Origin of the sequence: Rhizobium sp. NLR16a (assembly GCF_017948245.1) — a bacterium.
In the GTDB taxonomy this organism is placed as follows: domain Bacteria; phylum Pseudomonadota; class Alphaproteobacteria; order Rhizobiales; family Rhizobiaceae; genus Rhizobium.
Map to the genome: position 1 here is coordinate 339,772 of NZ_CP072866.1, position 57,175 is coordinate 396,946.

A 57,175-nucleotide genomic window follows, 5' to 3' on the forward strand; every position below is an offset into this window, starting at 1 on the left:
GAATTTTCGGATGATTCCAGAAGGCGTGGCCCGGTGGCAGCGGCTCCGGATCGGTAACGTCGACGACGGCGCCGGAGAGATGCCCGGTGTCGAGCGCGCCGACGAGCGCCTGATGATCGAGCTGGGCGCCGCGGCCGGCATGAACGAGTGCGGCCCCGGCGGGAAGCCTGGCGAAGAGCTCGGCATTCAGGAAGCCGCGCGTCTCCTCGGTCAGCGGCAGCATGCAGACCAGAATATCGGTGGTGGCAAGCAGGGTCTCCAGCCACTTGCCGCCGCTGAGGCACCGAACGCCCTCGATCGCGCGCGGGGTGCGGCTCCAGCCGGACAGCGGGAAGCCGAAGGGGCGCAAACTCTCAAGCACTGCGCTTCCCAGCATGCCAAGCCCCAGCACCCCGACGCGGCGTTTCGCGGCCTGAACGGGTGGGATCGGCTGCCAGATCCCGCGCCGCTGCTGGTCGAGATAGGCCGGCAGATCGCGATGGAGTGCGAGGACGGCCAGCGTCACATATTCCTGCATCATCCTGACGATGCCGTCCTCGACCATGCGCACCACCTTGACCTGCGCCGGCACGGCGTCGATGCGGAACTGATCGATGCCGGCGCCGATCGAAAACAGGATTTCGAGATTGCGGTAGCGCGCGAGATCATCCGGCACGGTCCAGGTGATGAGGTAGCGCACCGCCTCCGGTTCGACCGACGCCGGATCCGTGGCGAAGTCTATGTCGGGAAGGTCGCGCGCGAAGGCCTCAGCGAATACGGCGCCCCGCTTCGCATCGGAATTGAAGAGAAAGGTCATTGCATCGGCTCCTTGATCTGACGGTCAGGCGATGCAATGTCGGGCGAGTGCCTCGATCATCGCCTGGCAGGCCAGGAGTTCGCCCTTGAGGATGAATTCGTCCGGCCGGTGAGCACGGGCGATATCGCCCGGCCCGCAGATGATCGCATCCATCCCGGCGCGCTGAAAAAGGCCGGCCTCGGTGCCGTAGCTGACGGCGGCGAGCGGCTCGCTACCGGTAAGTTCGCCAAGCAAGCGCGCAAGTGGCGCATCGGCGGCAAGCGACAGCGCCGGATAGGCGCTGAGTTCGCGCCATTCCACTTGGAAGCCGCGTTGCGGTAGCGCCTCGGCCACGGCCCGCAGCGGCGCAAGCAGCGTGGCCGGGTCGATTCCGGAAATAGCCCTGGCCTCGAACTCGGCCTCGCAGCTATCGGGAATGATGTTGACCGCCTGGCCGCCCTTCAATGTGCCGACCTGGAGCGAGGAATAGGGCGGTTCGAACACATGCTCGAACGGACCATGCGTCAGCCGTTCGGCTTCGGCGCTAGCGCAAGCCAAAACCTCGGTCATGGCGTGGATGGCATTCAGTCCCTGTTCCGGGCGCGAGGAATGGCCGGAGCGGCCCATGACAGTCAGCCGAGCGGCTGCCTTGCCCTTGTGGGCCCGGATCGCCCGCATGCCGCTCGGCTCGCCGATGATCGCGCCGAGCGGACGTGCGCAGAGCTTAGGCAGCCGCGCGATCATGTGCGGGACACCGCGGCAGCCTGCCTCCTCATCGTAGGAAAAAGCGAGGTGGATGGGCCGGCGGAGCCCTGCCGCCGCGAGCGCGGGGGCGGCGGCAAGCATGACGGCGAGAAAGCCCTTCATGTCGGTGGTTCCGCGACCGTAAAGGCGGTCCTTTTCGGCGCGCAGGCGGAACGGATCGCTGCTCCACCCGCCCTCGGCGGCGGGAACGACATCCATATGGCCGGAGAGGATGTAGCCGGGGCTCTCCCTTGGGCCGATCGTCACGAAGAGGTTCGACCGGTCCCCCTCAGGGCCGGGAAGCTCGGTGGCGGCAATGCCGTGACTTTGCAGGTACTGCCGGATCCAGGTGACGATTTCGCCGTTGGGTGTGCCGACGATGGAGGAAAAGCCGACAAGCCTTTCGAGGATTTCAATTGCCTGCATGAGCCTCCTCACTGCACGGATGGATCGAATTGCCGCCGGGCTTTGGCCATCACGGCGCCGTCGGCGCTCGGGATCTGGTCAATGACTGTAGAGGCCTGCCCCGGCTTTATTTGCCGAAAGTGCCTCGGATTTGGACGATTGTTGTGTTCGCGCGGGCTTCGCCAGTGAATTGTATCGCACGAACCGTCCTAATCTGGATAACGAAGTTTCAGGAGGGCGCTTTCCCTATGGATTGGCCGGACATGCGCGAGGAGGGCGGGAGTGAGTGCACTGACATCCGAATCCAGATTGGTCGACAGTTTCGAGACGCGCATTGCCGGGATCGACAGTGTCGACCTCGACAAGCTGCATGCGCTGTCGATGTCCGTTGCCTGGCCGCATCGCCGTGAAGACTGGCAGTTCCTGCGGGAATTCGGCCAGGGCATCGCGGCCATAGATGAAATCGGCCGCATCCTCGGCTCTGCGATGTGGTTTCCCTATGATGAACGGTTCGCCACGATCGGTATGGTCATCACTTCGCCGCGCCTGCAGGCCAATGGCGCCGGGCAATGGCTGATGCGCCACGCGCTCGACCAGGTTGCCGGGCGTAATCTTGGGCTGAACGCGACGCGGGCGGCGCGACGCCTTTATTTGTCGTTGGATTTTGTCCGTGAAGCGCCCGTCTTTCAATGCCAGGGTGAAGCGATAGCGCCACCGGATGTGGAGTTGCCGCCCGGTGCCGCGATACGGCCTGTGGAAGCTGAAGATCTGGAGGCGATCGCAGAACTGGATCGCGTGGCCTTCGGCACGGACCGCACGCCGCTTCTGGCTCGGCTCATGGGACATTCCAAGGGCATCGTGTTGGTTCGCGCCGGCCGGATCGAGGCCTTCTCGCTTTGCCGAAGGTTCGGGCGCGGCCATGTCGTCGGCCCGGTGGTGGCCGCCAGTGACGCAGACGCGATTGCTGTCGTCCATCCGCATGCGCTCGAGCATGCGGGGTTATTCCTGCGCCTCGATACACGCGAGAAAGTCGGGATATTTGCCGATTTTCTCTCCCGCTGCGGCCTTGCTGTCTTTGACTTCGTGACAACCATGTCGCTGGGCGCCCCTTGGCTTCCAATTCCGGGCGGTCATGTCGGGCATCGGCCGAAAACCTATGCGCTGGTCAGCCAGGCGCTCGGCTGACGGGGAATTAAGCGCCGGGATAAATGGGCGTGGCGTCCGCAGCCTTGATACGTTCGACTTCGGGTCGGAAGGAACGATATTGCCACAGTCCTTCCGCCGTTTCCCGCCGGTATACGGTCTCGAGCCAGAACACCGTGTCATCGATTGGCGGGGACAGGATGCCAGGCATACCACTCCGACCAGATCCTCTCTCGCTGCTCGATATTCATCGCCCTCTCCCATTCTTGAAGCGATCCGCTTCGAAAAATATTCAGAAGGAGAGAATTATATTGCGAAACTATTCTGTCACGAAGATCGTTGTTGGCGCCGCGCGAAGCTGCTCGGCCATCGTCTCACTGCGGCTGGCGCGCATGACGGCCTCAGCCAATCGAGCGTAGCCCGAGATAGGCGGCCAGGCTAACGGCAGCAAGGGCGATGGTCAGCCTGGGGCGGGCGTCGTCGAACATTGCCGCCAGCATAAGGCAGAGCATCAGCACGACAGATTTTGCCCAGAGATTTTGGTCGGAGACGGTGAAGGCGACTGCCGCCAGAAAGACCGCGCTTGCGACGACCGTCACGGGAGCGGATTTCTCAGCGAGATCGCCGCCGGAAAAATACGGCAGAAGAAAACGCCGCATGCTGAGGCCTGAAGCGACGCTCAGAAGAAGGCAGGTCAGGACTAGGTGCAGCATATGGTCGGCGCCGGTCGTTCTACAGATCAGCATTGAGACGCAATCTCCATGCCAGCCGTAAAACGCCCGGTAGCCGAGCCGATGCAGCGATTGGCGTGGCTATTTCGGCGGCGTCTCGATCTTTTTTTCGGCAATCACTTGGCTGTCTGGCCTGCGGATGGCGCGGACATTTTTAATGAGAAGGTCGAGCCGGGAGCCTTCACGCGCTGCCCCGATTCCGTTGTTTCGCCTGGGCCTAAACCCGCTTGAGCTCGGGTGATGATTTTTATATAGAGAACAATGACTCGCTTTAATTCCGGAAAAGAGATCTTTCATTGGACCTTTCGTCAATCGAGATATTCCTCGCCGTTGCCAGCGATCGCAGCGTTACCAAGGCCGCCAAGGCGGTCGGGCGGGTGCCGTCGAATGTGACGACGCGCATCCAGCAACTGGAGGAGGACCTTGGTGCATGCCTGTTCAGCCGTGACGGCAAGAAGATGACGCTGACACGGGAGGGCGAAACCTTTCTCGCCTATGCCAACCGGCTGATGGCGCTGGCGCTTGAAGCGCGTCAAGCCGTGCGGCCTCTTGCTCCATCGGGAACATTGCGGGTCGGCACGATGGAAAGTACGGCGGCAAGCAGGCTGCCGGCGGCGTTGACGCAATTCAATCAGATGTGGCCCGACGTGTCGCTGCATCTGACGATGGGCGCGTCTCGCGATCTCGCCCGCGATGTTCTGGCCGATGTGCTGGATTGCGCGCTGATTGCCCGGCCACCGAAGGCGATGCGGGAGGAGGATTTGGAGTTCGATGCCGAACTCAAGGCGCTGGAGATGGAGACGGTCTTCGTCGAAGATCTGTTGATCGTGCTGCCGTCCGGGCATCCCGCCATCAAATCCGCGGCCGACATGCGTATCGGGTCGCTCGCGGCTTTGGAACCCGGCTGCACCTATCGCCGGATTGCCGAAGACTGGGCGCGCAAATCGAGCGACCTGCCGACGAGCCAGCACGGTTCCTATCATGCGATCCTGGCGAGCGTTGCGACCGGGAATACGGCGGGTGTGATGCCAAGGTCCGTTCTCGATCTCATGCACTGGCCGACCGCCGTTCAGACCCATCAGCTCGGGCCGGTCGAGACCCTGCTGGTCTACCGCAAGGATCATTGCCCCAGTGCCTTCAGCGCCTTCCATGAGGTGCTTGGTGCAACCAAAGGCAGAGATGTCAGGCTGGCAACAAACTAGCGCCTGGGTCTCTTCCTTCGCCCTCCAGATAATTCTCATTCATCATTGGTCTTCGCATGCAGTTACCCGTTTCACCGAAGGTGGGGCCGAGCCGTTTTCGCCGCTTTCGCTTGTTTTCGCCCATTCTGGCCGGCGCAACGCTAAGAGAACGATTAATTGCCTGTTTCGGCGCCTTGCTGGGCATCGGTCTCACCGGCGTCATCAGCGGTTATCTGTTCGGTCAGGGGCCGCATCTTCCGCTGATCGTCGCACCGATGGGGGCGTCGGCGGTGCTGCTTTTCGCCGTGCCGGCAAGCCCGTTGGCGCAGCCTTGGTCGATCATCGGCGGCAATACGATTTCCGCCACGATGGGCATCATTGCCGCGTATTTCATTCGTGATCCGATCATTGCGACGGGCGTCGGCGTTTCGCTGGCCATCGGGGCGATGTCGTTCACGCGATGCCTGCATCCGCCGGGAGGGGCTGCGGCACTGACCGCCGTGCTCGGCGGCCCCGTCGTTGCCGGCTGGGGATTCGTCTTTCCCTTCGTGCCGGTCGCTTTGAACTCCTGCATACTCGTCGGGCTCGGGCTGCTGTTCCACAAGCTTTCCAGGCGGAACTATCCGCACGTCGTTCCTAAGCCGGCGGAAAACACCCACCAGACGATCGATCCGCCATCTGCTGTGCGGGTGGGCTTTCGCGAGGAGGATGTCGACGCCGCCCTTGAAGCGCTCGACGAAACCTTCGATATCGACCGGGCCGACCTCGGGCGACTGCTGCAGCAGGTCGAGCTGCAGGCAGCCATCCGATCAAACGACAAGATCAGCTGCGCCGATATCATGTCGCGTGACGTGATCGCCATCGGTGAGGCGTCTGGGCCGGACGCCGCGCGGCATCTTCTTTTGAAGCATAATATCCGTACCTTGCCGGTGAAGGATCCGGAAGGCCGTCTGATCGGCACTGTCGGCTTGCGTGAATTGTTTGCGGACGGCGATACGATTGCCCATGCGATCTCCAAACCGGCGACGGCGAGAGCTTCAGATGCGGCTCTGTCGCTCCTGCCAGTTCTGACGGACGGGCGCACCCATGCCGTCATCATTGTCGACGACGACCACCGGATCCTCGGCCTGATATCGCAGACCGACCTTTTGAGCGCCGTGGCGCGGCTGCTGCCGAATGACGGCGACACGATCGCGGCCGTGGCGTGAGCTTGTCGAGCGGCTCGGATTGCCGCCGGAGATCTCGCTGTCACAGGCTGCATGCTGCGTCGTCATTTCCGCGAAGTTGCCGTCTACAACTGCGGGACTTCGGACGTTTCCGAAATGATCCCGGCGATGACCTGAAACGGATGTGGAATGCGCTTCGCGTCAATTTCCTTCACCTGCGACCGGCAGGAATATCCTGTCGCCATAAGGATATCGGTATCGCCGGCCGCATCGACTTCCGGTTTCCAGCTCATCGCGTAGAGGCGTTCGGAGATCGGGCGGTTGCGGGCCTCGTGCCCGAAGGTGCCGGCCATGCCGCAACAGCCGGTTTGCGCAACCTGAAGGTCAATGCCAAGGCTTTCGAAGATCTTTTGCCATTGTGCGACGGAGGCCGGCGCATTGGTGCGTTCGGTGCAATGAGGCATCAAGCGGAAGCTGTTGCCCTTGACGACCGAAGGGGAAGCGGCGAGCCGGTCGAGATTGGCGGCGAGCCATTCCTGGGGAAGAAGGACTGCCGCCTTCAGCATTCCTTTATACTCGCTGCGGAAGGCGAGCGTCATCGACGGATCGAGGCCGACAAGCGTCATTCCGGCATCATCGAGCTGCTGAAGATAGCCTGCTGTCCGTTGGGCTGCATCGGCGAAGCGTCCGAGATAGCCATGCACATGCAGGGCTTTGCCATTGACATGGGAGGCCGCGAGAAGGGGTGAGAAGCCTGATTTCCTGGCGAGAACGATTGCGGCGAGTGCAACGTCAGGATCGAAATAGGCGGTAAAGCTGTCGGCGACGAAGACCACGCTCCGCTGCCTTTCACCCGGCGACAGCGCTTCGATCGTCTGAGCGGTCGCAAGCGGCACGCCGAGGCGGGCGGCTTCCTTTGCCAGTGAGATTTGCGGCAGACGCGGCAGCGAGGTCAGCCCCACCACACGCATCAACCTTCTGCCGACCCGCGTGCCGACGACCATGTTGTAGGCGGGGCGGATGCGCTGGACGAGCGGCAGGGTCGTCTCGATCGCCGCGACCAGCGGGTCCTTCAGCGGACGGAGATAACGTCCGTAGTAGAGTTCCAGGAATTTCGAGCGGAAGGCCGGCACGATGACCTTCACCGGGCATTGCCCGGCGCAGGCCTTGCAGGCGAGACAGGTCTCCATCGCCGCGCGCACCTCATGGGAAAAATCGTCCCGATTTGCCGGGCTCAGCGAGTTGAAGGCGCGTCGCGCGAGGCTCGCGAGCGGAGCGCTTCGCCGCAGGCGCGTTGCCTCATCGCGGGGATCGATGCCATTTTCGGCAAGCAGCCTCAACCATTCCCGCATCAGCGCGGCACGGCCCTTGGGCGAAAAGCGCCGGTCGCGCGTCGCCTTGTAGGAGGGGCACATCGGGCTCGTTTCGTCGAAATCGAAACAGGCGCCATTGCCGTTGCAATAGGCGGCATTGTCGAAGGCGGAGCGGATCTGGTTGCCGATGATACGGTCGGTATCTCCCCGCAGCGGGACATCGTCGATCTTTGTCAGCGCCTCTGACGAAGGCGTGGCAATCTTGCCCGGATTGAGCCGGTTATCCGGATCGAAAGCCCGCTTGATTTCCTGCAGGCAGGGATAAAGATCGCCGAAGAATTCAGGCACATATTCCGAACGCACCCCTTTGCCGTGCTCTCCCCAGAGCACGCCGCCATATTTGCGGGTGAGCGTCACCGCGGCGTCGCTGATCTCCCGAACCAGCCGGACATGAGCGTCGCGGGTGAGGTCAAGGGCTGGCCGCACGTGCAGCACGCCGGCATCGACATGGCCGAACATGCCGTAGGAAAGGCCAGCGCCATCGAGAAGGGCGCGGAATTCGCGAATATAGGCCGCCAGATTTTCCGGCGGCACGGCCGTATCCTCGACGAAGGCGACAGGCCTGACCGGCCCCTCCACATTTCCGAGCAGGCCAACGGCGCGCTTGCGCATCGACCAGATCGCCTCGACCTCAGCATGGCCTCGGGCAATCGTGTAACCGGCATGGCGGGTGCTTATGCCGGCGTCGAGAGCTGCGGTCACTTCCGAGAGCTTGCGTTCGAGCTCCTCCTCGTCGTCGGCGAGGACTTCGACGATATTGATGCCATCGGTCACCGCGTCCGGTTCATCCGGAAAAAAGCGGGCGATGCCGGTCCAGACGATGTCGCGTCTCGCAAGACCAAGTACTTTCTCATCGATGGTCTCCACCGAGGCGACCTTCAGCGCCGCGAGATCGCGGGCGTCTTCCAGGGCGGTATTGAAATCGCCATAGCGGATATTGATCAGCGCCGCATGAGCGGGGATCGGCAGAAGGTTGAGTTCGGCTTCGGCGATCAAAGCCAGCGTTCCCTCCGATCCGCAGAGAACGGCGTTGAGGTCGAAGCATCCGTCGTCGCGCCTGACATGGGCGAGGTCGTAGCCGGTCATGTAGCGATTGAGTTTCGGGAAAACCTCAGTGATCCGGTCCCGCTTTTCGCGTGTGATCCGCTCCACCGTTCTGTGGATCTCGCCGACGCGGTCCTTACCTGCGACGATCTCATCGAGCGCTTCCGCATCGAGCGGGCGCGACCAAAAATCGGAGCCGTCCACCAGCACGATGCGCAATCCGAGAATATGGTTGCTGGTCTTGCCGTAGAGGCAGGAACCCTGGCCACAGGCGTCGGTGGAGATCATGCCGCCGATCGTGGCGCGGTTGGAGGTGGAGAGTTCGGGCGCGAAAAAGAGACCGTAAGGTTTCAGCGCCTGGTTCAACTGATCCTTGACGACGCCCGCCTGCACGCGCGCGACCCTGCGGACGGGATCGATTTCGAGAATGGACCTCATGTGCCGCGAACAATCCACCACCACGCCAGATGTCAGGGATTGCCCGTTCGTGCCGGTGCCGCCGCCGCGCGGTGCAATACTTATTCCGCGGAACGTGGGTTCTGCCAGCACGGACGCTAGGTGCTGCAGGTCTTCTACGCCTCGCGGAAAAAGGATGCCCGTCGGCTCAAGCTGGTAAATGGAATTGTCGGTCGAAAATACGGTTCGGCTGGCCGGGCCGGTCTCGATGTCGCCCTCGAATCCCGCTTCGACGAGCCGCTGGAAAAACCCTGTGGCGGGGAGGGCGAGGGTAACCTTCGGCTGGAGGCGTGGAATCATTGCGAACCTTCAGAATGCACTCGAACTCTGTCACTAGCGCATCAGCCCCAGAATCGGAATCGATTTCCGAGGGCGATGTGAGGATCAAGTGCCACGGCTCCTTGCAGCGGCTGATAAAACGCGCAACGCCAGTCCCAGTCCCAGTCCCAGTCCCAGTCCCAGTCCCAGTCCCAGTCCCAGTCCCTGTCCCTGTCCGTGTGCGCGGCGGAGGCTGCATTATATCAGCCTTCGCCGTGACGGTTCCGTGCAGTCAGTGAGCAGCCGGTGGGCGTCCGTTTGTCTCGAAGAGACCGCGAGCCGCCTCGACCATCGCCTGCAGATGATTGGGATCGCGCACGCCCTGTCGGTAGAGCTCGATGATGATGCTCGCCATTCGTTCGGCTTCGTCGCTGTCTCTTGCCACTGCGTAATCGGCGCTGAGCTTGTCGAAGACGCGCTGGCAGGTTTCGAGATCGCGGGAGTCCAGCGGCACCTGCGATCGGTTTAGGATCGTTTGAACCATCTTCATTCCCTCGGAAAAGGCCCGCCAGGCGTGTCCAGGCGAGCCTGCGGCCTTGTCTTAAAAGTCCATACCGGCGCCGGGGGGCATCGCCGGAGGAGCATCCTTCTTCGGCTTTTCGGCGATCATCGCTTCCGTCGTCACCAGCAGGCCGGCGATGGAAGATGCGTCCTGTAGCGCGGTGCGGACGACCTTGGCCGGATCGATGACGCCCTGCGCGTAGAGATCGCCGAATTCGCCGGTCTGAGCGTTCCAGCCATAGGAAAATTCGCTCTTCTCGCGCAGCTTGCCGACAACGACCGAACCTTCGGCGCCGGCGTTTTCGGCGATCTGGCGAGCCGGGGCCTCGAGCGCACGGCGCACGATTTCGACGCCGACCCGCTGATCGTCATTGGCAGTCTTCAAATTGTCGAGTGCCTTGACAGCGCGCAGCAGCGCCACACCGCCACCGGGCAGGATGCCCTCCTCGACCGCCGCGCGTGTTGCATGCAGCGCGTCGTCGACGCGATCCTTCTTCTCCTTCACCTCGACTTCCGTCGAGCCGCCGACGCGGATGACGGCAACACCGCCGGCGAGCTTGGCAAGACGTTCCTGCAGCTTCTCGCGATCATAGTCGGAGGTGGTTTCTTCAATCTGGGCCTTGATCTGGGCGATGCGGCCTGAAATCTCCTCCTTCGAACCGACGCCGTCGATGATGGTCGTGTTTTCCTTCTCGACCGTGATCTTTTTTGCCCGGCCGAGCATATTGAGCGTCACATTCTCAAGCTTGATGCCGAGATCTTCGGAGATGACGGTGCCGCCGGTCAGGATGGCGATGTCTTCAAGCATGGCCTTGCGGCGGTCGCCGAAGCCAGGCGCCTTGACGGCAGCGATCTTCAGGCCGCCGCGCAGCTTGTTGACGACCAAGGTCGCAAGGGCTTCTCCTTCGACGTCTTCAGCGATGATGAGGAGCGGCTTGCCGGACTGAACCACGGCTTCGAGGATCGGCAGCATCGCCTGCAGGTTCGACAGCTTCTTCTCATGAATGAGAATATAGGGATCCTCGAATTCGACCCGCATCTTGTCGGCATTGGTGACGAAATAGGGGCTCAAATAGCCGCGGTCGAACTGCATGCCTTCGACGACCTCGAGTTCGGTTTCGGCGGTCTTGGCTTCTTCAACGGTGATGACGCCGTCATTGCCGACCTTTTGCACGGCCTCCGCCAGGAAGCGGCCGATTTCCGCATCGCCATTGGCGGAGATGGTGCCGACCTGGGCAATTTCGGCATTGTTGGATATCTTGCGGGCGTTGGCCTTCAGTTCTTCGACGATAGCGCTGACGGCGAGATCGATGCCGCGTTTCAGGTCCATCGGGTTCATGCCTGATGTCACGGCCTTGGCGCCCTCCTTGACGATCGCCTGGGCGAGCACCGTCGCAGTCGTGGTGCCGTCGCCGGCGATGTCGCTGGTCTTCGAAGCGACTTCGCGGACCATCTGGGCACCCATGTTTTCGAACTTGTCTTCGAGCTCGATTTCCTTGGCAACCGAAACGCCGTCCTTGGTGATGCGCGGCGCGCCGAACGACTTGTCGATCACGACGTTACGGCCTTTCGGACCCAGTGTCACCTTTACGGCGTTGGCCAGGATGTCGACACCGCGCAGCATTTTTTCGCGGGCTTCGACGCTGAATTTGACTTCTTTAGCAGCCATGTCCTCACTCCTTCATCGGCAGCTAGCGCATGTCGCCAAGTGTACAGCGGTTTTGCGAGAACGACATGCGAAGAAATTAAGATCCAAAGCGCGAGGGACGACCCTCAGAGATCGCAACGCGCTTTAGCGTTGACTTCCGACTTGATGGACTCAGGCGGCCTCTTTCCGCTCGCTCTGAGCTTCGATGATACCCATCACGTCGCTTTCCTTCATGATCAGCAGGTCTTCGCCATCGATCTTGATCTCCGTGCCGGACCACTTGCCGAACAGGATGCGATCGCCGACCTTGACGTCGAGTGCCTGGATTTGGCCGGCATCGTCGCGTGCGCCGGGACCGACGGCGATGACCTCGCCTTCCTGCGGCTTTTCCCTGGCGGTGTCGGGAATGATGATGCCGCCCTTGGTCTTTTCCTCGGAATCGACGCGGCGGACGAGAATGCGGTCATGAAGCGGTCGGAACGACATGTCTTCCTCCATAGACAAACAATGACGACGGTGTCGGTGCTGGCCGGACCGGATTGATGAGATCCGGACGGGTGCAAGTCGCGCGCATTGCGCGAATGATCTGGTTCGAGCGTTTTTCGATTTCAAGAGGAGCAGGAGAAAAATTAGCACTCTCTGCTGTCGACTGCTAGCAACTCTCCCGGGAACAGAAGCCCCCTTCCTGCGTTCGACATAATGAAGATAGTCGTCCCCTCGTCTCGAAGGCGAGTTCAAACTGCACAAGGCTTGAATCCGGACGTCGGCGTTCCTAGCTCTCTGGCGATCGAGGCTCGATGAGCTCGATCACCGTCCCACGTCTTAGGAGTGAGTGACATGGAAGAGAAGACCAATATAATCAAAGACCTCAGTATCGAGGAACGCGAGGAGATCTTCGTCGATATCGCTCGCACGCTGGAGGATACGGCGCGTGAGGCTCTTGTCGAAGGCAATACGCAATTTGCCGTGCTCTCCAACAACATGGCCGAAGCGATCCGCGTCAATGCCGACGAACTCGCCAGGGACGATCCCGAGAATGCCGAGCGCGTGTTGCTCCAGGCAACGGCGATGATCTCGCAGTTCGAGGCCGTGCACCCCTATCGCATGGTAAGCATGGCCGTTCACTGATTGCCGGCAGGACGGCTTGGCTTGGCCGCCCGCTCGAATCAATCGCCAGCATGCGGAACTCTCGCGGCTGGCGGAGGTTATTGGATCACAGCATCGAAAGGTGATCCATGACCACTTCCCCAACCAACATCTCACCCGAGAGTGGAACCGACGATGCGCGCTCCTTCGACACGCAGCAAGCTGAGGCCGATCGCCAGGCGGCATTGGAAGCCGCCCGCTGCAATGTGCGTTCGACGTTGGATCGCGAGAGCGGCACCGAGACCCCAAGCCTGAAACTGGCGAGGGAGTATCTCAGTCTCGGCGGGCGGCGCCGGTCCAAGATCGACGACAACATCACCACTGTTCGTCAATGGAATGAGGATCCCCCGGCGGCCGAACGCTTTTGGAAAGAGCGAGTGGAGACGCTTTCAAAGGATCAGCGCAAACAGGTGGAGGATTTTCTTCCGACCATCAACACGCCTTGAAGATGGCCGCCCGGCTCGTCGCCGCGCGCCAAATTGAGTAGCGAGGTCAGGTCGAAACTGGAGAAGATCATGGCCATAGATAAACACGAGCAGATACGCCGGCGCGCCTATGAAATCTGGGAAGCCGAAGGCCGCCCTGAAGGTTCGGACCTGCGTCACTGGATGCAAGCTTGCGACGAACTGGCTGGCGAAGACGAGCATGAGACGCTGCAAGACCTGCTTGATCAAGACGACAGAGATGATGCGGCCTTGCTGCAAGGAGCCGGGGAAAGCGGTGATCTCGATCCGCCGCGAGCCGACCTTGGTGTTGCCGGCTCCACGACGCCCGATATCGAGATAACAACCGGGGAGAACCCTTCCCGGCGAAAAATCAGAAGGACCGAAGGACCGTAACCGCCATGCAGCATCTCGACCATGCCATGCAAATCGCCTTAGAGGCGCATGAAGGGCAGGTGGACAAGACCGGGCGGCCATTCTTTGAGCATTGCCAGCGGGTCGCGCTTCTCGTGTCGGGAGACGAGGCGCGAACGGTTGCCTATCTTCACGACGTCGCCGAAAAAGGCAGTGGCTGGACGCTCGACAGGTTAAGGGAGGAAGGCTTCCCGCCGGCGATCATCTCTGCGGTGGATGCCTTGACGCGGCGGCCCGAGGAGCCTGACGACGAATTCGTCAGACGCGCCGCATCGAATTCGCTGGCCCTGCCAGTCAAACAGGCGGACCTTGAAGACAATCTCCGACAGGCCGAACAAGCCGGCAAGAAAACCGAAAAATACCAGCGCGGTCTGGATCTCCTGCACGACATCCGGAACGAACGCTAGGTCTGTTCGGGCGGTGCCGGCGAAAGTCCCGAAGAATGTCTGCCGTGCGTCCTCTTGCATCACCGGATATTTTCCGCCTCGCTCGCAACCATTCTTCAACCATAGAAAGCGGAGCACCCTGAGGCCGACCTGAGGTGAGGGTCGTGTTAACCGGTACGACCTATAGTCGCGCCCATGTGGATGAACGAGGGAACGGTCGTGTCCGGCGAACTGCACACAATCTTGGCAATGGATGGCACGTTGGCAGGCCTGCAGGGTGTCGGCGACGCCCTCGAGCGACATGGTATCGTGCTGCGCGTTCACCTCGACCGAGCTGAGTTTCACGAATGCGCCGCCAAACGACCGCTGCCGGCGCTCATTCTGCTGGACGCCCTGTCGCCGGAGGGAGGTGGGCTCGAAGACTGCCGGCGTTTCAAATCAAAGCCTATAACGTGTGATATTCCAGTCATCATTCTGGTCTCGCCGGAGGACGAGGAGAGCCGGATCGGAGGGCTTGCCGCCGGTGCGGTGGATTGCGTTTCCAACCTTGTCTCCGCCGCGGAGCTCGTCGCCCGCATTAAGCGACATATCGAGCTCGGCGCAGTCCGCGCGCGCCTGCAGCGGCGCAACGAGCAACTCGATACGGCACTTGCCAGCATGGGACAAGGCGTCTGCCTGTTCGACGAGGCCGGCCGGCTGCTGCTTTCAAACAACCGTTATGCCGAAGTCTACGGACTTGATCCCTCCGTCATCCATCCGGGACAGTCACTCAAGGACATCCTCAACCTGAGACAGGGGGTCGGCGCCGTTCCCGCCACCTCGACCTCGGAATATCTCGCCTGGGCCGAAGCGACCAATAGGGGCGATACGCCTCGGGATTGGATCAAGGAACTCAAGTCGGGCCAGATCATCCGCGGCTATCATCAGCGCACGTCGGACGGCGGATGGGTATCGACCCACGAGGATATCACGCAGGCCTGGCAGGCTGAAAAGGCCCTTGCGAAGGCGCATGTCCAGGCAGAACGCGCCGAGCAGGAGGCGCGGGCAGCGCATTCACGTCTTCTGGCGGCTTTCGAAGTCGTCCCGGAAGGTCTCGTCCTATTCGACGAGGAAGACCGCTTCGTCCTCTGGAACCAGAGATATGAGCAGCTTTACGCCGAAAGCGGCGATATGCTCGTAAAAGGCATGCGCTTCGAAGACCGCCTGCGTGCAGGCCTCGAGCGCGGCCAATATCCGGAAGCGGTCGGACGCGAAGAGGAATGGCTGGCGGAAAGGCTGGCCCATCATGCAAAGCCCACCAGCAAACACGAGCAACGCCTACCCGGAAACCGCTGGATACGGATCGAAGAACGCCAGATCTCCGAAGGCGGCAGCGTCGGCATACGTGTCGACATTACCGATCTCAAGATGCAGGAGGCGTCGTTCAGGCTGCTGTTCGAAGGCAACCCGATGCCGATGTGGGTTTACGATCATGAAACGTTGAGATTTCTCCACGTAAACCAAGCCGCCATCGATCACTACGGCTATCGTCTGGAGCAATTCCTGACGATGCGACTATCCGACATCGAGGCGCAGGAATCCAATCCGCCGCAGGCCGTCGTTTTCGATGTCGAGGATCCTGCGTCGTCCCGCTCTTGCCGCCATCTCAAGGGAGATGGCGCGGCCATCGAGGTCACCGTCTATTCCACCTGCTTGAACTACAAGGGCCAGGCGGCATCGCTGATGGCTGTCGTCGACGTCACCGAGGCCAAGCGCGCCGAAAAGGCATTGCTGCAGCACCGTGACACGCTTGAAGAGATGGTGCGCTCCCGCACGGTCGAACTGGCGCGGCAGACAGAAGAGCTCGAACGGATGCTCGAACAGGAAAAGCAGATCAACGAATTGCAGCGGCAGTTCGTCTCGATGGCGTCGCATGAATTCCGCACCCCGCTTGCGGTGATCGACGGCGCGGCGCAACGGCTCATTCGGCGCAAAGAGGCAGCGACGCCGGAGTTTCTTTGCGAAAAAGCCGATCAGATCCGCAGCTCGGTTTCGCGCATGCTCGAACTGATGGAAAGTATTCTTGCTGCCGGGCGGCTGGACCATGGCAGGATCACCATCGTGCACAAGCCGTGCTCGATCGCGGAAATCATCGAAATCTGCCGCGCCCGCCAGGAGAGCATCCGGCGCACCCACCGTTTTCTGCTTGACCTCGATCGGCTTCCTCCGACCATCTATGGGGATCATCCTGCGCTCGACCAGGTCTTCAGCAATCTCTTCTCGAACGCCGTGAAATACGCACCGGATTCGCCGAACGTCCACGTCACCGGATGGCAGGAAGGGGACAGCGTTTGCATCACTGTCCGCGACGAAGGCATCGGCATCGACGCCGATGACCTCCCGAAGATGTTCCAGCGTTATTTCCGTGCCAGAAGTTCCACGGGCATTGCCGGCACTGGCATCGGCCTTAATCTCGTCAAGCAGATCATCGAGCTTCACGGCGGATCGATAGAAGTGACAAGCAGCCGCGGGGACGGCACGACGTTTACGCTTCGGATTCCGATCGGCGCGGAGGTGCCAGATCAGTTGCGTGTCGCTGCCGGATAGGCAGACGGCATCTTCTCCGAGCGGCGGCGGCCTTCGCTGTTGGTCGCATTGTTTAGCGCTCGCCGCTGGGAGATGGAGGTTCAGAATGATCGATCGCCAACCCTTCGATCTCAAGACCTATGTGCGCGACATTGCGACGCGGCCATGCTTTATCTGCGGCTTGATCGAGAATGATCCGGCTTGTTTTCATCATCGTATTTTCGAAGACGATGAGACGATTATCTTCCTGAGCAAATATCAGACACTGCCCGGTTATTGCCTCGTCTGCCCGAGGGAACATCGCGAAGACCTGGCGAATGACATGTCGGGGGTGAATATCTTCGGCTGCAGGAGAAGGTGCATGTGTTGTCCCGCGCGCTGAAAAGGGTATTCGACGCCGAGCGGATTTATGTGCTTTCGCTCGGCAGCCAGCAAGCCAACAGCCACTTGCATTTTCATGTCGTTCTCTTGCCTTCAGGCGTGCCTCTTGAGGAGCAGCAATACCATGCGTTGATGGCGGAACATGGCGTTCTGCAGATGCCCGAAAATGAAATGGCGGAGCTGGCGCGGCGGATCGCTGAAGCATATCACGCAGAGGGGACTAATCGTTGTTAGACTTCACGTCGTTCGAGTGGCCCGAGGATGGTGATGCCTTCGTTGCGCGCCGCGTCCGCCATCTTTCGATCGGCTGTGGCCAGAGGCAGGCCATCCGCTTTCGCAAGGGCAACATAACTCGCGTCATATGCCGTGAGTGCATAGCGGTTTGCCAGATGAAGTATCAATCCGTCTCCTCCTGATCCGGCGTCCTCCAAGGACAGGCCCCGCAATTGCGTCATCAGCAGCACCGCTTCGCCGGATCGAAGCCGTCCACGTCGCTCCGCCATCAGAAACAGATTACGGGTTTCGAACCAGAACAAGGTCGGTACTAATCCAACCGTCGTGTTGAGATCGGACATAAGCCGGTCGGCAGCATCGTGCTGCTCATCAGGGAGAAACCACGCTGCGGCGATCGAGGCGTCAAGGACAAAGGTCATCAGTAACGTCGGCCTTCGTCACGCCACTCGCGGATTTCTTCCTGCGTCGTGAATTGACGGCTGGCACGTTGAGCTTTGATCTCGGCGATCAGTGCAGCGATATCGTTTTCGCGGCGAATGCGCGAAAGCCGAGCAACCGGCTTGTTGCCGCGGGAGATGATAACCTCTTCGCCGGCCTCGACCTTGGCGAGTAGTTCTGACAGATGGGTCTTTGCTTCAGCGACTTTGACTGTGACCGCCATGACGGCCTCCCCTGCTGTTGCGTTTATTGTCGAGCGGGCGCCACAGCGGCCTGCCGATATCTTGAGCGATGATAGGCTTCGAATTGCAACTTGGTCAACCGCAAACCAACCTGCCTCGACAGCCTCAGGCCCGGAGTGCGAGACGGCGGAGGCAGGCTTTGAAGCTACTGCGGCAGAGCGAATGCCGGCACCCGAACGCTCTTCTCGCGGAAGTGCCGCTCCACTTCATCAAGATCCGGGCAGGCCGGCGAATTCTCCAGCGCCAGCACCCAATTCTCCTGAACCGGCAGAGCCAGTGCCGCGGTGACCAGCACGGTAGTTCCTGGGTCGATTTCGCCGTGCAACTGCGGCAGCAGGGTCTTGGCGTGGATGAGGTTGGTGTTGGGTATAGGGCTCATCGCATGGCCGGCTCTCGGGCGAGTCGAGAGATCGACGATAGCGCTGATATCGGTCTGGCCGTACCAGACGGCACGGCCCTCTGCCTGTTCGGATCGGTCGGCGTTGAAATTGGCGCGCTCGGCCGGTGCGGATCGATGAGATCGTCTTCTACCTCCGGGCGGATTTCCCGCATGATTCCTGGTGGGAAAAGGCAAGCGTCACCTTCTCGAACGGCAGGAGCTTTTCATTCCCGCTGGTGAAATCGGGTGCTGCGCAGCGCTTTGCGATAGAGCCGTGCATCATCGAATGGATGGAACTGCACGGCCTTGTAAAGGCTGAGGACAGTTCGCCCTTCCCGGCGCTGACGCAGATCGAAATCTGGGGGACGGAGGTGGCTGCCGTCGTCGCTGTCGAAGACGAGGCCGGGCACCGCCTTCCTCTTACGCTATGAGCCGAGGGCCGGCTTGGGCCGCGCCGCGCTCGGCGGGCTGTCATGCAGTCTGTTCCAGGCGCGACGCAGCTGCCGGGCCGAGCCGAAGCCGGCGCGCATCGCCACGGCCTCCATATCCAGCCGTGAACCGGCGAGCATCTCGCGGGCGAGCGCCACGCGCATACGGTTGACGAAATCCGTGACGCTCATGCCGGTATATTCGTTGAACAGCCGCGAGAGGTTTCGCGGGCTGGCGCCGCTGAGGCGCGCGAGCGAGGCGACCGACCAGTCGCGGGAGGGATCGGCAGCGACTGCGTCCTGGGCGCGATGGATGGCCGGATGGATATGGTTGCGGCCTTCGAGCCAGGGCGAAAGCTGCGGATCCGAGCCGCCGCGCCTGAGATAGACGACGAGATAGCGCGCCACCGCAAGCGCGCAGGCATGTCCCGCCGCCTCGGCAACAATGTGCAGCATGAGGTCTATACCGGCGGTGATGCCGGCGCTCGTCAGGCGCTCTCCATCCTCGACATAGAGCCGGTTGTCCCGGATGCGCGCGGTGGGCGCAAGCCTCGCCAGGTCCTCCATGCAGCCGTGATGGGTGGTGCATTCGCGGCCGTCAAGCATTCCGGCCTCGGCGGCGAGCAAGGCGCCCGAGCAGATCGAGGCCAGCCGAACCCCTGGACGAATGGCCCGCTTCAGCCAGGCGACGATCGCGGCCTGGGCGGCGCGCTCCTCTTCGTCCCACGGACGGTTGTTCTCCATCGGCGCGTCGGCGCTGCCGGCGATGACGACAAGCGCCTGGTCGGGCAATCGCTCCGGCAAGGCGGCGACGCCGGTCACGGCAAGGCCGATCGAGCTGCCGACCGTTGCCGAGGGGCCAATATAGGTGACGCTGAAACGCACCGCCGTCTGTTCGAGGTTCGCCTTGCGCAGCACTTCGATCGGGCCAGCGACATCGAGCAGCAGCACGCGCGGCGGCACGACGACGTAGACGGGAATATCGAAGGGCTGCGCGGTACCAGTCATGCCGCGAGTTGCTCTTCGCGCCCCGCCAGCGCCTGTTCGACCGTGGCGATCCGGGCGAAGCGGCCCGACAGCACCAGTTCCGTGCGGCCCCGGATTTCCCCGGCGCTCCAGGTGCGCCCCGCCGCGTCGGTCATCGGGAAGGTCAGAGTCGCTTCGCCGACATAGTCGACCTGATAGCCGAGATCCGAGGCGTGGCGCGTCGTGGTCTCGCAGCACTGTTCGGTGCGGATGCCGGAGACGATGATGCGACGAACACCATTCTTGGTGAGCCACACGTCGAGCCCGGAACCGACGAGCGCACTATGGCGGCTCTTCCTGAAGGTTGCTTCGGGAGCGATCCTGAGCGGGGCGAGCGTTTTGACGAAGCCGGAGCTTTCCGAAAACGGCCCGCTTCCATCGACATGAAAGATCTGGATGGCAGGTATTCCGTGGGCTGCGGCGCCGTCGATCAGAGACTGCTGGCGTTCGATATAGGCGGGTGCGAGGGCTCCATCCCAATAATCGCGCTGCCGAAAAGACTCCTGGGCGTCTATGACGAGAAGAATGGTTTCATGGCCGGACATTTTCTGCTCCATGGCGGTTAATCATGAAGCCATATTCGACGACATGAAGACAGAGGAAAATGCACGCGCCGGACAAATAGCGGACAATTCGCGCCAATGCGGCCGAGGGCGGCCTCGCGCCGGGAACGGCGGGCGAGACACAACGCCATAGGCACGCTTCCGCCAGCCCCTCTGCCCGTGCTAAGGGGGACGGATGAGACTGCTTGTGGTGGAGGACAACAAGGAACTGGCGGCCTGGCTGGGCAAAGCCCTGCGGCAGGCGCAGTACACTATCGATATTGCCTATGACGGCGAGGACGCCGAGCATCTGCTCAAGGTGGCGGAATATTCAGCGATGATCCTCGATCTTGCGCTGCCCAAGCTTGACGGACTGACGCTTTTGAAGCGGCTGAGGCAATCGGGAAACAAGCTGCCGGTCATCATCCTGACCGCAAATGCGAGCCTGGACGGCCGTGTGGCAGGGCTCGACAGCGGCGCCGACGATTATCTCGCCAAGCCTTTCGAAATCGCCGAACTCGAGGCGAGAATCCGCGCGGTCGTCCGCCGCGGCCAGCACCGGGCGTCCTCGGAGATCACCGTCGGAAACCTGCGCTTTTCCGGCGGCACGCGGCAGTTTTTCGTCGCAGACGAACCGCTGCAACTGACGCCGCGGGAATATGCCGTTCTCGAACAGCTCGTCATGAAGCTCGGCACCACGGTCTCGAAAGCCGCCCTGTCGGAAAGCGTCTTCGGTTTCCATGATGAGGCCGATCCCAGCGCCATCGAAATTTACGTCCACAGGCTGCGCAAGAAGCTCGAAAACAGTTCGGTTCAGATTGCGACGCTGCGCGGGCTCGGCTATCTCCTCAGACATGTCCAATAGCGCCGTGACAAAGGCCGGCGGAACGATCGCGCGGCTCAGCCAGAGCCTGAGGGTGCAATTGCTCTGCTGGGTGCTGCTGACGCTCTTCGGTGCGATCGCCTTCAATCTCTACGACAGTTTCTGGTCGGCCGACGCGACGGCAAAGCTGGTGACGGATCGAACGCTTCTCGCCTCCGCCCGCGTCATCGCCGAGGCGGTACGCGTCGATGAGGGCGGCAATGTTCAGGTGGATGTGCCGCCGGCCGCGCTCGAGATGTTCGATACCGGCTTTGGCGACCGTGTATCCTATCAGGTCATCACCGCCTGGGGCAATCTGGTGAGCGGCTTTCCCGACCTGCCGCGGCCAGCCGTCCAGCGGGCGGGCGATGATCGCGCCTTCCACGGCGCCGATGTGCGTGTCATCATGCTCGACCATCCCGTCGTCGGTCTTCCCGATGACGGCACGATCTCGGTGACCGTCGCCGTGACCCACAACAGCCAGTACGCGATGCGACAGCAATTGTGGCTTTCGGATTTTTCGAAGCAGTTCGTGCTTGTCTTCGTCGCAAGCCTGGTGACCATCCTCGGGCTTCAGCGCGGCCTCGCGCCGGCGCTCAGGTTGCGGGACGCCGTGCGGCGGCGCGGACGCAACCGCCTCGATCCGCTGCCGCCGGAGATGGTCCAGAGCGAATTACGCCCGCTCGTCCATGCGCTCAACGATTACATGGAGCGCGTCCAGAACCAGATGGCCGCGCAGCGGCGGTTCGTATCGAATGCGGCGCATCAGTTGAGGACGCCGCTCGCGCTGATTTCGACGCAGGCGAGCGTGGCATCCCGGGAGGATGATGCGGCCCGCCGCGACGAGGCGCTTGCAGCGCTGCGCACCAGCACACGGCAGATTTCGCGCCTCGCCAGCCAGCTTCTCACCTTGTCGCGAGCCGAGCCCGGCAGCCGGCGCCCCCGCAGCGACGCGACCGATCTCAGCAAGGCTGCCCGCGAGATCCTGGAGGCCTATGCCGAAGAGGCACTCAAGCGCAACATCGATCTCGGCCTGGAGGCGGACCGCTCCGCCATCGTGGCGGGTGACGGGACGATGCTGCGCGAAATGCTGGTCAATCTCATCGACAATGCGATCCGCTATAGCAAAGCCGATGGGCGAGTGACCGTCGCCGTCGGGAAGGAGAACGGCCACGCCGTCGTCACCGTCTGGGATAATGGGCCGGGGATTCCCGAAGGGGAGCGCGAGCAGGTTTTTGAACGGTTCTATCGGATCATGGGAACCGAAAGCGAAGGGAGCGGTCTCGGGCTTGCGATCGTTCGGGAGGTCGTCGAAGGCGCCGGAGGTTCGGTTTCGCTGAGCGATGCGGAGGGCGGCGGTCTCGTCGTGACCGTGCGGCTTCCGCTCGCTTGAACCGGCGACGCTCCAAATTGACAAAGGCCGGGCATGGAGCCCGGCCTTCGCTTCGATCTGCCTTGGGAGGAGGCGGATTTATTACTGCGTGTCGAGGTGCTGCTGCGGACGCCATTTTGCCAGGCGGTTCTCGATCAGCGTCATGATGTATTCGGCAAAAAGCGTGACGACCATGACGAGGAGGATGGCCGCGAACATGCCGGCTGCATCGAACGTGCCCTTTGCAATCGAGATCAACTGACCGATGCCGAAACGGGCGCCGACGAATTCGCCGACGATCGCGCCGATGATCGCGAAGCCGAAGGAGACGTGCAGGCTGGCGAAGATCCAGCTCATCGCTGAGGGAATGACCACCGTGCGCGTCACCTGCCAGTCGGAAGCGCCGAGGATGCGGGCATTGGCAATCATGTTGCGGTCGGCTTCGCGCACGCCCTGGAAGGCGTTGGCGAAGACGACGAAGAACACCATGATGAAGGCGAGCGCCACCTTGGACGGCAGGCCGAGACCCATGATCATGATGAAGATCGGGGCGAGCACCACGCGGGGGATCGAGTTGATTGCCTTGATGTAGACGGAGAAAATGTCCGACAGGAAGCGGTTGCGACCGAGGCCGATGCCGACGAAGACGCCGGTGATCGAGCCCGCAAAGAAGCCGATCAGTGCCTCTTCCATCGTCACCCACAGATTATACCAGAGCGATCCTTCGGTGGTGCCTTCGGTCGCCCATTCGTAAAGCCGCTCAACGACGCCGCTCGGGCTGGAATAGAAGAATGGGTCGATCCAGTTCATGTTGGAGGAAAGCTCCCACATGCCGATCACGAAGACCAGGATGGCGATCTGCCAGAAGCGCACCAGCGTGTTGCGCCGGCGTATCGCCTTCAGCGCGGAGGCTTCGATCTCGGCATCCGACGTGCCCGGGCGAAACAGAGTGGCCGAACCGGCCTCGAATGTGACGTGTGCCATGATATCCTCCGTCAGGCCGCTTCGCTTGCGCGGCGGTAGCTGGTCTCGACCTCTTCGCGCAGGTCTTCCCAGATCGTCTTGCAGTAGTCGATGAAGCTCTGCTCATAGCGGATTTCCGATACGACGCGGGGGCGGGGAAGGTCGATCGGATAGACCGATTTCACCGTGGCCGGGCCGGCGGTCAGCACATAGACCTTGTCGGCAAGCGCCACGGCCTCTTCGAGATCGTGGGTGACGAACACCACAGACGCCTTGCGCTCGGCCCAGAGCTTCAGCAACTCTTCGTGCATGACCGTGCGGGTCTGCACGTCGAGCGCCGAGAAGGGCTCGTCCATCAGCAGGATTTCAGGTTCGTTGATAAAGGTCTGCGCCAGCGAGACACGCTTGCGCATGCCGCCGGAAAGCTGATGGGGATAATGGTTCAGAAACTTCGACAGGCCGACGCGGGCCAGCCAGTCGCGGGCGCTCTGTTCCGCCTTGGCGCGCGACTTGCCGCGAAACAGCGGGCCGGCCATGACATTGTCGATCACGTTCTTCCACGGGAAGAGCGCGTCGGTCTGGAACGCAAAACCGACACGCGGGTCGATGCCGGTGATCGGCCCGCCCATCAGGCGGACTTCGCCGGCACTCGGGCGTGCGAGGCCCGTCACGAGGTTGAGTGTCGTCGACTTGCCGCAGCCGGTGGGGCCGACGACGGCGACGAACTCGCCGCGGGCGACCGTCATGTTGAAATCGCGCAGCGCAGTGAGCGACTTGCCGGTCGGAGAGACGAAGCGCCGGCTGACATTGATCAACTCGATCGCCGGGGTCTGATTGTTGTCCTGTTGCATGGTGATACCTGAGGCGTGCTTAGGGGCGCGCACGCGATGCCCGTGATCGAACGGACGCCGCTTCCGCTCGGGAGCTGGAAGCGGCGCGGCGGCCTCACTTGACGTTCTTGACGAACTCGGTCGTGTAGGTCTTGGCAAGGTCGATCTGCTTGCCCTTGACGTTCTTGGAGAACTCCGAGAGCACGGCAAGCACGGTCTGCGGACCGTCTTCCGGCATCACGCCGTCAGGCGTGAACATGCCCTTGCCCTCGTCGAGAGCCTTGACGTAGCCGTCCTTGTCGCCGACGTAGAAATCCTTCGGCATCTTGTCGGCGATCTCGGCGGCGGAATGCGTATTGATGTACTTCAGCGTTTTGACGAAGGCGCTGGCAAGTTTCTGTGCCTCGTCCTTATGTTCCTCGACCCACGAAGTTTCCATGTAGAGCGAGGCAGCCGGGTAGGTTCCGCCGAGTGCCTTGCGGGTCGCTTCGACCGTGCGCATGTCGACGAGAACGCTCGCTTCGCCTGTCTTGATCAGGCGCGAGATCGTCGGCTCCGTCGTCATGCCGGCCTGGATCTGATCCTGCTGCATGGCGGCGATGAAGGTGCCGCCGGCGCCGACCGGAATGGTGACGACGTCGCCGGGCTTCAGGCCCGCCTTGGAGGCCATGAAGAGGGTGAGGAAGTTGGTGGAGGAGCCGAGACCGGTGACGCCGAGGCTCTTGCCCTTGAAGTCGGCGGGCGACTTGATGTCGGGGTGCTTGCTCGAAACCATCTCGACCTCGCCAGGCGCCTGGCTGAACTGAACGATGGATTCGACGAACTTGCCCTTGGCCTGCAGGTCCACACAGTGGTCGTAGAAGCCGACGACACCCTGCACGGCGCCTGCCAGAAGCTGGTTTTCGGCATCGACGCCAGCCGCTTCGTTCAGCAGCTCGACGTCGAGACCTTCGTCCTTGAAGTAGCCCAGGGATTCAGCGAGCTTGGCCGGCAAATAGATCTGCTTTTCATAGCCGCCGACCATGATGGTGATCTTGTCGGCCGCGTGGGCGGCGCCTGACGTGAACGAGGCTGCGGCGAGAAGCGCGGAAAAAGCGACGGTGTGAAAAAGGCTGCGTGAAGAACGCATTGATATCTCCTCCTGATGGTTTACCCGCATCGTCGTCTCGTCACCTTGACCCGTGTCTCCTCCACGATGCTGCCCTTTCCTAAGACGCCGAAGCTTTCAACTAGCTTTCAGCCGCAGACAGGTTAACAGCCCGTCCATCCATCGCGCCGATATGAGCTGCGCACGTCCCTTACCATAACGCGGCTGCGCAATCGGCCATTTGCTCGCGGCAGCCGGGATAGCGGTTGGTCTGGTGATGTCTGCTGCAGCGCTCTGCGTTAGCCTCAGCTCGTAAAACTTCGCAGATCCTTCAGCAGGTTGCGATACCTGGCCTGGCTGCCGACCAGATGCTCACGCATGGCGTTGCGGGCCGCCTGATCGTCCCTGTCGGAGATCGCCACGATGATCGCTTCATGTTCCCGGTGAATGAGCTTGCGGTAGGCGGTCTGTTCGGCCGCCCTTGTTTCCGGAACGACCCTCGATTGCGGGATGATCGCCGAGCCTTGAGACTCCAGGAAGTGCTTGAACAGCGGATTGTTCGTCGCCTCGGCGATCGCGACATGGAGTTCCAGATCCGCCTCGCGGATGGACTGATCGGTCTCGATGCAGTGGAGGATTTTCCGATGGCATTCGAAGATCGCTTCCTCCTGCGCCGGCGAGCGGCGCAGCGCGGCGAGCCCCGCCGCCTCGATTTCGACAGGTGTGCGGATCTCCAGCACTTCCAGATCGGAGGCGACGCGGGCCTTGTCGACTTTCCGGCCCGACAGCGCCGCGTCGGGGCTGATCACGAAGATGCCCGCGCCCTGGCGCACCTCGACCAGCCCGTCGGAGCGAAGGGCTGCCACGGCTTCGCGCACCACGGTCCGGCTGACGCTGTGCGTCTCGGTCAGTTCATGCTCGCTCGGAAGCTTGTCGCCGGCGGCGTACTGGCCGCTGAGGATCGCTTGCCGCAGGCTTTCGCCAACCTGTGAGACCAGAGACCCCGAGCCCCTGCTGCGATCCTTCCCCTGCATAGCCACGCCTCGATCCCCGCATCGGCTTCGATCCCGCCGGCCAGGGCCGCGACATCCCGAAATTACGATTCATCACACATGTATGACAAATCTTGTGATCTTTCAATGGACGCACAATTGTGGGTGCTTGCCGATTTTGGCGGTAGGGTGCCCCGTTGCATATGATCTGAGTTATTCGCTATGATTGCGATGGTCGATAAGAGAGCTGCGATGGGAACCAGAATCCCGGCTGAACAGGTTTCGCTTCCGCCTGTGCAGGAAAGCGCCGCAGTTTGACTCTTGAAGCACTGGTTGATGTGGACGAGGGCAAGACTGTCGATCACGGGTTGATGCAAGCATGGGCTGATAGCCTCGATGATGATCGGCCTCTTCCCTGGCCTCGCAAGGAAGTTTAGGCCAGCGCCTTATAGCCGCTTTGTCGACTCCCCACGCACGAATCTCGGCGTCAGGATGAAATCCTGCGGCGGCTCGGCGGCGGCCTCGGGGCTTGCGATCCTGGCCAACAGGCGCTGTGCAGCCAGTTCCCCGAGCTTCTGCGCATCCTGCACGACCATGGTGATGCGCGGCGTGATGACGTTGCTCCAGGGCACGTCGTCGACCATTGCCAGCGATACGTCGTCGGGACAGCGAAAGCCCATCTCCTGCATCACTTGCAAGGTTGCCAGCCCCATCATGTTGTTGGCGCCGATGATCGCGGTCGGGCGATCGCGGCGGGTGAGCAGGCGCATCGCCTGCGTGTGGCCGCCGCTCCTGGTATAGCCGCCCTCGACCACCAGTGAAGGATCGACGTCGACGCCGGCGCCCGCCATCGTATCCATGAAGCCCTTCAGGCGTTCGTCGGCGGTGTGCAGGCCGCTCGGGCCGGAGATGAAGGCAATGCGCCGGTGGCCGAGCTGCAGCAGGTGCTCGGTCAGGATCGTCGTCGTCAGCGGATTGTCGGAGCCGACGAAATCGCGTTCGGCGCCCTCCACCTTCTGGTCGAACATGACGATCGGCGTCTTGAACTCGCGCAGGAAGCTTGCGTATTCCTCGCCGCGCCCGTTTGCCGCCAAAGCGATGCCGGCGATCTTCTGCGCCTGCAGCCGCTCCAAGAGCGCCCGTTCGAGATCGGCCCTGCCGGAGGAGTCGGCGATCAGCACGAAATAGCCGTGGTCGAGCGCCTGGTGCTCGATCTCGCGGCGGATGTCGCCGAAGAACATGTTGCCGAGATTGGCCGACACGAAGCCGATCAGCGAACTGCGCCCGCGCGCCAGCGTCTGGGCCACCGGATCGATGCGGTAGCCGGTCGATTGTATCGCCTGCCGGATGCGGTCGAGCGTCTCGGCGCCGACCCGCTTCGGGCTGTTGAGCGCGAGCGAGACGGTCGAGATCGAAACCCCCGCCAGGCGCGCGACATCTCGTATGGTCGTCATGGTTATCGAACCGGTTCTAAAGCTTTCTTTTGTCAGATTTTATCCGCCGTTGCAACAGAACTTGGCGAAATGCATACCTCTGAGCCAGATATTTCGGAGTTTGCGAATTGTGAATTTCGGCTTGACATGCGCTGGATCCAGGACGATGTTCAATCACCGAACCGGTTCGACATGAGGTGGGGCCGGAAAACAGGGAGGAGAAAACCTGTGACGAGTTCGGAGCGCCAGCCTGAAAATTCGGTGTCGGGAGCGGGTAAGCACGCCTGGTTCAGCCATGATCGTCTTGGCATGTTCATCCATTGGGGTCTCTATGCCCTCGGAGCGCGGCATGAGTGGCTGAAGAACCGAGAAGAGCTGACTGACCACCATTACCAGCGCTATTTCGATAATTTCGATCCCGATCTTTACGATCCGAAGGAATGGGCGCGCCGCGCGCGTCTTGCCGGCATGAAATATGTCGTGGTTACGACCAAGCATCATGAGGGCTTCTGCCTCTGGGACAGCAAGGTGACCGACTACAAGGCGCCGAACACGCCTTGCGGCAGGGACCTGCTGACGCCGCTGGTCGAGGCCTTCCGCGCCGAGGGACTGAAGATCGGCTTCTATTACTCGCTGCTCGACTGGCACCATCCCGATTTCCCGATCGACGTCCACCACCCCTTGCGCAATCATCCGGAAGTCGAGGCGCTGAATGCCGGCCGCAACATCGTCAATTACGCCGCCTATATGCGCGAACAGGTGCGCGAGCTTCTGACCGGCTTCGGCCGCATCGACATCATCTGGTTCGATTTCAGCTATCCCCGCCGTGAATATCGCGGCCTGCCCGGCAAGGGGCGCGCAGACTGGGAGAGCGAACGGCTGCTGGAGCTGGTGCGCGAGCTGCAACCCGAAATTATCGTCAACAACCGCCTCGATCTGCCGTCGGGCAAGCTGCCCGACATCACGACGCCGGAGCAATATACGCCGCGCGTGGCGCCGGCTCTTGCGAGTCAGGGCGTGCTCTGGGAAGCCTGCCACACCTTCAGCGGTTCCTGGGGCTATCATCGCGACGAGGACAGCTGGAAGAGCCCGGAACAGATCATCCAGCTGCTCATCGATTCCGTCGCGCTCGGCGGCAACCTGCTGATGAATGTCGGCCCGACCGGCCGCGGCACGTTCGATGCCCGCGCCATCGCCGCACTCGAGGTCTACCAGAACTGGATGGCGGTCAATGCCCGGTCGATCTACGGAGCCGGTCCGTCCCAATTTCCGGTGCCGGCCGGCTGCCGCTACACCCAGCGCGGCAACCGCCTCTACCTGCATGTCTACAACTGGCCTTACCGCCACATCCATATCGAAGGTCTCGCCGACAGGATCGCATATGCGCAATTCCTGCACGACGCCAGCGAGGTGCGCTGGCTCAGCCACACCAGGGATGTGGATTCCAATATCGGCGTGATGGTGCCGGAAGGCATGATCACGCTCGAACTGCCGGTGCGGCGACCCGACGTTACCGTCCCGGTGATCGAGATCGTCCTCAAGGCGTAGTCGATCGCACTTGCGTGTTCATTGCGTCATGGAGGAGGAGAAACCCATGAAGGTTCTGAAAAAAACGCTTTTGCTTGCCGCAATTAGCGGCAGCCTCTTTGCCACAGCCGCCTCGGCCGAGCAGATCAACCTGACCTGGCAGATGTGGACCGGCTCCGATGCCGATACCAAAGGCTGGCAGCACCTGGCCGACATGGTGAACGCCAAATATCCCGATATCAAGGTGACGCTGACGACGACGGGCTGGGTCGACTACTGGACGCGGCTGCCGGTGCTGGCGGCGTCGGGGCAGCTCGCCGACATCGTGTCCATGCAGTCGCTGCGCATGCCGAATTTCTATTCGCTGCTCGAGCCGCTGAACGACCGAATCGCGGCCGACAAATTCGACGTCGGGGCCTTCACCCCCTCGATCATCGGCGGCATGTCCGTCGACAAGCAGCTCTACGGCCTGCCCTATGACGTCGGTCCGTGGGTCATCTACTATAACCAGGACGCGCTCCAAGCCGCCGGTATTCATTTACCGAAGCCGGGCTGGACGCTTGCCGAGTTTACCGATGCCGCCAAGAAGCTGACGAAGGACGGAAAGTACGGCTTCGGCATCACCCCGCAGAACTATTCGGTCCTGGCCTCGGCCTGGGGCGATAGATACGTCAACGATGCCGGTGAGCTCGACCTCACCAATCGGAGCGCCATTGCCGCTGCCGAGAGGGTGATCGGCTTTGCCGCCAAGGACAAGGTCGCGCCGCTGGTGCCGTCGAGTGCCGATGCCGGCACGGTCATCCAGGGCCGCTTCTATTCTGGCAATGTCGCCATGTATATCGACGGTCCGTGGTCAATCATCGGCATGAAGGACAAGGTCAAGTTCAAGGTTGGTTCCACCACCCTGCCGCGCGCAGACGGAGAGCTTACGGCCGTCACTGCGGGCTCCGGTTTTGGCATTGCCAGGACGAGCAAGAACAAGGACGCGGCCTGGAAGGCGATCCAGGTGCTGACCAGCCCTGAGGCGCTGCAGTACCTCGCCGAACAGGGCCGGGCGCTGCCGGCGCGTACGGCCTCGCAATCCTCCTGGTACAAGGTGGCGGCCAAGGACATCACCAATGGCGGCGAGGCGCTCGATTATTCGCTAGCGCATTCGGTGCCCTATGCGATCACGAACAACTGGGCGGCCGTGGAAAATCTCTTCAACCAGTATTTCCCGCCCGCCTTCGGCGGTAGCGCCGACGCCAAGCAGACGATGGAGTCCATCCAGAGCCTCGCGCAGCAATAGAGCGTGCCGTGCTAGAGCGCGGCGGCGGGAGCTGCCGCGCATGGAGGAAGAGATGTCGGAAAGCGCCGTTGCCGAAATTGCCCTGCAGCCCGGTCATCCCAGGCACTTCTTGAAACTCGAGACGCAGACGGCCATGCTGTTCCTGCTGCCGAGTTTCCTCGGCTTCATGATCTTCATGGCCCTGCCGATCGCCGCGTCGCTGGCGCTCTCCTTCACCAACTGGCAGCTGATCTCGACGCCATCCTTCGTCGGCTTGCAGAATTACATCAAGCTCTTCACCGTCGATCCAGCCCTCTACACCATATTGCGCAATACGCTGTTCTTCGCCGTCGAGTATCTGGCTGTGAATATCATCGTTTCGCTGACGCTCGCGGTCTGGATATCGAGCCTGAAGCGCGGCAAGGCGATCTTTCGGGTGATCTTCTTTCTGCCGACCTTTACTCCGACGATCGCAGCCTCTGTGGTGTGGCTGCTGATCTTCACGCCGGACGGGCTCGCCGACAGCGTCATCCGTTCGCTCGGCCTCGGCCTGCCGAACTTCCTGCTGAGTTCGAGCTGGGCCATGCAGGCGGTCGTGCTCGTCACGCTATGGGCCAATGTCGGCTACAACGTCGTGATGTTCAACGCCGCGCTCGACCTGGTGCCGAAGCATTATCTCGAAGCGGCGATGATCGACGGCGCCGGTCCCTGGCGGCGCTTCTGGCGCATCCGCCTGCCGCTGATCTCGCCGACGGTCTTCTTCGCCACGGTCATGACGGCCATCACCTCGCTGCAGGTCTTTGACGAGATCTTTGCGATGACGCGTGGCGGCCCGGGCTCGGCGACGGCCACCCTCGGCTTCGCCATCTACCAGAAGGGCTTCACCAATTTCCAGATGGGTTACGCCTCGGCGCTCGCCTGGGTGATGTTCGTCATGATCATGGCGCTCACCATCCTGCAGTTCCACATGCAGCGCAAATGGGTGCATTATGACGACTGACCCGGCCTCGCGGTATCCGCATTCCCAGTCCCGGAACCGGCATCGCATCCTGCGGCGGATCGGCAGCTTCGTCAGCTACGCAGGACTGTCGCTGATCGCGCTGCTCTTTCTCTTTCCCTTCTTCTGGATGGTGTCGAATGCAGTGCGTTCCAACACCGAAGTGCTGGCCGTGCCGGTCCGTATCCTGCCCGAGGAATATCAGTGGGGTAATTTCATCGAGGCGCTGGTGTCGTTGCCCTTCGGCACCTTCCTGCTGAACTCCTTCGTCGTTGCCTGCGGCGTGACCGTGATCGTCATCGTGGTCTCCTGCCTGTCGGCCTACGCTTTCGCCCGCCTGAGGTTCCCCGGCCGTGAAGGGCTGCTGCTCACCTATCTCAGCACGCTGATGATCCCGCAGGTGATGCTGGTCATCCCGCTCTTCCTTCTGGTCAGCAAGCTCGGCTGGATCAACACCTATCACGGCATGATCCTGCCGGTCGCATTCTCCTCTTTCGGCACCTTCTTGCTGCGGCAGTTCATTCTCGGCATTCCCAAGGACCTCGATGAGGCGGCGATGATGGACGGGGCTTCGCGCCTGCGCATCCTGGTCAGGGTCATCGTTCCGCTCGCCATGCCGGCGATCGGCCTGCTGTCGCTCTTTACCTTCATCGCGCAGTGGAAGAGTTTCCTCTGGCCGCTGATCGCCACCAGTGGGCTCGAAAAGGCCACGTTGCCGCTCGGGCTCACCTTGTTCCAGACGCAGCAGGGCACCGCCTGGAACTACATTATGGCGGGCGCCACCATCTCCATGGTGCCTGGGGTAATCCTCGCCATCGTGCTGCAGAGAGTAATCTACAAGGGCATCAGCGTCGGCTCCGGATTCGGCGGAAGATAACGTCAATGAAACAAAGACTTGAGGCATCAGTTCCGAATTTGCCGCAGCGCCTCTCAAGTCCACGTGACCGGAGCCGAAGAAGGGGCTGCCGCCACGGCATCAAGTCCCCCGCCGATACTTCCAGCTCCGGCGCGAAAAGTAAAATTTAACCAAAATTTGAAATAACGCGCTTCTATCCGAATTGCGCAGGGGAATTTATGAAAACGGCCACGCTTGTATCCATCGCCTTGGCGATGTCGGTCTCTGTTGCCAATGCTCAGACGATCGGCGTTTCGATGTCCGATCTCGACAAATTCAGGACAGCGCTTCTCAATGGCGTCGTCACGCACGGGCAGATGGTCTCCGGCCTCAAGCTGGTTACCGAGAACGCCAAGGGCGACAACGAGCTGCAGAAGAAGCAGGTCCAGAAGCTCATCGCCGACAAGGTCGACGCCATCATCCTGGCGGTTTCGGATGGCGATCTCGGGCCGCAGATGACCAAGATGGCGGCGGATGCGGGCATTCCGCTTGTTTACATCAACAACGTTCCTTCCAACCTGCTCGATCTTCCTGAAAATCAGGTCGTGGTCGCCTCCAACGAAAAGGAATCGGGGACGCTGGAGACGAAGCAGGTTTGCGCGCTGCTCAAGGGTAAGGGCCGCGTCGTCGTATTGATGGGCGAGCCTTTCCACGCGGCCGCCCGCGCCCGCACCCAGGATATATCGGATGTCATCGCCACGCCGGAATGCAAGGGCCTGGAGATCGTCGAGCGGCAGGCCGCCTACTGGTCGCGCGATTATGCCGACCAGCAGATGCAGGAGTGGCTTGCGGCCGGCGTCAAGTTCGACGCCGTTATCGCCAACAATGACGAGATGGCGCTCGGCGCGATCCGCGCCATGAAGAAGGCCGGCATGCCGATGAAAGATGTCGTCGTCGCCGGCGTCGACGCGACCGACGATGCGCTTGCCGCAATGGTGGCCGGCGATCTCGACGTCACCATTCTCCAGAGCGCCGTCGGGCAGGGCGCGGCCGCAGTCGACGCTGCCGTGAAGCTCGTCAACAAGGAGAAGGTGTCGCGCGAAAACAACGTTCCCTTTGAACTCGTGACGTCTGAGAACCTTTCCAAATACCTGCCGAAGAGCCAGTGAGCATAAGAGGCCTATAATGTTGCATTTCTGGAATAAATTCGGCATTCGCGCGCAGATCACGGCGGGCTTCGTGCCTTTGATCCTGCTGATGAGCCTGCTCACGGTCAGCGCGATCTCCGGCATGAACGGGCTTGCCGCCATCTTCGCCTCCTATCGCGCCACGGCAGGCCAGAGCCTCGCCATCTCGGATTACAGCGACCAGCTGCACGAGATCCAGTTGTCGGCCGAAGCCTTCCGCTCGACGCCGACGCAGGCCGTCGTCGATGGTTTCCGCGCCGGCGTGAAGGCCTTCGAGGCGGATGACCCGCGTTTTGCCGGCAACAAGGAGCTGCAGTCCGGCCTTGCGATGATCCGCCAGGATATCGCTGCCTACGAAAAGGCCTTCGAACAGATTGTCACCCTTCAGGCCCGGCGCGACCTGCTGATCTCCAAGGTCACCGAATTCGGCCCCTGGACCAGCATCGCGCTCAACGACGTCATGCGCAGCGCCTGGCGCCAGACCGACGTTGCCCTGCTGCACATGACAGCGGAAACGCTGGAGGCCCTGAACCGCAGTCTCTATTTCTCCGAGCGCTTCGTTCACTCCGATGACTTCGCCGCCTATGACACGGCGCAGGCAGCACTTGCCCAGGCAGTGGCGTTGAACGACGCCGCTGCCAAGGCTGCCAAGAACGAGCTGCAGAAGAAACGCCTGATGGGCGCCGGCCAGCTCATGCAGAATTACACCGCGCGCCTCGGCGACATGAAGGAGGTGCTGCAGGCCTCCGGCAATATCCGCCAGACGCAGCTCAACGTTTTGGCGCCGAAGATCGCAGGCGAATTCAAGGATCTGCAGGCGACGGTGACCGGCGCGCAGAAGAACCTTGATGGCTCGGTCGAAGCAACGGTTGCCTCGGCGACCAGCACGACGCTCGTCATCAGCGGCCTGCTGATCGTCATCGGCCTCGTGCTCTCCTATTTCGTCGGCCGGCTGATTTCCTCGGCTGTCCGGGGCATGGCGCAATCCATGGAACAGCTCGCCCGCGGCGACGACGTTATCGTCATCACAGGCGACGAGCACCGCCATGAACTGGGCGCCATGGCGCGTTCGCTGAAGGTGTTCCAGGAAACGGGTCGCGCCAAGCTGATCGCCGAGGCCAATGCCGAGCGCGCCCGCCTGGCGGCCGAAGAAGAGCGGCTGCGCCAGGAGGCCGAGCGGCTTTCCGACGCGCAGGTGATGGAACATGCCTTCCGACAGATTTCGCTTGGTCTCGACGCGCTCTCGAAAGGCGACCTATCCGTCCGCGTCGGCGAAGTGGACGCCCGCTACGTCAGAATCCGCGATCACTTCAACAATTCGGTCGCAAGCCTCGAGGAGGCGGTCGATTCCGTCATCAGCGCGGTTACGACGATCCGCTCCGGCCTTGCGGAAATCTCCACCGCCTCGAACGATCTTGCCCGCCGCACCGAGCAGCAGGCTGCGTCGCTGGAAGAAACCGTCGCGGCGCTTGGCGACGTGACGCGGGGCGTCAACGGGACGGCCGAGGGTGCAAGCCGCGCCCAGGCTGTCGTGGCGACGGCCCGCACCAATGCGGAAAAGGGCGGCGAGATCGTCTCCCGCGCCATCGCCGCAATGACGGAAATCCAGAATTCGTCGTCGAAGATCGGCAACATCATCAGCGTCATCGATGAGATCGCCTTCCAGACCAACCTGCTTGCACTGAATGCCGGTGTCGAAGCGGCTCGAGCCGGTGAAGCCGGCAAGGGCTTTGCCGTCGTCGCCCAGGAAGTCCGCGAGCTTGCCCAGCGCTCGGCCAATGCGGCAAGGGAGATCAAGGAACTGATCTCCACCTCCTCGGCGCAGGTCAAGACGGGTGTCGAGCTGGTCGGCGAATCCGGCGTCTCCTTGGAGCAGATCGTCGAGCAGGTCTCTTCGATGAATGAGACCGTTGCTGAAATCGCGGTTGCCGCCCGCGAGCAGGCGACGAGTCTGCGCGAAGTCTCGGCCGCCGGCGACCAGATGGACAAGGTGACACAGCAGAACGCCGCGATGGTCGAACAGACCACGGCCGCCGCCCAGAGCCTGACCCAGGAAACCGAAAGCCTCGCCGAACTGCTGCGCCGCTTCAAGACCGGCAGCGGCAGGGGGTCGGAGCAGCGATACTACGCATTGGCGTCCTGATGTCCTGCTGATGCAAACATCCAACCGCTCCCGCCGGCAAGCCGGCGGGAGCCGCGTCTACCTTCCTTCACGGGCCCGAATTCCTGGCTCTTTCGGCTAAGCCACGCAGATGCCTGGCACCGCAACCTTCTGAAAGAGGTGCGGCGAGGCGATCGCCGAGGAGGGATAGGCCGAAATCTTGGCCCGGAACTCGGGATGGGTGAAGGCCTCGCGGAAATGTTCGTTCGATTCCCAGACGGCGTAATTGAGATAGGTCGGGTTCTCGCCCAATGCGCGATGCAGCTGGGTGGAGATGAAGCCCGGCTGCTTCTTCATGAAGGTTGCGTCGTCCTGCCAGTTTTCGAGGAATGCCTTTTCATCGGCCTTGTCGAGCGTGAACAGGTTGACGAGTACGACCGGGAACGCATCGATGCCGATTTGGCGCTCGATCGGGAAGGCAGGGTCCATCGGGCGAATGCGTGACATGGTACACTCCATTCTGTATGGTTGCGTGATGTCAATTCGACATAAACGAGACATATGATATTGACATTATGATGTCAAATATATTGCATGGTGACAAATGGGTAAACCTGAGCGAGCAGCTGCTGGATCCGCATTGACCATTCTCATTCTCGACCTGTTCCGGCTGAACAACCGTATGCTGACGTCGGGCGACAGGCTGGTTGCCGGCCTTGGGCTGACGAGTGCGCGCTGGCAGGTTCTCGGCACGGTCGGCGCGTCGGCGCGCCCTCAGCCGGTCGCTTGGCTCGCGCGTGACATGGGCGCGAACCGCCAGAATGTGCAGCGCATCGTCAACGATCTGGAGAAGGAGGGCCTTGTCGCCTTCGCGGCCAATCCGCATCACCGGCGCGCCCAACTCGTGGTGCTGACGGAGAAGGGCCGCGAGACCTTCAACGCCGCTATGCGCCTCCAGGCCCCATGGGCAAGCGGCCTCGCGGAGGGCCTCGAAATCACCGACATCGAAATCACCCATCGGGTCATGAAGGCGCTTCTCCAGAAGCTGGAAGGAAGCGAAGGCGGCGAGGAGCCGGGTTGACGGCAGTTGAAATAACGCTGCCGCCGATCCTCGGAAACGGATCTGTGAGAAAGGGGCCAAAAACGATCAGCCACGGCCCGCTGCGAGGCCGTGGCTGATGCAGCGCGCAATCTGTGGGAGACAGGCGCGGCCGATTACTTGTTGGCGGCAAGCGCTCCGTTGATCTTGTCGACGTCGGCGCTCATGGCCTTGAAGGTGTCGTCGAGGGAAAGCTCGCCGACGATCAGCTGGCTCATCCGCTGGACGATAAGCTGATAAATGGCCCCGGATCCCTTGAGGCGTTCCAGGTCGCGGGCGGCCTGCGGCGCACTGTCGCGGGCCGCAAGGAAGACGGCCATGGCTTCCTTAGCGTTCTTGCTCTCGAGCTTGTATTGCGGATCCTTGATGTCGGCGCCGGTCAGGATGACGTAATTTTCGGCGATTTCACGCTGGATCTTTTCAGAGCCGAGGAACTCGATGAACGCGGCCACGGCTTCGGGATATTTGGTGCGCTTGAAGCCGACGATCGCGGTGCCGCCCGGCATTGCATAGCAGCCGGCATCGCCGCACGGCGCGCTGATCGCCGTCCAGTCGAAAGCGTCGGCGATCTTCTTCTGGAACGGATTGACCATCCAGTTGCCAGCAAGATAGGTCACGACATTGCCGTTGACGAACTCGTCACCCATGTTCTTGTACTGGGTTCCGCCGGCCGCACCCCACATTTCCTTGGGGAATGAGCCGTCCTTCGTCCAGTTGTAGAGGTCGGTGATGTAGCGCTTGGCAGCATCGTCGGGGAACGAGAACTTGCCGTCCTTGACGTAGTTCGAGCCGTAGGAGAAGGCAGCGCCCGAGAAGCGATGGCCCGAGCGGTCCATCGTGAAGGGGATCTGCGCACCCGTGGCCTTGGCGACGCGCGCGGAGGCTTCGACAATGTCCCTCAGTGTAGCGGTCGGCTGGGGAAGCGGTTCCTTGGCCTGCTCGAAGAGCGTCTTGTTGACGAAGGGCAGGTTGAAGGTCTGTGACGCAACATAGCCGTTGATCGAGTTCGGATCGTTGACGCCGGGGAAGCGAAGCGTGTTCAGGCTGTCGCCGTGCAGCTTGGCGAAGCCATCCGGATCCTTCATCAGCGGGCGCATGTCGAGGTAATAGGGCGCCAGCTGCCAATCGGTGATCTTGGCGATGTCGGGACCCTCGCCGACGGCAAGTTGTACCGGCAACTGCTTGGCGACCGCATCATAGCCCGATGAGACGAAGTTGACCTTGATGTCGGGATGCGCCGTTTCGAATTCCTTGCTCAGGGCTTCCATCCGCTCGACGTAAGCCTGATCGTCGTCGGTGAATAAGAAGGTGATCGTCTTGGTTTCCGCCATGGCAGTGCTGGACCAAGCGAGGGAAACAGTCGTCAACGCCAGTGCGAAAGCCCCTGATAGATAGTTTTTCATTTTCATCCTCCCATGAAAACATTTTCATCAATCGCGGCCTTGGCCATCGATAAGTCAATTTCATATACTTGACATTCATCTCGTCAAGCTATTTCCTGCAGCAATAGCGGCGTTCTTGAGCAATTTTCAAAAATCACGCACCAAATAACCTGATGAAAATATTTTCATTGGATTGCGGAGGAGGCGATCTGTGAAAACGGAAAGCATCAAGCAGCCGGACGACATGGCGCCAGCCTATGGCGTGGGCCAGAGGCAGACGATAACAGCGTGGGCCGTGTCCGCCCTCATCGCGCGCTATTTTCCCGGCGAGCCCGCGCCCGCCGAAGACCGCGTCAACTATCGTTTCATCAACGGTTTTGTCGATGTCGGCGACCTGCCGTGCCGCAAGGCCTTCTGGTCCACCATGGTCGGCCGCGAGCTTATGCCCGACACATCCTGGCAGACCGAGAGCCTCAATCTTCCCGGCTCCAACCGCCGCGTCGAATTCACCAGCTTCTGGCATGTGCCGACGCATGTCAGGAAATGGCTGAAGGGCACCTTCAGGACGGAGGCGCCCCGCACGCTCAATCTCGCGCTCAAGACCTGCGGCGGCGTTCGCATATGGGTCAACGGGCAGGAGGCGGTGCGCTTCGAACCTTTCAAGCGTAACATCGAGAGCGCAACCGAGATAAGGCTGCAGCTCGAGGCGGGCGACAACGAGGTTCTCGTCCATACCGAAGATCTTGCCGAGCGCGACACGACTTGGTTCTTCGAGCTCGAAATGCTGGACGAGGAGCCGCTCTGCGTGCTGCTGCCAGTATCGCTGGATCAGGACGAGGTGCGGGAGCTGGAAGCGCTTTCGCGCGGCGTGCGCCCGGCCCGCGACGTCTTCGTCAAAGAGCCGCTGGAGATCATCTTCGATACGGCGCCCGAGCGCGACCTGCCGGTGGAGCTCAAGGTGGTCGGCCATGGTCACGAGCGGCCGGTTCTCGCCCATGCGAAGCTGACCCTGCACGCCGGCCAGAACCGGCTGACGGCCGACGATGTCTGCGCCATTGCCGACGGTTATCACGGCATCCATATGACGATCGGCTCCGGGACGGGCTCGGTCACCCGCGTCATCGATGCCGCCTTCATGAGCAGCATCTCGCCATCGCCGGCAGAGGCATCGCTTGCCGCCCGCAAGCGGCAGGCGCTGGAATACAGCGCCCGCTTCGGCGTCAACCGCGCCGGCCGCCTGATCGCCATGATGGAAACCGGCTACGGCGACCAGGAAAGCTTCGACCGCATCGTCGATGCGACGCTCGCCTCCATCGATCAGCGTGAGGATTGCTCGGATTTCATCATGGTGCCGCTCCTGTGGCTGCTTGGCGCCTATGGCGACCGGATGCCCAAGACCACGGTCGAGCGCATCCGCCATTCCGTTCTCTCCTACCGCTACTGGGTCGACGAGCCGGGCAACGACGCGATGTGGTTCTGGAGCGAGAACCATGTGCTCTGCTTCCATACCAGCCAGCTTCTGGCCGGACTTCTCCTGCCCGACGAAATGTTCTCGGCCTCGGGGCGCACGGGCCGTCAGCAGGCGGCGCTCGCCACCGAGCGCCTCGGGCGCTGGTTCGACAGCGTCGAAGCGCATGGCCTGGCGGAGTGGAACTCGGCCGCCTATTACCCGATCGATTTCATCGGCCTGCTGGCACTGGAGCGCTGGGCGGAGAGCGGGATCGCCGGCCGCGCTCGCGGCCAGATCGATCTCATCTTCCGCATGATCGCCCTTCATACGCTTGCCGGCGTTCCGGCGGGGTCGCAGGGGCGCGCCTATGACAAGGAACTGCGCGCCGGCCCGCTGACCGAGCTTGCGCCCTTCGCCCAGGTCGCCTTCGGCACGGGCTGGCTCAACAACGGCGTCGCGGCGCTGACCATGTTCTGCGCCGGCGATTATGAGCCTCCGGCCGATCTCGCCGAGCTTGCTTCGCTTTCGCGGGGAAGAAGCGTCGAGGCGCGTTACAGCCAGGGCCTGGAGAGCGGCAAGCTCGTGCTCTTCAAGAACGAGGCCGCACAGCTTTCGACTGTCGTCGATCACAAGACCGGCCGGAAGGGGCATCAGCAGCACGTTCTCGATATCCGGCTCGCCGGCCATCCGATGGCGAGGCTCTGGGTCAACCATCCCGGCGAAGACGACCCGTGGGGCAACCAACGACCGTCCTATTGGGCCGGCAACGGCATCCTGCCGCGTGTCGCCCAGCATCGCGACGTCGCCCTTTTGATCGAGGACACGGGTGATGCGCGGCATGCCTGGACGCACGCCTATATCGGCCGCGACGGTCTCGACGATCTGATCGTCGAGGACAAATGGCTGATCGCCCGGTCGGGCAGGGGATTTGCCGCCCTCTGGGCCTCGAACGGCCTGGAGCTGATCACCGACGGGTCGACCGCGGGCCGCGAGGCGCGCTCGCATGGATCGCTCTGCGGCTGGGCGGCCATCGTCGCATCCGGCAATGACGATGCTTTCAAGGGCTTCATCGAGCGCCTGTGCCAGACGGCGGTGTCCTTCGATCCGACCCTTCGGCGTCTTTCCCTGACGCCGCCGTGCGGTCCGGCGATCGCTCTATCCTATGCGGAGGGTTTTTCGATCGCCGGTCAGCCCCGGGCGTTCACGCATGATCAGCCGCACCCGATCCTCACCCACGACAGCGCCGCTTGCCAAGCCGGCGCTGACGGGCCGTTCTACTGCTAAAACATAGGTTCTTCAGCATGAACACAGCATCTGTCGACAACGCCGCCCTCCTGACGACGATCGATCGCGTGGCGACGGCTTTCAGCCGGCTCCGGGGCATCAAGGAAGGTCTCGTGACGGACGATGCCGCCTCCGGCATCCAGTTCGACGAATGGGATTGGGAAGTCGGCGTTGGCCTTTATGGATTTCTGCGCCGCGCGATTTCCGCCAATGACCATAAGGCGCTGGAGGAGCTCGTCGCCTGGTACAGCGCACAGATCGAACGGGGCCTTCCGCCGCGCCAGATCAACAGCACGGCGCCGATGCTGCCGCTCGCAATCCTCGTTGAGCATGTCGACCGCCCCGATTTCCGCGCCCTCGTCGAGGACTGGGCCGACTGGCTGATCATGGAATTGCCGAAGACCGAGGAGGGCGGCTTCCAGCACGTCGTCAAGGAACGCCTCAACGACGGCGAATTGTGGGACGACACGCTGTTCATGGCCTGCCTCTTCCTCGCGCGCGCCGGCGTGCTCTGCGAGCGCAACGACTGGGTCGACGAGGCCGTCTATCAGTTCGTCATCCACACCCGCTATCTCTCCGATCCCGTGACCGGGCTCTGGTATCACGGCTGGACCTTCAACGGCCGGCACAACTTCGCCAGTGCCTTCTGGGCGCGCGGCAACGCCTGGATCACTGTTGCCATTCCCGAGCTCTTCGATCTCGTGCCGACGCTCGGCGAGAAGGATCGGCGTTACCTCTCGAACGTCCTCGTCAGCCAAGTGCGCTCCCTGAAAGTCTATCAGCGGCCGGACGGCATGTTCACGACGCTTCTGGATGATCCGTCCTCGCCGATCGAAACCTCGGCCACGGCAGGCATCGCCTATGGCATATTGCGCGCCATCGATGCCGGCATTCTCGACGAGAGCGACAGGGTTCATGCGGAGCGCGCGCTCAAGGCCGTGATGGCGCAGATCGACGACGAGGGCGTCGTCCACGGCGTTTCCGATGGCACGCCGATGGGCCATGACCTCGATTTCTACCGGCGCATCCCGAACCTGCCGACGCCTTACGGCCAGGCGCTGACCATGCTGCTGCTGACCGAAGTCCTGATCGAAGGCGGCCGCCGCCAATGAGCGCCACCTCCCTCGTCGCGATCGAGGCGCTCGACGGCGACAATACCGACGGTCTGCAAGCGGAGATCGACCGTCTTTCGGCGTCCGGCGGCGGACGCCTGGAACTCCTGGCGGGCATCCACCTCTGCCGGGGGCTCCGGCTGCGCTCCGGCGTCGATCTGCATCTTGCCGCCGGGGCGATCCTGCGTCCGGTTCCCGATTATGCCGCGTACGCGCATACGACGGTTTCGGTGATCGCCGAGAAATCGGATCGCGGCATGATCGTCGCCAAGGATGCGCAGCGGATCAGCCTGACGGGGAAAGGGCGCATCGAAGCCGGCTGCGAGAGCTTCATCATTGGCGACGATGAGACTGTGGGAACCTTCATCCCCGCCGAATTCCGCCCCCGCGTCGTCGTCTTCGAAGGCTGCGACGACGTGGAGATCAGTTCCATTCATGTCAGCCGCTCGCCGATGTGGACACTGCATTTCGTCGACTGCACCGATGTCGTCGTCCGCGACGTCACCATCGAGAACGACCGCCGCCTTCCCAATACGGATGGCATCGTGCTCGATGCCTGCCGCGGCGCCGTCATCGAGGATTGCAACATCTCGACCGCCGACGACGGCATCTGCCTGAAAACCAGCATCGGTCCTCAAGGCGTCGCCATCGGCCGGTGCGAGAACATTCTCGTGCGCCGCTGCTCCGTTCAGAGCCTAAGCTGCGCGCTGAAGATCGGCACGGAAACACATGGCGACGTCAGCAATGTCCTGTTCGAGGATTGCAGCGTCTCGGCTTCCAGCCGGGCGCTCGGCATATTCTCGCGCGACGGCGGCCGGATCTCGAATGTGAGGTTTTCCAGAATTTCGGTAGAGTGCCGCGAAACGCCGGATGGTTTCTGGGGTTCGGGGGAGGCGCTGACCGTCAATGTCGTCGATCGCATCGCCGAACGCCCTGCGGGCGCCATCGAAAATCTGATCGTCGAGGATGTGACCGGGCGGATGGAAGGCGCGATCACCATCATTGCGGCGGTGCCGTCAGGCATCCGGAACGTGTCGCTGGCCCGTATCACCGTCGATCAGCAGCCGGGGCAGCTTGGCACCGGGCGGACCTACGATCTGCGCCCGACGAATGCCGACCTCGCGCCGAAGACGGGTGGCGGCGGGCGTGCCAATGCCTGGACCCGAGGTTCGGACGGACGGGTGATCGGCCTGCAGGAGTATCCCGGCGGAATGCCGGCCGTCTACGTGGCCGATGTCGCCGGGATATTGATGAACGAGGTGCGGATTACGAGGCCTGCACCGCTGCCGCAAGGCTGGAACGCAATCGACGTCGTCATGGAAACGGCGGCATCTGATGGGAGTGGGGCATGGCAGAACTGAAACTTTCCACCGTCAACAAGTCGTATGGCGCCGTCAAAATCCTGCATGACGTCGAACTCGACATCAAGGACGGCGAGTTCGTCGTCTTCGTCGGTCCGTCGGGGTGCGGCAAGTCAACCCTTTTGCGCATCATCGCGGGCCTTGAGGAGGTGACTTCGGGCGCAATCGCGATCGGTGGACGCGACGTCAGCGCGCTGTCGCCGGCCGAGCGCAAGATCGCGATGGTCTTCCAGTCCTATGCGCTCTATCCGCATATGAGCGTACGCAAGAATCTTGCTTTCGGCCTGGAAAATTTGAAGTTCAAACGTGCCGAAATCGAGGCGCGCATTGCCGAGGCGGCCAGGATGCTGGCGATCGAACCGTATCTCGACCGACGTCCGAAGCAGCTTTCGGGCGGCCAGCGCCAGCGCGTGGCGATCGGCCGGGCGATCGTGCGCGAGCCCGACATCTTCCTCTTCGACGAGCCACTGTCGAACCTCGACGCGGCGCTGCGTGTCCAGACCCGGGCCGAGATCACCAAGCTCCACCGCGACATCAAGACGACGATGATCTACGTTACCCACGATCAGGTCGAGGCGATGACCATGGCCGACAAGATTGTCGTTTTACGCGCCGGTCGGATCGAGCAGGTCGGCGCACCGCTGGAGCTCTTCGATCATCCGCGCAATCTCTTCGTCGCCGGCTTCCTCGGTTCGCCGCGCATGAACATCATCAAGGGCAAGGTCTCGGGCGTCGGCGAAAGCGGCGTCGTCGTCGATGTCGGCAACGGCGGCACAATCGTCAGCAGTGTCGATCCAGCCGGCATTGCGGTCGGTCGGTCGGTTGTTGCCGGTATCCGGCCAGCGCATTTCACCCGCTCCAGCGAGCGCGGCCTGCCATTCGTCGTGCAGTATCACGAAGGGCTCGGGACCGAGACCTATGTCTATGGAAATCTCGCCGGGCAAGACGATCAGATCATCATCCATGAAGCCGGCCATTTCGCGCCGGTTTCCGGCGACCGGATCATGATCGATGCCGATCCGGCCCGCGTTCATCTGTTCGATCCCGAAAGCGGCCTGGCCTTTGGCAGACGGTCCGGGCAGAGGAGGCGCTGATATGGCAGAGCTCACGGCCGGTACGTTGCTGTCTCAGACAGGCGAAACGGCGATGAGGGTGGTCGAGGCGCCGATGAATGCGATCGAGCGTCTGTTCGGCCGCAAGCGGATGCCATGGCTGTTCCTGGCGCCGAACCTCATCCTGTTCGCCATCTTCACCTTCCTTCCCATCGCCATCGCCGTTGGCTACGCCTTCACGGGCGGCACCAATCTCTTCGTCTCCGACCGGCCGTTCGTCGGTCTCGACAACTTCCGCACCCTGCTTTCCTGCGGCAATTATCTGCAGCCCGGAACCTGCCAGGAATCGCTGTTCTGGACGGCGGTGTGGAACACGCTTTGGTTCGTGGCCTTCAACGTCATCGCCACATTGCTGGTGGCGTTGATCACGGCGCTGATCCTCAATCGGGCGATCTTGGCGCGTGGCTTCTTCCGAGCGATGTTCTTCTATCCGGTTCTGCTGTCTCCCGTCGTCATCGGCCTGATCTGGAAGTGGTTCCTCGATCGCAACGGCCTGCTGAACGCCTTCTTTCAGATGCTTGGTGTTCCGCCCGAGATCTTCCTGCTCGACGTTGGCTGGTCGCGCTTTTTTGTCGTGGTCGTGTCGGTCTGGTTCCATATGGGCTTTTACACGTTGATCCTGCTCGCCGGCCTCCAGGCGATCCCGAAAGATCTCTATGAAGCCGCGTCCATCGATGCCGCTTCACCGCGCCGCACGCTGTTCAGGATCACGCTTCCACTTCTTGCCCCGAACCTGCTGGTCGTATTCATCCTTCTGATGATCAAGTCGGTGCAGATCTTTGACGAAGCCTGGGTTCTGACCAATGGCGGCGGCCCGGGCACGGCCAACAGCTTCATCGTCCAATATATCTACCAGATGGCCTTCGGCAGCGATCTTCGTCTCTTCGGGCTTGCCTCCGCCGCCTCGGTTCTCATGGGGCTGGTGCTTCTGGTTCTCACCCTCATACAGCTGCGCCTCGGCAAGCGGATGGAGTCCTGAGATGAACCCGATCAGTTTTCTCTCACGCACACGCCGGGCCGGACGCATCGATATCACCGATATCTTGTCATGGGTCTGGCTGATCGGCGGAACGCTCGCCGTGCTCATTCCCGTCGTCTGGGCAGGCCTCTCCTCGCTGAAGCCGGCGGCCGAGATCACCCGCTTTCCGCCGTCGCTGCTTCCGCGGGCGGCCGTGGAGCAGACCGTGCCCGGATTCGACAAGCCTCTCAGCCTTTGGAACGTAACGATTGATGGCCAGCAGCGTGAAATGGCCATGGTGCGGCGCATCGGTCTCAAGGCGCAGATGGTCGATCCTGCAAATCCGGGGCAACCGATCGGTGTCGATGTCAAGGGAATCACGCCGGTGCAGCATCTGACCGTTGCCACCGAGAACTACACCGATCCGTTGACGCGCTTCAACTTCCTGACCTTCCTGAAAAATTCGGTCTTCGTCACCGTGGTTGCGACGCTGCTGACGCTTGTTGTCAACGCCATGGCTGCCTTTGCGCTGTCGAAATACAAATTTCGCGGTGACACGACTGTGTTCGTCATCATCATCTCGACGCTGATGATCCCGCTCGCCGTCGTCATGGTCCCGGCCTATCTCGTCATTGTCGGGGTCGGGCTCGCCGACAATCTCTGGGGTGTCATCCTGCCGACCGTCGCCTCGCCGACGGCCGTTTTCCTGCTGCGGCAATATATGCTGACCATACCGGACGAACTGATCGAGGCGGCACGCGTCGATGCGGCGAGCGAATTCTGCATCTTCTGGCGGATCATCCTGCCGCTGACGGCGCCGGCGCTTGCCGTGCTGGCGATCTTTTCCGTGCTCTGGCGTTGGAACGATTTCCTCTGGCCGCTCATCGTCCTCAACAGCCGCGAGAATTTCACCCTGCAGGTCGGGCTCAACGCCTTCCAGGGAGAGTTCTCGGTGCAGTGGCACTATATCCTGGCGATGACGTTCCTCAGCTTGTTGCCGGTCACCGTCGTCTTCCTGTTCCTGCAGAAATACATCACCACAGGCATTGCCGGTACGGGAATGAAGTGAACGAATCCTGGCGCGCGGCACCGATTGGGGTCGAGGCGAGGAAACCTCCAAGGATTTAAGTCTGCCTTTCCGATTTCGTCGCGCCAGCTTCAGTCCTATTTGGATCGGAGCCGTGCAGGATTAACTGGCAGAGGCCATCACAACACGGTTTCGAATAGCGGGATCAATGCTGCGCCGATCGCGCCGGGGGCATCGATGATCTGGGCCACTGCGAGCTGCGGGATGTCGCGCAAGGCGCCATGCCGAGGCAGATTGTTGAATTCGGTGCGTTTGATCAACATTCTCGCAAGCGAATGTGGAAGCTCGCCGCCAAGCACGATCAATGCCGGGTCGAAGATCGCGCAGATCGCGTTGATGGCACGATTGTGGGCCGGAGTGACGCGGTCGATCCATTCCTCGACACCATCCCACTCCACCATATTTTCGTCCTTCAGATCCCTCAGGGTCAGGCCGCTGCGCCCCTTGCCGCGAAGATGCTCGAGCAGCTGGTTGAGAGCGGGGCGATCATCGTAGTCCTGACGCCCGAAAAGAACGGAGATTTCGCCGGCATTTCCGAAACTGCCGCGAAACGGCATGCCGCCGGAGACAAGGCCGCCGCCATAGCCATGAAGGTGGGCGATATAGGCAAAATCGGCAACGTCACGCCCGACGCCGAAAATTGCTTCCGCCAAGGCCGCAGTCCTGGCGACATTGTCCGCCCAGACCGGCAGGCCAAGCCGCTCCCCAAGCAATGGCGCCAGGTCGATCAGCGACCAATGGGCCAGCGGCAGGGGACAATTGAAAGCCGTATCCAGCATGCGATGGCCGGAGACTGCAAGGCCGACGCCGAGGATGTCGCGCCGCTTGGCGCCGCGCCGGGCGAGGATCTGTTCGACGGCTGCTTCGATCCGCTCCATTTCCAGGGATAGCGACGAGCCGGCCTGGGGAATTTCCATATTGTCCAACGGTTCGCCGAAACCCATGAGGCAAAGGCCAATCGTTCCGACGTTGATGGAGATGCCGAGCGTCAGACACCACTCCCTTCGCAGTGTCAGCTCCGGACTTGGTGGACCGGCGCGCCGGTTTTCCGATTGGGAAAAGACGACCATTCCCCGATCATGAAGCCGGCCGACGATTCTGTGCAGCGATTGCTGAGTGAGATCGAGTGGGTCGGTCAGGCTGGAGCGCTCGATGCCGGGCGACTTCCAGATCAACCGCAAAAGGTCCCGTTCGTTACGGGAGGCCACTCTCGCGGGCTCTGTGTCTCGCAGGAAATGTGGGGCAACGTGGTCCAGCGGAGCGTACTTCATTTTCCAAACATATTGATTTACACTGTAAGTGTGAAGCAGGTGGAGGGGACGCTTTGCTTCTGCGGGGCAACGAAATCATCCGTGGTTTTGCCGGTCCTGCTTAACCCATCAAGATTGGCCAGACCAGTCGCGATGATGTCAGGCGGCAGAAGAAAAGAACCGAGCGGCATGGATGCGTTAACACGGGAGAAAATGGCAATTGCCGAGCATCGTGGTTATGGATTCGAGCCCACGCATGGAGGCACCAGCTTCGAATCAATGGTTCAGGCCTTTACGGCTGGTTACGGCGTTTTCGGCGCACAGCCGTTGAAGGATGACCGAAAATTCGCCTGGGCCGCGGATCTGAGAAGGACCGAGGCGCTCACGGTGCTTCATTCGGTCTATCAGAGTTCCTGGACGATCCGGACGCTTGATGACTCTCCGCAGCATCTCGCGTTTTTCATGCCCCACACAGGCTCTTTTCGACTGTCGATAGGAAAGAGAACGGTCGAAAGCGGCGCCGGTTACTTTCTCATGGCCAACAATCACGAAGTCGGCGATCGTGTGGTCCAGGGAGGACCGCACCGCTCGGACGCCCTTTTTCTGGACTGGAAGGTTGTGAAAAGGGTCCTCGCCTCGCTGGTGGAAAAGCCCCTCTCGGAGTCGTTCGATCTCGACCCGATTCTCGATCGCGCGACGCAGTCAGGCCAACTGATCGGCAATCTGCTCCAGACGATCGTGCAGGGCATGCGCGGCGCCGGTCCGTTGCTATCCTCGCCTCTTGCCGCAGCCGCGATGAGCGAAACTCTTGCTCACCTCGTGATCCGATTTGGCCGGCATCGGTTTTCCGATCATCTGGAAAAAAAGAAAGTACCGTTGATTGCACCTTGGCATGTCCGACGCGCTATCGACTACATGCATGCCAATATCGCGGAACCTATCACCATGACGATGGTTGCCGATGGCGTCGGCGTTTCGCTACGGGCGCTGCAAACGGGCTTCAAGGCCTTCAGGGGAACCTCACCGGCCGGCTACCTCCGCACGATCCGGCTGCAGGCGGCCCGCGAGCAGCTGCGGGATCCGACAAACCAGCAATCTGTCCGCGAAATCTGCGCGATCTGGGGTTTTGCGCATGCCGGCAGGTTCTCCATCATCTACCGCAGCACTTTTGGTGAAAGTCCGAGGGATACGCGGTTACGGGCTGAGCGATTGCGGTGAATGAGTTTCTACATTCTCCCAGGTGAGATGATGGAGCCGGCACATACATGAATCCCCGGTCTCCCGGGCAGTCCCTATGGCGTGATGTTTCTTCTCGACGCGGCGGAGCTCGATGCATTGCTGAGAGGTCGCGCCTTCTGCATTCTCCGACGGCTGGGATCACGGAGGCGGCGCGATGCTGCCGCGCAGGACGAGATGGCAGCCGAGCTCCAGGCGATGGGCCGGCCGTTGCGGATCATTGGCGATCAGCCGCTGTTCGATGAGCGCGAGCGCTGCCGCCCCGAGACGGTCGGTCGGCACGCTCACGGTGGAGAGCGGCGGGCGGCTGAACTCGCCGGGAACGATGTCGTCGAAGCCGAGCACAGATATCGCGTCGGGCACGCGTATGTCGCGATCGGCCAATGCCTTCAGGCAGCCGAGCGCCAGATTGTCGGCCGCGCAGAAGACGGCGGTTGCGCCTTTCAGCGCGGCGTCGCGATCGAGCAGCGCGTTGACGGCCGCTTCGCCATGCCGGGGCTCATATCCCTCGGCTTCGATGATCATGTCCTTCGGCACCGGAAGCTGTGCGGCCAAATAAGCATCGGAAAAACCGTCATACCGGCGCTGGATGGTCGTTCGGCCCTTCCAGGTCAGATGCAGGATCCGGCGGTGGCCGAGCGCCAGGAGGTGCTCGATGCCGAGCCGTGCGCCGAAGCGGTTTTCTGGCGTCACCGTATCGACCAGCATGGCGGGATCCTCGCCGTTGACGATGACGACGGGCATGTCAGCCGAGGCGAGGCTGCGGATGAGTTCGGGCTGATCGTCGTTCAGCACCACGATACCGTCAGCGCGTTCTGCTATCGCAATCTGCCTGACTTCGGCGCCGTCGATGCGCCGGCCGCTGCTGACATAGGGTACGATCCGGATGCCTCGACGCTCGCATTCCCTGCGAAGACCGTTGAGAATCGTCCAGCTCACCAGATTGAGGTCGCTCTCCGGGGCGGCATCGACAGGAATGGCGAGAAGCAGAACGTGCAAGGCGGCAATCGTCGCCTTTTTTCTGCGGCGATCGAGATAACCGAGCCGTTTTGCCGAATCCAGCACTCTTTCCCGCACCTCGATCGTGAGCGGCGCAGTTCCGTTCAGGGCGTGCGAGGCCGTGCTCAGCGACACGTCGGCATCGCGTGCGACATCTTTGAGATTGACTTTACGTTCCACTTTTTCCGCCGCGAATTCAGATCGTACCTTCGAAGCATAAGCTAACTTGATGTTTTCACATAAAGGACTTTAAAAAAGCTATGTGCTTGCGCCGATATTTTCGTCATTCGCAATCAGCGACGTTCGGCAAGCAGCCCGTTGAACAGCAGGTCGAAATAGGCGCGCATGAAGGCGTCCTTGTCGGGCGTCGGCACCCGGCGATCATCGAATATCAGCCGCAGAACCGTCGTCGTCAGAATCGGCGCAACCACGATGTCGGAAAATTCGACAGGAATTTCGCGAAATTCCCCCAACGCAACACCTTCCAGGATGAGAGCGTCGATCCTTGCGATAATCGGCGCGATGAATTCATCGTGGTGGCGATCGATCAGGTCGGGGAAGCGCTGTCCTTCCGAAATGACCAGACGCGTCAATTCGCGGGTTGTACGATCCTCCGCGATTTGGTCGTAAAGCAGACCGAGAATGGACATCAGCCTGTCGGTGGCGCTGCCGCTGAGGCCAGCGGTGATTTCAAGCAGTTCCTGAAAGGGGACGGAGAAGTGACTGATCATGGCTTCGAAGAGCTTTTCCTTCGTCTCGAAGTAAACGTAGACCGTGCCTTTGGTGACGCCGACCCTGTCTGCGATGTCGTCGACGCGGGCGCCCGTGAACCCGTTTCTGACGAATTCCTCGAATGCGGCATCCAGGATCTGGATGGGTCGCAGCGCCTTCTGTTCCGCGCGTGTGAGTTTCTTCTGAGCTGTCATTCGTGCCTCGCCTCCCTTGTCTTGCGCTATCGGTCCTGTGCAAAAGTTTCATTGACTAATCCGTCAGTCAATTATATAGCAGCTGCCGTTGAGAGCAAGAGGTCAACTATGAGAACCATTCTGTTCGCCACAGCGATCGTATGCACGATCGGTCTCGTCTCCTGCAGCGAATCGGACGGGCCGAAAGAACCCGGCGCGCGGCAGGTCGGCGTCGTCGTGGCCAAGTCTGAGCCGCTGAGTGATGGCGGTGCGCTGACGGGAGAGGTGCGCGCCCGGGTCCAGACCGATCTGTCCTTCCGGGTCAGCGGCAAGATCATCGAACGGCTGGTCGAAGTCGGTCAGTCAGTGAAGGCGGGGCAGGTACTGGCGCGCATCGATCCCGAAGAGCAGAAGGCCGATCTCGATGTGGCCGCGGCCAATCTTCAGTCGGCTGAAGCCCAGCAGACCCAGGCACAGCTCGCCTTCGACCGTCAGCAGAGCCTGTTTCGGACGCAGGTGACGACGCGCGCCGCACTCGACCAGGCACAGGAGGCGCTTCTGACCGCGCAGGCCTCGACGAAGTCGGCGCAGGCGCTCTTCGAGACCGCGCAGGACACCCTGTCCTATACGGAGCTGAAAGCCGATGCCGATGGCGTGATCACCGCCCGCAATGCCGAGGTCGGGCAGGTGGCGCAGGCCGCCCAGGTTGTCTTCACCCTTGCCCATGACGGCGACAGGGACGCCGTCTTCGAAGTGGTCGAGAGTGCGTTCCTGCGCCCGATCGACGGCGACGGCACCGTGAACCTGCTTGCGAACCCCTCGCAGAAGATCACGGCGAAGGTGCGCGAGATATCGCCGACGATCGATTCTTCCACCGGCACCATCAGGGTCAAGGTCGCGATATCGAGCGATGCTCCCATTCCTCTCGGCGCTCCCGTCGTCGGAAAATTCAACTACGTCCCGCAGGACGTGATCCAGCTGCCCTGGTCGGCAATGACCTCAAAGGACGGCAAACCGGCCGTCTGGATCGTCGATCCTGCATCCTCTGCGGTTGCGGTGAGAGCGATCGAGGTCGCCCGTTACGAGACCGGCAGCTTCGTCGTCAAGTCGGGCGTGTCGGCGGGAGATGTCGTGGTGACCGACGGGACCAAATTCCTCAGGCCCGGTGAAACCGTGTCTTATGTCAAGGAAGCATCCAAGTGAGTATTCGTCCCAAGATAATCGCCCTGTTGATGGGTGCGGCCCTGATCTCCTCCTGCACGAAGCAGGAGGAAAGCAGGCAGGAAGCGCCCCGTCCCGTGCTGTCAATGACGGTCAGGCAGACGCCCGCCACAAGCCTCGGCCTGACCGGCACGATCCAGCCGACCATAGAAACCGATCTAGGCTTCCGGATCCTCGGGCGGATGATCGCCCGCAACGTCAATGTCGGTGATGTCGTCAAGAAGGGTGACGTGGTTGCCGCCATCGATCCGCTGGCGCTGGAGCTTGCCGTGCGCAGCGCCCAGTCCGATGTAGAGAACAGCGACGCTCAGCTCCGAAACGCCGTGACCACGGAGCAGCGCCAGCGCGCGCTTGTTGAATCGCGCTCCGGCACGGAAGCCTCGCTCGAAGAAGCCGAGCAGGCGAGACGGACGGCCACGGCCGCGGTCGCCAAGGCGCAGGCCAACCTCGACAAGGCCAAGGAGCAGCTCGGCTATGCGCAGCTTCAGGCTGAATTCGATGGGGTCGTCACGGCGACTTCGGCTGAGGTCGGCCAGGTCGTGTCGGCCGGCCAGACGGTCGTGACCATCGCCCGGCCGGACAAGCGAGACGCCGTCGTCGACGTGCCCCAGGCCGCTGCGCAGAAACTGGAGATCGGCGCGCCGTTTGAGGTGACGCTGCAGCTCGAGCCTTCGATCCGCACGAGGGGCGTCGTGCGCGAAATCGCGCCGGAGGCGGAGACCGCCACCCGAACGAGTCGGACCAAGATCGCGCTCGCCGATCCGCCTGAAGCCTTCAGGCTCGGCGCGGTCATCACGGCTTCCGCAACCATCGTTGCCGATCCCGAGATCATGCTGCCGTCCTCGGCGATCCTTGCCGGTGCCGACGGCGCCAGTGTCTGGATCGTCGACGTAGCCGGCAAGAAGGTGACGCTACGGCGCGTCACGATCGACGGCAAGTTAACCGACGGCGGCACCGTTCGCGTCACCGAAGGACTCGCTCCCGGAGAGCGGGTGGTCGTTGCCGGCGTGCATAAACTTCAAGATGGCCAAGCCATCAGCATCGACCAGGAGATCAGCCAGTGAAGTCCTTCAATCTTTCCGACTGGGCGCTCGAGCACCGTTCGCTCGTCTGGTACTTCATGATTGTCTTCATTCTCGCAGGCGCATTCTCCTACCTGAACCTCGGCCGCGAGGAAGATCCGAACTTTACCATCAAGACGATGGTGATCACCGCCCAGTGGCCCGGCGCATCCGCCCAAGAGGTGACGCGGCAGGTGACCGACAGGATCGAGAAGAAGCTCCAGGAACTGGAATCGCTCGACTACACCAAAAGCCAGACTGTTGCCGGTCAGACCACCGTCTTCGTCGAATTGCTGCCGACGACAAAGGCTAAGGATGTCGCGCCGACCTGGCTGCGCATCCGCAACATGATCGCCGACATCAAGGGAGATTTCCCGAGCGGGGTCGTTGGTCCCTTCTTCAATGACCGCTTCGGCGACGTGTTCGGCAACATCTACGCGTTCACCAGTGACGGGCTGACCCAGCGCCAGCTTCGCGATCTCGTGGAAAATGCGCGCTCCGAAGTTCTCACGGTACCCAATGTCGGCAAGGTCGACGTGATCGGCGCCCAGGACGAGGCGATCTATCTTGAATTCTCCACGCGCCAGATCGCAGCGCTCGGCATCGACCAGCAGTCTGTTATCCAGACGTTGCAGGCCCAGAACGCCGTCACCCAATCCGGCTTCGTCGATGCCGGTCCGGAGCGCATCGCATTGCGGGTGAGCGGACAGTTCACCTCCGAGGAAAGCCTGCGCTCGATCAACCTTCGCATCAACGACCGCTTCTTCCCGCTGACCGATGTCGCCACCATCAAGCGCGGTTATGTCGATCCACCCTCGGCTTTGTTCCGCTTCAACGGCGAGCCGGCGATCGGACTAGCCATCGGCATGAAGCAGGGCGCCAATCTGCTGGAGTTCGGCGAGGCGCTCGACGCGCGGATGAAACAGGTCGTCGCCGATCTTCCGATCGGGGTGGACGTCCACCGCGTCTCCGATCAGCCGCACGTCGTCGACGAGGCTGTCTCCGGCTTTACCCGCGCGCTCTTCGAAGCGATCGTCATCGTCCTCGTCATCAGCTTCATCAGCCTCGGCCTGCGCGCCGGCATGGTGGTGGCGATCTCCATTCCTCTCGTGCTGGCAATCACGTTTGTGGTGATGGAATACTCCGGCATTTCGCTTCAGCGCATCTCGCTCGGTGCGCTCATCATTGCGCTCGGGCTGCTCGTCGACGACGCCATGATCGCCGTCGAGATGATGGTGGCTCGCCTGGAGGCAGGTGACGATCTGAGGAAAGCCGCCACCCACGTCTATACGTCGACGGCCTTTCCGATGCTGACTGGAACACTTGTCACCGTCGCCGGCTTCATCCCGGTCGGTCTCAACAGCAGTGCGGCCGGCGAATTCACCTTCACGCTTTTCGTCGTCATCGCGGTTTCGCTTGTGGTGTCCTGGATCGTCGCCGTGCTGTTCACGCCGCTTCTCGGCGTCACGATCCTGCCGAAGACGATGAAGTCGCATCACGAGAAGAAGGGTCGTTTCGCCGCCGTGTTCTCCTGGCTTTTGGGGCTGGCGATGCGCTGGCGTTGGGTCACCATCGTGCTGACGGTCGTCGTCTTCGCCCTTTCGGTCGGGGGCATGGGGCTGGTGCAGCAGCAGTTCTTCCCGAACTCGGACAGAACAGAGCTCGTCATCGACTGGAACCTGCCCCACAACAGCTCGATCGCCGAGACAAACAGGCAGATGGCCAAGTTCGAAAAGGAGATGCTGGCCGATAACAAGGATATCGATCATTGGACAACCTATGTCGGCCAGGGCGCGCCGCGCTTCATCCTGTCCTTTGACGTGCAAACGCCCGATGTCACCTTCGGACAGACCATCATCGTCACCAAAGGCCTCGACGTGCGCGACAAGGTGCGGGCGGAACTGCAGGATTATCTGACGAAGACCTTCCCCGGCACAGACGCCTTCGTGAAGCTTCTCGATATCGGCCCGCCGGTGGGCAAACCGGTCCAGTACCGGATCAGCGGCCCGGATATCCAAAAGGTACGTGATATCTCCCAGCAGTTTGCAGGCGTTGTCGGTACTCATCCGCTGCTGTCGAACATGGTGCTGGACTGGAACGAGCCTTCGCGGGTGGTGAAGGTCGATGTGCTGCAGGACAAGGCGCGCCAGCTCGGCGTCTCTTCCGAGGACATCGCGACCGCCCTCAACGGCATTGTCGAAGGTTCGACCGCGACGCAGATCCGCGACGATATCTACCTGGTCAATGTCATCGGCCGGGCCAGGGCGTCCGAGCGCGATTCCGTCCAGACGCTTGAGAATCTGCAGCTCTCGACCTCCAATGGCAAGGTCGTGCCGCTCTCGGCCGTGGCGAATTTCCGCTTCGAACTTGAGCAGCCAACGATCTGGCGTCGCGACAGGCAGCCCACCATCACGCTCAAGGCGGCCGTCATCGGTTCGACACAGCCGGCTACGATTGTCGATCAGCTGAAGCCGAAGGTGGAGGAATTCCAGAAGAACCTTCCTGTCGGATACAAGGTGGAAATCGGCGGCGCCGTCGAATCCAGCGCCGAGGCGCAAGGGCCGATTGCGGCCGTGGCTCCGCTGATGCTGTTTACGATGGCGACGATCCTGATGATCCAGCTGCAGAGCTTCAGCCGCCTCTTCCTGGTCTTTGCGGTCGCGCCGACGGCCCTGATCGGCGTGGTGGCGGCGCTCTTGCTCAGCAATGCTCCCATGGGCTTCGTCGCCATCCTCGGCATTCTGGCGCTGATCGGCATTCTGATCCGCAACTCGGTCATCCTCGTGGTGCAGATCGAGCATCTGCGTGCCGAAGGTGTGACGCCATGGCAGGCGGTCATCGAGGCGACCGAACACCGCATGCGGCCGATCATGCTGACGGCGGCGGCGGCAACCCTCGCGCTGATCCCGATCTCGCGCGAGATCTTCTGGGGTCCGATGGCCTACGCCATGATGGGCGGCATCGTCATCGGCACGGCCCTCACCCTGCTGTTCCTGCCGGCGCTCTACGTCGCATGGTTCAGAATTCCAAGGGATGAGGGTACTCGGGCCGAAGCCACGGCAGAGGCATGATGCGGTCTTCGATGGCCATCGCCTACGGCCGCCGCGGCAAGGTGAAGCACATCATCCTGTTCGGGCACAGCATGGCCTGGCCGGGCGTGTCCTTCGCCCGCAATAGGCTGATGGCCTGTCCATCTGGTCGATCAGGATTGTGTACAATGTGACTCTTAAATTGTCAGGTGCCCAAATGAGGAGCAGACTTCCGTCTGTGGCCGAGTCGGCCTCAGGGGATATGGGAGGGCATTCATGAGCGTACGAAATCCGTCTCCCTCGTTATATAACGAGGATCTTGCACCCGCCGAGGAGCGTAAGTGGGGTGCATTCAGCATCTTCAACGTCTGGACATCGGACGTTCACAGCCTGTGGGGCTATTATCTAGCGGCGAGCCTGTTTCTGCTCTGCGGCAGCTTCGTGAATTTCGTCATCGCCATCGGCATCGGCTCTCTCGTCATCTTCTTCCTGATGAGCCTGGTCGGAAATGCCGGCGTGCGCACCGGTGTCCCTTTTCCGGTTCTGGCGCGCGCCTCCTTCGGCACCTTCGGCGCCAATGTTCCCGCACTCGTCCGGGCGGTGGTCGCCTGCTTCTGGTACGGCGCGCAGACTGCCGCCGCCTCCGGCGCAATCGTTGCCCTGCTGATCCGCAACGAAAGCCTGCTCGCCTTCCACCAGAACAGCCACATGCTCGGCCATTCGACCCTCGAACTCATCTGCTACGTCATCGTCTGGGCGCTGCAGCTGCTGATCATTCAGCGCGGCATGGAAACTGTCCGCAAGTTCCAGGATTGGGCAGGTCCCGCCGTCTGGATCATGATGCTGATCCTGGCCATCTATCTGGTCGTCAAATCAGGCACCTTCTCGTTCGGTTCCGAAATCCCGCGCGACGTGCTGATCGAAAAAACCAAGGATGCCGGCGTGCCGGGCGAGCCGGGCTCGATTGCGGCGCTTGCCGCGGTGGCCGCCACCTGGATCACCTATTTCGCGGCACTCTATCTGAACTTCTGCGATTTCTCGCGTTACGCGACGAGCGAGAAGGCGCT

50 protein-coding genes and 5 pseudogenes (2 of these 55 running past the window's edge) are annotated in these 57,175 nt (G+C 61.7%); 31 read left to right on the forward strand and 24 right to left on the reverse strand.

All coding sequences use genetic code 11. The features are described from left to right. Together J7U39_RS21330 and argE are read right to left on the reverse strand one after the other, a co-directional pair. Positions 1-796, reverse strand: partial view of a glyoxylate/hydroxypyruvate reductase A gene (locus J7U39_RS21330; protein WP_210631778.1) — the 5' portion only. It extends 128 nt beyond the left edge of the window; 796 of the gene's 924 nt are visible here — the first part of the coding sequence; it begins with the start codon at positions 794-796; its stop codon lies beyond the left edge, outside the window. A 24-nt stretch (positions 797-820) separates the two neighbouring features. After that, the gene (gene argE, locus J7U39_RS21335) at positions 821-1,945 is read right to left on the reverse strand and encodes an acetylornithine deacetylase (RefSeq protein WP_210631779.1); all 1,125 of its coding nucleotides are present in this window, start codon (positions 1,943-1,945) and stop codon (positions 821-823) included. A 261-nt stretch (positions 1,946-2,206) separates the two neighbouring features. Here argE and J7U39_RS21340 point away from each other — a divergent pair, with 261 nt between their 5' ends. Beyond that, positions 2,207-3,109 (forward strand): GNAT family N-acetyltransferase, encoded by a 903-nt coding sequence (locus J7U39_RS21340; protein ID WP_210631780.1) that lies wholly within the window; start codon positions 2,207-2,209, stop codon positions 3,107-3,109. Between the two features lie 7 nt (positions 3,110-3,116). On the opposite strand, the pseudogene J7U39_RS31865 reads toward J7U39_RS21340, so the two are convergent. The 3 genes and pseudogenes from J7U39_RS31865 to J7U39_RS21350 form a co-directional block, all read right to left on the reverse strand. Continuing rightward, positions 3,117-3,318 (reverse strand): annotated as a pseudogene (locus J7U39_RS31865) (hypothetical protein). A 150-nt stretch (positions 3,319-3,468) separates the two neighbouring features. Beyond that, positions 3,469-3,780, reverse strand: coding sequence for a hypothetical protein (locus tag J7U39_RS21345; protein ID WP_210632198.1), 312 nt, complete (start codon positions 3,778-3,780; stop codon positions 3,469-3,471). Positions 3,781-3,879: 99 nt separating this feature from the next. Next, positions 3,880-4,095: a hypothetical protein gene (locus J7U39_RS21350; protein ID WP_210631781.1), complete on the reverse strand. Its 216-nt coding sequence runs from the start codon at positions 4,093-4,095 to the stop codon at positions 3,880-3,882. Between J7U39_RS21350 and J7U39_RS21355 the strand changes: the two genes are divergently transcribed. Beyond that, positions 4,095-5,000: a LysR substrate-binding domain-containing protein gene (locus J7U39_RS21355; RefSeq protein WP_210631782.1), complete on the forward strand. Its 906-nt coding sequence runs from the start codon at positions 4,095-4,097 to the stop codon at positions 4,998-5,000. The genes J7U39_RS21350 and J7U39_RS21355 overlap by 1 nt on opposite strands. Positions 5,001-5,056: 56 nt before the next feature. Next, the gene (locus tag J7U39_RS21360) at positions 5,057-6,187 is read left to right on the forward strand and encodes an HPP family protein (protein ID WP_210631783.1); all 1,131 of its coding nucleotides are present in this window, start codon (positions 5,057-5,059) and stop codon (positions 6,185-6,187) included. Between the two features lie 83 nt (positions 6,188-6,270). Here the strand turns inward: J7U39_RS21360 and J7U39_RS21365 are convergent, their stop codons facing one another. The 4 genes from J7U39_RS21365 to J7U39_RS21380 form a co-directional block, all read right to left on the reverse strand. Then, a complete protein-coding gene (locus J7U39_RS21365; RefSeq protein ID WP_210631784.1) occupies positions 6,271-9,318 on the reverse strand; it encodes an FAD-binding and (Fe-S)-binding domain-containing protein in 3,048 nt (1,015 codons plus the stop codon). A gap of 250 nt (positions 9,319-9,568) precedes the next feature. Next, positions 9,569-9,820, reverse strand: coding sequence for a hypothetical protein (locus tag J7U39_RS21370; RefSeq protein ID WP_210631785.1), 252 nt, complete (start codon positions 9,818-9,820; stop codon positions 9,569-9,571). A 57-nt stretch (positions 9,821-9,877) separates the two neighbouring features. Further along, positions 9,878-11,506, reverse strand: a complete 1,629-nt coding sequence (gene groL / locus J7U39_RS21375; protein WP_210631786.1) for a chaperonin GroEL — start codon at positions 11,504-11,506, stop codon at positions 9,878-9,880. A 150-nt stretch (positions 11,507-11,656) separates the two neighbouring features. Then, positions 11,657-11,971, reverse strand: a complete 315-nt coding sequence (locus J7U39_RS21380) for a co-chaperone GroES (RefSeq protein WP_210631787.1) — start codon at positions 11,969-11,971, stop codon at positions 11,657-11,659. A gap of 351 nt (positions 11,972-12,322) precedes the next feature. On the opposite strand from J7U39_RS21380, the gene J7U39_RS21385 reads away from it, so the two are divergent. The 6 genes and pseudogenes from J7U39_RS21385 to J7U39_RS21410 all read left to right on the forward strand — a co-directional run bounded on the left by J7U39_RS21385 (position 12,323) and on the right by J7U39_RS21410 (position 17,054). After that, positions 12,323-12,613, forward strand: a complete 291-nt coding sequence (locus J7U39_RS21385) for a hypothetical protein (RefSeq protein ID WP_210631788.1) — start codon at positions 12,323-12,325, stop codon at positions 12,611-12,613. A 107-nt stretch (positions 12,614-12,720) separates the two neighbouring features. After that, a complete protein-coding gene (locus J7U39_RS21390; RefSeq protein ID WP_210631789.1) occupies positions 12,721-13,077 on the forward strand; it encodes a hypothetical protein in 357 nt (118 codons plus the stop codon). A gap of 69 nt (positions 13,078-13,146) precedes the next feature. Continuing rightward, complete coding sequence (locus J7U39_RS21395; protein WP_210631790.1) at positions 13,147-13,470, forward strand: DUF2934 domain-containing protein; 324 nt, start codon at positions 13,147-13,149, stop codon at positions 13,468-13,470. A gap of 5 nt (positions 13,471-13,475) precedes the next feature. Then, on the forward strand, positions 13,476-13,895 hold the full coding sequence (locus J7U39_RS21400; protein WP_210631791.1) for an HD domain-containing protein: 420 nt from the start codon (positions 13,476-13,478) through the stop codon (positions 13,893-13,895). Between the two features lie 174 nt (positions 13,896-14,069). Beyond that, positions 14,070-16,460, forward strand: a complete 2,391-nt coding sequence (locus tag J7U39_RS21405) for a PAS-domain containing protein (protein ID WP_210631792.1) — start codon at positions 14,070-14,072, stop codon at positions 16,458-16,460. Positions 16,461-16,545: 85 nt separating this feature from the next. Further along, positions 16,546-17,054 (forward strand): annotated as a pseudogene (locus tag J7U39_RS21410) (HIT family protein). On the opposite strand, the gene J7U39_RS21415 reads toward J7U39_RS21410, so the two are convergent. From J7U39_RS21415 to J7U39_RS21425, 3 genes and pseudogenes are all read right to left on the reverse strand, one after another. After that, positions 17,051-17,473 carry a type II toxin-antitoxin system VapC family toxin gene (locus J7U39_RS21415; protein ID WP_210631793.1) on the reverse strand — a complete coding sequence of 141 codons (423 nt, stop codon included), beginning with the start codon at positions 17,471-17,473 and terminating at the stop codon, positions 17,051-17,053. The pseudogene J7U39_RS21410 and the gene J7U39_RS21415 overlap by 4 nt on opposite strands. Then, entirely contained in the window at positions 17,473-17,715 is a 243-nt protein-coding gene (locus J7U39_RS21420; protein WP_210631794.1) for a type II toxin-antitoxin system prevent-host-death family antitoxin, read from the reverse strand. Before J7U39_RS21420 ends, J7U39_RS21415 begins: the two co-directional genes overlap by 1 nt. 164 nt (positions 17,716-17,879) lie before the next feature. Then, positions 17,880-18,233: pseudogene (locus J7U39_RS21425) on the reverse strand (hypothetical protein); the annotation flags it as partial. Between J7U39_RS21425 and J7U39_RS21430 the strand changes: the two are divergent. Continuing rightward, positions 18,233-18,544, forward strand: a pseudogene (locus tag J7U39_RS21430) (carbohydrate-binding protein); the annotation flags it as partial. The pseudogenes J7U39_RS21425 and J7U39_RS21430 overlap by 1 nt on opposite strands. Here J7U39_RS21430 and J7U39_RS21435 read toward each other — a convergent pair. Both J7U39_RS21435 and J7U39_RS21440 read right to left on the reverse strand, forming a co-directional pair. Next, positions 18,539-19,549 (reverse strand): helix-turn-helix domain-containing protein, encoded by a 1,011-nt coding sequence (locus tag J7U39_RS21435; protein WP_210631795.1) that lies wholly within the window; start codon positions 19,547-19,549, stop codon positions 18,539-18,541. The pseudogene J7U39_RS21430 and the gene J7U39_RS21435 overlap by 6 nt on opposite strands. Then, complete coding sequence (locus J7U39_RS21440; RefSeq protein ID WP_210631796.1) at positions 19,546-20,124, reverse strand: isochorismatase family protein; 579 nt, start codon at positions 20,122-20,124, stop codon at positions 19,546-19,548. The genes J7U39_RS21435 and J7U39_RS21440 overlap by 4 nt, the downstream gene beginning before the upstream one ends. A 181-nt stretch (positions 20,125-20,305) precedes the next feature. On the opposite strand from J7U39_RS21440, the gene J7U39_RS21445 reads away from it, so the two are divergent. Both J7U39_RS21445 and J7U39_RS21450 read left to right on the forward strand, forming a co-directional pair. Beyond that, positions 20,306-20,974, forward strand: coding sequence for a response regulator (locus J7U39_RS21445; protein WP_210631797.1), 669 nt, complete (start codon positions 20,306-20,308; stop codon positions 20,972-20,974). Beyond that, positions 20,964-22,364 (forward strand): sensor histidine kinase, encoded by a 1,401-nt coding sequence (locus J7U39_RS21450; RefSeq protein ID WP_210631798.1) that lies wholly within the window; start codon positions 20,964-20,966, stop codon positions 22,362-22,364. The genes J7U39_RS21445 and J7U39_RS21450 overlap by 11 nt, the downstream gene beginning before the upstream one ends. A gap of 81 nt (positions 22,365-22,445) precedes the next feature. Here J7U39_RS21450 and J7U39_RS21455 read toward each other — a convergent pair whose 3' ends face one another. From J7U39_RS21455 to J7U39_RS21470, 4 genes are all read right to left on the reverse strand, one after another. Beyond that, entirely contained in the window at positions 22,446-23,327 is an 882-nt protein-coding gene (locus tag J7U39_RS21455) for an ABC transporter permease (protein ID WP_210631799.1), read from the reverse strand. 11 nt (positions 23,328-23,338) lie between these two features. Continuing rightward, a complete protein-coding gene (locus J7U39_RS21460) occupies positions 23,339-24,157 on the reverse strand; it encodes an ABC transporter ATP-binding protein (RefSeq protein ID WP_210631800.1) in 819 nt (272 codons plus the stop codon). Between the two features lie 94 nt (positions 24,158-24,251). Then, positions 24,252-25,265 (reverse strand): ABC transporter substrate-binding protein, encoded by a 1,014-nt coding sequence (locus J7U39_RS21465; RefSeq protein WP_210631801.1) that lies wholly within the window; start codon positions 25,263-25,265, stop codon positions 24,252-24,254. Positions 25,266-25,528: 263 nt separating this feature from the next. Next, complete coding sequence (locus tag J7U39_RS21470; RefSeq protein WP_210632199.1) at positions 25,529-26,257, reverse strand: FadR/GntR family transcriptional regulator; 729 nt, start codon at positions 26,255-26,257, stop codon at positions 25,529-25,531. Positions 26,258-26,517: 260 nt separating this feature from the next. Here J7U39_RS21470 and J7U39_RS31870 point away from each other — a divergent pair. Next, positions 26,518-26,652, forward strand: a pseudogene (locus tag J7U39_RS31870) (CopG family transcriptional regulator); the annotation flags it as partial. 9 nt (positions 26,653-26,661) lie between these two features. On the opposite strand, the gene J7U39_RS21475 reads toward J7U39_RS31870, so the two are convergent. Continuing rightward, on the reverse strand, positions 26,662-27,669 hold the full coding sequence (locus J7U39_RS21475; protein WP_210631802.1) for a LacI family DNA-binding transcriptional regulator: 1,008 nt from the start codon (positions 27,667-27,669) through the stop codon (positions 26,662-26,664). A gap of 207 nt (positions 27,670-27,876) precedes the next feature. Between J7U39_RS21475 and J7U39_RS21480 the strand changes: the two genes are divergently transcribed. The 6 genes from J7U39_RS21480 (at position 27,877) to J7U39_RS21505 (ending at position 35,604) form a co-directional block, all read left to right on the forward strand. Beyond that, positions 27,877-29,196, forward strand: a complete 1,320-nt coding sequence (locus J7U39_RS21480) for an alpha-L-fucosidase (RefSeq protein ID WP_210631803.1) — start codon at positions 27,877-27,879, stop codon at positions 29,194-29,196. 46 nt (positions 29,197-29,242) lie between these two features. Then, positions 29,243-30,463, forward strand: a complete 1,221-nt coding sequence (locus J7U39_RS21485) for a sugar ABC transporter substrate-binding protein (protein WP_210631804.1) — start codon at positions 29,243-29,245, stop codon at positions 30,461-30,463. Positions 30,464-30,515: 52 nt separating this feature from the next. Beyond that, positions 30,516-31,442 carry a sugar ABC transporter permease gene (locus J7U39_RS21490; protein ID WP_210631805.1) on the forward strand — a complete coding sequence of 309 codons (927 nt, stop codon included), beginning with the start codon at positions 30,516-30,518 and terminating at the stop codon, positions 31,440-31,442. Then, a complete protein-coding gene (locus J7U39_RS21495) occupies positions 31,432-32,316 on the forward strand; it encodes a carbohydrate ABC transporter permease (RefSeq protein WP_210631806.1) in 885 nt (294 codons plus the stop codon). Before J7U39_RS21490 ends, J7U39_RS21495 begins: the two co-directional genes overlap by 11 nt. A gap of 197 nt (positions 32,317-32,513) precedes the next feature. Next, on the forward strand, positions 32,514-33,443 hold the full coding sequence (locus J7U39_RS21500; RefSeq protein WP_210631807.1) for a substrate-binding domain-containing protein: 930 nt from the start codon (positions 32,514-32,516) through the stop codon (positions 33,441-33,443). A gap of 16 nt (positions 33,444-33,459) precedes the next feature. Beyond that, positions 33,460-35,604: a methyl-accepting chemotaxis protein gene (locus J7U39_RS21505; RefSeq protein WP_210631808.1), complete on the forward strand. Its 2,145-nt coding sequence runs from the start codon at positions 33,460-33,462 to the stop codon at positions 35,602-35,604. A gap of 96 nt (positions 35,605-35,700) precedes the next feature. Here J7U39_RS21505 and J7U39_RS21510 read toward each other — a convergent pair whose 3' ends face one another. Further along, a complete protein-coding gene (locus J7U39_RS21510; protein ID WP_210631809.1) occupies positions 35,701-36,069 on the reverse strand; it encodes an antibiotic biosynthesis monooxygenase family protein in 369 nt (122 codons plus the stop codon). 97 nt (positions 36,070-36,166) lie between these two features. On the opposite strand from J7U39_RS21510, the gene J7U39_RS21515 reads away from it, so the two are divergent. After that, positions 36,167-36,643, forward strand: a complete 477-nt coding sequence (locus J7U39_RS21515) for a MarR family winged helix-turn-helix transcriptional regulator (RefSeq protein WP_210631810.1) — start codon at positions 36,167-36,169, stop codon at positions 36,641-36,643. Positions 36,644-36,777: 134 nt separating this feature from the next. On the opposite strand, the gene J7U39_RS21520 is transcribed toward J7U39_RS21515, so the two are convergent. Then, positions 36,778-38,064, reverse strand: coding sequence for an ABC transporter substrate-binding protein (locus J7U39_RS21520; RefSeq protein ID WP_210631811.1), 1,287 nt, complete (start codon positions 38,062-38,064; stop codon positions 36,778-36,780). Between the two features lie 190 nt (positions 38,065-38,254). Here J7U39_RS21520 and J7U39_RS21525 point away from each other — a divergent pair, with 190 nt between their 5' ends. From J7U39_RS21525 to J7U39_RS21550, 6 genes are read left to right on the forward strand one after another with little or no spacing between them, the layout of a single operon-like run. Further along, complete coding sequence (locus tag J7U39_RS21525) at positions 38,255-40,777, forward strand: hypothetical protein (protein WP_210631812.1); 2,523 nt, start codon at positions 38,255-38,257, stop codon at positions 40,775-40,777. 17 nt (positions 40,778-40,794) lie between these two features. Next, positions 40,795-41,889, forward strand: coding sequence for a glycoside hydrolase family 88 protein (locus J7U39_RS21530; protein WP_210631813.1), 1,095 nt, complete (start codon positions 40,795-40,797; stop codon positions 41,887-41,889). After that, positions 41,886-43,250: a glycoside hydrolase family 28 protein gene (locus J7U39_RS21535; protein ID WP_210631814.1), complete on the forward strand. Its 1,365-nt coding sequence runs from the start codon at positions 41,886-41,888 to the stop codon at positions 43,248-43,250. Before J7U39_RS21530 ends, J7U39_RS21535 begins: the two co-directional genes overlap by 4 nt. Continuing rightward, on the forward strand, positions 43,238-44,344 hold the full coding sequence (gene ugpC / locus J7U39_RS21540; protein WP_210631815.1) for a sn-glycerol-3-phosphate ABC transporter ATP-binding protein UgpC: 1,107 nt from the start codon (positions 43,238-43,240) through the stop codon (positions 44,342-44,344). Before J7U39_RS21535 ends, ugpC begins: the two co-directional genes overlap by 13 nt. Before the next feature lies 1 nt (position 44,345). Next, complete coding sequence (locus J7U39_RS21545) at positions 44,346-45,341, forward strand: sugar ABC transporter permease (protein ID WP_210631816.1); 996 nt, start codon at positions 44,346-44,348, stop codon at positions 45,339-45,341. A gap of 1 nt (position 45,342) precedes the next feature. Continuing rightward, complete coding sequence (locus J7U39_RS21550) at positions 45,343-46,389, forward strand: carbohydrate ABC transporter permease (protein WP_210631817.1); 1,047 nt, start codon at positions 45,343-45,345, stop codon at positions 46,387-46,389. 137 nt (positions 46,390-46,526) lie between these two features. On the opposite strand, the gene J7U39_RS21555 is transcribed toward J7U39_RS21550, so the two are convergent. Continuing rightward, complete coding sequence (locus J7U39_RS21555; RefSeq protein WP_210631818.1) at positions 46,527-47,678, reverse strand: ROK family transcriptional regulator; 1,152 nt, start codon at positions 47,676-47,678, stop codon at positions 46,527-46,529. 168 nt (positions 47,679-47,846) lie between these two features. On the opposite strand from J7U39_RS21555, the gene J7U39_RS21560 reads away from it, so the two are divergent. Then, positions 47,847-48,875: a helix-turn-helix domain-containing protein gene (locus tag J7U39_RS21560; RefSeq protein ID WP_210632200.1), complete on the forward strand. Its 1,029-nt coding sequence runs from the start codon at positions 47,847-47,849 to the stop codon at positions 48,873-48,875. Between the two features lie 159 nt (positions 48,876-49,034). Here the strand turns inward: J7U39_RS21560 and J7U39_RS21565 are convergent, their stop codons facing one another. After that, positions 49,035-50,072, reverse strand: coding sequence for a LacI family DNA-binding transcriptional regulator (locus J7U39_RS21565; RefSeq protein WP_210631819.1), 1,038 nt, complete (start codon positions 50,070-50,072; stop codon positions 49,035-49,037). Between the two features lie 113 nt (positions 50,073-50,185). Beyond that, positions 50,186-50,818: a TetR/AcrR family transcriptional regulator gene (locus tag J7U39_RS21570; protein WP_210631820.1), complete on the reverse strand. Its 633-nt coding sequence runs from the start codon at positions 50,816-50,818 to the stop codon at positions 50,186-50,188. A gap of 108 nt (positions 50,819-50,926) precedes the next feature. On the opposite strand from J7U39_RS21570, the gene J7U39_RS21575 reads away from it, so the two are divergent. The 4 genes from J7U39_RS21575 to J7U39_RS21590 form a co-directional block, all read left to right on the forward strand. After that, positions 50,927-52,000, forward strand: a complete 1,074-nt coding sequence (locus J7U39_RS21575) for an efflux RND transporter periplasmic adaptor subunit (RefSeq protein WP_210631821.1) — start codon at positions 50,927-50,929, stop codon at positions 51,998-52,000. Next, positions 51,997-53,082, forward strand: coding sequence for an efflux RND transporter periplasmic adaptor subunit (locus J7U39_RS21580; RefSeq protein ID WP_210631822.1), 1,086 nt, complete (start codon positions 51,997-51,999; stop codon positions 53,080-53,082). The genes J7U39_RS21575 and J7U39_RS21580 overlap by 4 nt, the downstream gene beginning before the upstream one ends. Next, the gene (locus J7U39_RS21585) at positions 53,079-56,150 is read left to right on the forward strand and encodes an efflux RND transporter permease subunit (protein ID WP_210631823.1); all 3,072 of its coding nucleotides are present in this window, start codon (positions 53,079-53,081) and stop codon (positions 56,148-56,150) included. Before J7U39_RS21580 ends, J7U39_RS21585 begins: the two co-directional genes overlap by 4 nt. Before the next feature lie 234 nt (positions 56,151-56,384). Then, a protein-coding gene (locus J7U39_RS21590) for an NCS1 family nucleobase:cation symporter-1 (protein ID WP_210631824.1) crosses the window boundary here: on the forward strand, positions 56,385-57,175 show its 5' portion. Its footprint extends 661 nt past the window's final position; 791 of the gene's 1,452 nt are visible here — the first part of the coding sequence; the start codon lies at positions 56,385-56,387; the stop codon falls past the right edge of the window.

Coding starts and splice junctions, on each gene's coding strand:
- J7U39_RS21450 (WP_210631798.1), top strand. CDS start 20,964: ATGTCCAATAGCGCCGTGACAAAGGCCGGCGGAACGATCGCGCGGCTC.
- J7U39_RS21365 (WP_210631784.1), bottom strand. CDS start 9,318: ATGATTCCACGCCTCCAGCCGAAGGTTACCCTCGCCCTCCCCGCCACA.
- J7U39_RS21380 (WP_210631787.1), bottom strand. CDS start 11,971: ATGTCGTTCCGACCGCTTCATGACCGCATTCTCGTCCGCCGCGTCGAT.
- J7U39_RS21510 (WP_210631809.1), bottom strand. CDS start 36,069: ATGTCACGCATTCGCCCGATGGACCCTGCCTTCCCGATCGAGCGCCAA.
- J7U39_RS21385 (WP_210631788.1), top strand. CDS start 12,323: ATGGAAGAGAAGACCAATATAATCAAAGACCTCAGTATCGAGGAACGC.
- J7U39_RS21390 (WP_210631789.1), top strand. CDS start 12,721: ATGACCACTTCCCCAACCAACATCTCACCCGAGAGTGGAACCGACGAT.
- J7U39_RS21550 (WP_210631817.1), top strand. CDS start 45,343: ATGAACCCGATCAGTTTTCTCTCACGCACACGCCGGGCCGGACGCATC.
- J7U39_RS21545 (WP_210631816.1), top strand. CDS start 44,346: ATGGCAGAGCTCACGGCCGGTACGTTGCTGTCTCAGACAGGCGAAACG.
- J7U39_RS21345 (WP_210632198.1), bottom strand. CDS start 3,780: ATGCTGCACCTAGTCCTGACCTGCCTTCTTCTGAGCGTCGCTTCAGGC.
- J7U39_RS21485 (WP_210631804.1), top strand. CDS start 29,243: ATGAAGGTTCTGAAAAAAACGCTTTTGCTTGCCGCAATTAGCGGCAGC.
- ugpC (WP_210631815.1), top strand. CDS start 43,238: ATGGCAGAACTGAAACTTTCCACCGTCAACAAGTCGTATGGCGCCGTC.
- J7U39_RS21555 (WP_210631818.1), bottom strand. CDS start 47,678: ATGAAGTACGCTCCGCTGGACCACGTTGCCCCACATTTCCTGCGAGAC.
- J7U39_RS21475 (WP_210631802.1), bottom strand. CDS start 27,669: ATGACGACCATACGAGATGTCGCGCGCCTGGCGGGGGTTTCGATCTCG.
- J7U39_RS21520 (WP_210631811.1), bottom strand. CDS start 38,064: ATGAAAAACTATCTATCAGGGGCTTTCGCACTGGCGTTGACGACTGTT.
- J7U39_RS21530 (WP_210631813.1), top strand. CDS start 40,795: ATGAACACAGCATCTGTCGACAACGCCGCCCTCCTGACGACGATCGAT.
- J7U39_RS21435 (WP_210631795.1), bottom strand. CDS start 19,549: ATGACTGGTACCGCGCAGCCCTTCGATATTCCCGTCTACGTCGTCGTG.
- J7U39_RS21360 (WP_210631783.1), top strand. CDS start 5,057: ATGCAGTTACCCGTTTCACCGAAGGTGGGGCCGAGCCGTTTTCGCCGC.
- J7U39_RS21460 (WP_210631800.1), bottom strand. CDS start 24,157: ATGCAACAGGACAACAATCAGACCCCGGCGATCGAGTTGATCAATGTC.
- J7U39_RS21500 (WP_210631807.1), top strand. CDS start 32,514: ATGAAAACGGCCACGCTTGTATCCATCGCCTTGGCGATGTCGGTCTCT.
- J7U39_RS21515 (WP_210631810.1), top strand. CDS start 36,167: ATGGGTAAACCTGAGCGAGCAGCTGCTGGATCCGCATTGACCATTCTC.
- J7U39_RS21400 (WP_210631791.1), top strand. CDS start 13,476: ATGCAGCATCTCGACCATGCCATGCAAATCGCCTTAGAGGCGCATGAA.
- argE (WP_210631779.1), bottom strand. CDS start 1,945: ATGCAGGCAATTGAAATCCTCGAAAGGCTTGTCGGCTTTTCCTCCATC.
- J7U39_RS21405 (WP_210631792.1), top strand. CDS start 14,070: ATGTGGATGAACGAGGGAACGGTCGTGTCCGGCGAACTGCACACAATC.
- J7U39_RS21495 (WP_210631806.1), top strand. CDS start 31,432: ATGACGACTGACCCGGCCTCGCGGTATCCGCATTCCCAGTCCCGGAAC.
- groL (WP_210631786.1), bottom strand. CDS start 11,506: ATGGCTGCTAAAGAAGTCAAATTCAGCGTCGAAGCCCGCGAAAAAATG.
- J7U39_RS21465 (WP_210631801.1), bottom strand. CDS start 25,265: ATGCGTTCTTCACGCAGCCTTTTTCACACCGTCGCTTTTTCCGCGCTT.
- J7U39_RS21445 (WP_210631797.1), top strand. CDS start 20,306: ATGAGACTGCTTGTGGTGGAGGACAACAAGGAACTGGCGGCCTGGCTG.
- J7U39_RS21570 (WP_210631820.1), bottom strand. CDS start 50,818: ATGACAGCTCAGAAGAAACTCACACGCGCGGAACAGAAGGCGCTGCGA.
- J7U39_RS21505 (WP_210631808.1), top strand. CDS start 33,460: ATGTTGCATTTCTGGAATAAATTCGGCATTCGCGCGCAGATCACGGCG.
- J7U39_RS21415 (WP_210631793.1), bottom strand. CDS start 17,473: ATGACCTTTGTCCTTGACGCCTCGATCGCCGCAGCGTGGTTTCTCCCT.
- J7U39_RS21350 (WP_210631781.1), bottom strand. CDS start 4,095: ATGAAAGATCTCTTTTCCGGAATTAAAGCGAGTCATTGTTCTCTATAT.
- J7U39_RS21490 (WP_210631805.1), top strand. CDS start 30,516: ATGTCGGAAAGCGCCGTTGCCGAAATTGCCCTGCAGCCCGGTCATCCC.
- J7U39_RS21370 (WP_210631785.1), bottom strand. CDS start 9,820: ATGGTTCAAACGATCCTAAACCGATCGCAGGTGCCGCTGGACTCCCGC.
- J7U39_RS21420 (WP_210631794.1), bottom strand. CDS start 17,715: ATGGCGGTCACAGTCAAAGTCGCTGAAGCAAAGACCCATCTGTCAGAA.
- J7U39_RS21395 (WP_210631790.1), top strand. CDS start 13,147: ATGGCCATAGATAAACACGAGCAGATACGCCGGCGCGCCTATGAAATC.
- J7U39_RS21440 (WP_210631796.1), bottom strand. CDS start 20,124: ATGGAGCAGAAAATGTCCGGCCATGAAACCATTCTTCTCGTCATAGAC.
- J7U39_RS21535 (WP_210631814.1), top strand. CDS start 41,886: ATGAGCGCCACCTCCCTCGTCGCGATCGAGGCGCTCGACGGCGACAAT.
- J7U39_RS21560 (WP_210632200.1), top strand. CDS start 47,847: ATGGATGCGTTAACACGGGAGAAAATGGCAATTGCCGAGCATCGTGGT.
- J7U39_RS21470 (WP_210632199.1), bottom strand. CDS start 26,257: ATGCAGGGGAAGGATCGCAGCAGGGGCTCGGGGTCTCTGGTCTCACAG.
- J7U39_RS21455 (WP_210631799.1), bottom strand. CDS start 23,327: ATGGCACACGTCACATTCGAGGCCGGTTCGGCCACTCTGTTTCGCCCG.
- J7U39_RS21575 (WP_210631821.1), top strand. CDS start 50,927: ATGAGAACCATTCTGTTCGCCACAGCGATCGTATGCACGATCGGTCTC.